Below are 43315 nucleotides of genomic sequence, written 5' to 3' on the forward strand. Positions count from 1 at the left end.
GTTCTCGATGTCAAGCCGGGCGCTTCGGTCACTCCGACCGCCCAGTGCGACGCAGCCGTCATCGACGGCCGGGTCCAGTTCCCGCTGAACACCGACATCACTTTCACCGAAACCGGTGCTCACACTGACGTCACCAACGTCAAGTGGGGTGAAGTGATCTGGGGCGTCAAGACCGGATCCGCAGACGTCGCGAAGATCGACGGCGAACCGACCGGAGCTTCCGTCAAGCTAACCGGCGAAGCAAACGAGTCGGTGGTTCTGGGACTCGAGAACAAAACCAGCAGCAATGGGCTGATCATCATTCCGATCCCGATCCCGCTGCCGCCGTGGGAACTCCCGACATGGCCGGGCTCTGAAGTACCCGGGGGACCAGACACTGACGTGTCGACTCCCGGCAACAACACTCCCGGCAATAACACTCCCGGCAACAACGGTGGTGGACACAACGGTGCTCCGGGCAAGCCTGCTCCGGACACCCAGGCTCAGGCCAAGCCGGATCAGTCGCCGTCTCTGCCGGTAACCGGTGCGAACGTCGTCTGGCTCGCCGGTCTGGCGCTGGCACTGATCGGCGGTGGCGCATGGCTCACCCTGCGTAACCGCAAGCGTGCACCCGGCCAGGAGTAACTCCTAACCGGATACCGAAACAGGGCGGGTGCGACCTACACCTGGTCGCACCCGCCCTGTTTCACCGTCACGACGTATCTGTCTCGCGGCCGCCCCCGCGGCCCACCCCTCGAAGGAGAAACACCATGTCATTCCTCCCGTTTCCGATCATCATCGAAGGCATCGAGACCACCGGTTCTGCCGCAATCGACGGCCTCGGTCGCCTGTCCGTACTCCTTTACGATCTTCTCGGCGGCACCGGAAGCGCCACGATCAACGCGGGCAGCTAGTTCGATACGGCGCCAGTTCGACACGTCAGCTAGTTCGATAGATCTGTGAAGAGGAGACCCCGGTCCGTGAGCGATACCAAGGTTCCAGGGAGTCGTCGGCCCGGCGCAGGCCAGGTAATCGGCGAACTGCTCCTCACGGCCGGGGTCGTCATCCTGCTGTTCGTCATCTATGAGGCGTACTGGACCAATATCGTCTCTGGGCGACTGCAGGACGAGGTCAACACCCAACTGGAGCAATCCTGGGGCAAAGACCCCGTGCCGACCGGTGACGATCCGGTTGCCCCGCTGGTCCCGGTGCTCGGCGAGTCGTTCGCGCGCGTGCACCTCCCCACCCTCGACTCCGCGTACGCCGTCGTCGAGGGCACACGCAACGAGGATCTGCGGACTGGCCCCGGCCACTACCCGGACACGCAGATGCCCGGCGAAGCGGGAAACTTCGCGCTCGCCGGGCATCGCATCGGTTCCGGTGCGGTGTTCCAGCACTTGGATCAACTCGAGTCGTGCGATGCCGTCGTCGTGGAGACCGAGTTCCAATGGATGACTTATCGGGTGGTCCCACTCGACTCCGCCTCGACCGAACGGCGCGCGGAGGCGGAAGCTTGCCTGAGCCCCGAGCAGGTCGATCGCGTCTCCAACGGCGACTACGCTCACGTCCTCGGGCGCCACATCACCATGCCCGGCGACATCGACGTCGTCAACCCGCTGCCAGGCATCCCTTGGGTCGAGCCTGGTCTAGGGCTGGAAAGTATGCTGACGCTCACCACGTGCCATCCGCTGTACTCGAATACCGAACGCATGATCGTGCATGCTGTTCTCGTCGAAACGATCTCGAAGTCCTCGGGCAATACTCCCGCGGCATTGCAGGAGCGATAAATGTACGGCTACCTCTGGGGCGCGCTCCCCGGCCCCCGACCGGTAAAGGCCCTGCTGGCGATCATTCTCGTTGTCGCGGTCGTGCTACTGCTCATGGAATTCGTATTTCCCTGGGTGTCTGAGCACATGCCCTACTCGGACGTCACCATATAGTCCGTTCAAATGGTGATTGAGGATCGGGCCCAATGTAGCCAGACCTTGCCGGCCGGTCATCTCCTCATGCCGGGTGGGAATTCGATACTCGAGTACTTCACCGGTGATGCGGTCCTTCCACCTCACAGCACCGGGCTGAGTGCCAAGACCTTGTTCGTCACCGGAATCTGTTGTTGCACTGAAGAAGAGAAGCTCAGCAATGTCCAGCAGTGGCGGTTGGTGCGCGAGAGCCCCATCGACGAGATCGCAGTACTGTCGATACAACGTCTCGAGATGAGCCGACGTCAGTGATGCGAAGAGTCCACCCTTGTGTCGCAACAACTCCGCCGCCTGTTCCGCGGTCACTCCTTCACCGGCTTCGAATTGATCCACGGCACCGAACTCTGCGACCAACCGTGCGATCGACGGCTTCTCGGCTATCGGCTCACTTCCGTCCGTCAAGCGACTGTCCATCATGGCGAGCGTGCCCACATCCTCACCCTCGCTCCGGAGTCGGACCGCCATCGCATGCGCAATCTGACCCCCCACCGAATAACCGAGCAGGTGATAGGGCCCGTGGGGCTGTACGGACCTGATTTCGCGGACGTAGCGTTCGGCCAGTTCGTCGAGCGAGTCGTAGTGCAGTTCGGGATCGGTCAGTGCCGGTGATTGGATTCCGTAGATCGGCCGGTCGTTGTCGACGTATTGCACCAATCCACTGAAACACCAGGCCAGCCCGATTGCGGGGTGAATACAGAAGAGCGGATTTCGGTTCCCGTTGGTACGCAACGGAAGCAATACTGCGAGTGCGGAATCGGCGCCGTCGGTCTCAGCCGGCCCAGCGCCGCTGGTTGCGATTCGGTGAGCCAAGGACTCGGGCGTCGAATGCGTCAGGACCCATTGGACCGGCACATCGGCAAAAATTGATTCACGCAGTCGCGCAGCCACACCCGCCGCCATCAACGAGTTCCCACCGAGGGCAAAGAAATTGTCGTCCGCACCGACTCGCGATGTACCGAGTTCGGCCGCGAACGCGGCTGCCACCGCTGATTCGGTAGCCTCGCCCGGTTCTCGGAACACTGCCCGGCCCGCGTCGAAGTCCGGTGAAGGCAGCGCACTGCGATCGAGTTTCCCGTTGACCGTGAGCGGCAAATCTTCAAGCACCATCACCGTCGCCGGGACCATCTGAGGAGCCAACCGATCCCCCACAAAGGAACGGACGGCCACCGAGTCGAGAACGACGCCTGGCCGAGGCGTCACGTAGCCGATCAATCGATCACTACCGCTAGCATCACTGCGAACCGCGGCGACCGCCCTGGTCACGCCCTCGCACGCCGAGAGTGCCGATTCGACCTCACCAAGCTCGATACGAGAACCACGAATCTTCACCTGTAGGTCGGAACGGCCGACATAGTCCAGCGCCAAACCATGACCAGGGCGCCGCAGCCATCGGACAACATCACCCGTCCGATACATTCGTCGACCCGAGCTACCAAATGGATCAGCGACAAACCGCGACGCCGTCAGCCCCACCCGATTGCGGTATCCACGTGCCAAACACGGACCCTCCACGTACAACTCCCCCGGCACACCGACGGGAACCGGCCGCAATCTGCCGTCGAGAACAACCTCGCCAACCCCACACGTCGGGTCACCAATCGTCACCTTCTCGCCCGCGGCCAACGGCTCGCCGGCATCAGTCTGGATTGTGGCCTCGGCCGGACCGTAGGTATTGAACATCCGGCGTCCCGGTGCCCACCGCGCCACCAACTCCGGTGGACAAGCCTCGCCGCCGACTACCACGGTCTTCAAGTCCTCGAGCCCCGCTGGATCTACCGTCCCCAGCAATGACGGTGTCAACGCAGCATGAGTCACTTTCTCCCGCAACAAGATCTCTGCCAACTCATTCCCGCCGTAGACCGTGGGCGGCACAACAACCAACCGTCCGCCCGACGCAAACGCCCACAATTGTTCCAGGACGGCAGCATCGAAGCTCGGTGACGCAACGTGCAACACCCGCGAATCCGGGCGCAACCCGAACCGAGAAGACTGCTCCGCCACCAGATTTGCCAACCCACGATGGGTGACCACCACACCCTTCGGCACCCCCGTCGAACCCGACGTGTAGATCACATACGCCGCATGATCGAGCTCCAGGTTTGCCGTCCGGTCCACATCGTCAACCGATAAAGCCGAGGCCAACCGCAACTCACTTTCCGTCACCGGATCGTCGACGACCAACCACTCAACCGACCCCGGCAACCGACCCCGCCACTCCGAGTTCGTCATACCCAGCGCCACAGCCGAATCGTTCAGCATGTACTCCACTCGGGCGGTCGGATACAGCGGATCCACCGGCACAAACGCCGCCCCAGCCTTCGCGACCGCTCTCGCCGCAACGACTTCACCGAACGATCGAGGCAATGCCACCGCAACAGACGACTCCGGACCGACACCGCGACTGATCAGCAACCGCGCCAACCGATTCGACAGATCGTCGAGCTCGCCGTAGGTCCACTGCCGATCCCCGAACACCACCGCGATCGCAGATCTGTTCTCGGTCCCGGTAGCCAACAACTCCGGCAACACCCGCCCCGGCACAGCCGGACCACCCGTTACCGATGTCAACTCGCGATATTCCTCCGGTGACAGCAGATCCAGTTGTGCCAGGGTCAGATCAGGGTCTGCGACGACGGCGTCGAGCACACGACGGACCCGCTGCAGGATCTCTTCCATCGCGGCGTGGTCGAAGATCTCGGGCAGGTATTTGATTCTCAGGTGCAATGTCGTATCAATGTCCGCGACGAGGCCGATCGGATAGTGCGAAGCATCAGCACCGCTCACACCGACCACATGCATGCCCGCGATATCGGTATCTTCGGTGAGGCCTCCGCGATCAATCGGGTAGGACTCGAACACCGTCATCGTGTCGAAGACTGCTCCCGGCCCGGCGACGCGCTGAATGTCAGCCAGACTCACATAGTGGTGATCGAGCAACTCGGCCTGCTCCGACTGAATCCGGTTGAGGAGCTGCCCCAGCGTCTCGGTGGTGTCGAGACGAATCCGTACCGGCAGTGTGTTGACGAACAGTCCGATCATCGATTCGATGCCCTCGATCTGAGGGGTCCGCCCGGAAACCGTGGCACCGAACGTCACATCGTCTCGAGAAGTCAACTCGCCCAGGATGATCGCCCAGACCGTCTGAATCACGGTATTGAGGGTGAACCCCCGGGCCCGCGCAAGACCTGCCAAGGCAGCGGTCTGCTCCTCGGTCAGTTCGCCGGCTACAACCTGTGATTCGGAATATCGACGGCCGGGATCAGCCGGCGCCACCAACGTCGGATCGGCGACCCCGTCGAAAGCTCGAACCCAAGCGTCGAGAGACGCCGTCGTATCTTGCTCGGCGAGCCAGGCCAGATAATCCCGATAGGGACGGACCGGAGGTAGCATCGCGCTGTCGCCCTCCGTGGCATAGAGCACCAGGAACTCTTTCAGGAGCAACGGCGTCGACCAGCCGTCGATCAGCAGGTGATGATTGGTCAGGACGAGCCGATAGTGATCCGGCCCGATGGTGACGAGGGTCCAGCGCAGTAGCGGGGAGTGAGCCGGATCGAACCGCGTCGCCCGATCGGCAGACAGCAGTTGATCCCATTCCCGACCTCGTGCTTCGTCTGCGAATCCGGACAGGTCGATCTCCGACCACGGGGCCTCGACGTCATCCTCGACCACCTGCACCGGGCCGGCATCGGTGTTTGCGACAAATGCAGTGCGCAAGTTCGGATGACGGTTGAGCAGTATGTGACCGGCTCGGCGCAATCGCGCCGAATCGACATGCCCACGCAACTCTACGACCAACTGCACCAGGTAAGCATCAACCGAAGCTTCGGATGCCGACGCTGCATCGGAAGCCAAGGCGTGGAACAGCAACCCCTTCTGCAATGGAGACAGCGGCCAGACGTCGCTCAGCGCCGGATACCGGTTCTCGAGGCGTTCGATCTCGGCCTGCCCGAGCGTGACCACGCTCAGGTCCGTCGGCGTATGCCCGCCCGCGCCAGGTTGCGCGGCATAGGTTGCCAGCAAGGAAAGGGCTTCGAGCCACAATCTGGCCAGCACGCCAACTTCCTCAGCGGTAAGCACCCCACGTGGGAAGGACCAGACCGCCCGCAGTGTCGGCCGAACGCCGTCGTCGATGGTGAGGGAGTTGATGTCGAGCACCGCCGGTACCGGCATGTCCGGATTCTGCGCACCCGAAAGGCTGCCCGAATCGTCGACGGGTACCCAGCCGCTGTCACTCCCGTTTGCTGAAATTCCTGCGGTGACCCTGCCGAGATAGTTGAACGCGATTTGCGGCACCGGCAGGTCCCGCAACACCAATCCGGTGGCTTTATTGAGATACCGCAGCAAGCCGTACCCGATCCCATGGTCGGGAACCGCAAGGAGCTGCTCCTTGACCGACTTAACCAGCGTCGCCAACGCACGGCCGCCGGCGTAGGCGTCGTCCAGATCGATACCGGAAAGATCCAGGTGTACCGGAAAAGTCGTGGAAAACCAGCCGACAGTGCGCGTCAAGTCCGAACCCGGGACGACACCTTCCTCGCGTCCGTGCCCTTCGAGACCGATCACCACGTCCCCCCGATCCGCCCCGCATTCACGCCGCCACTTCGTCACCGCCAACGCCAAGGTGGCCACCAGTCCGTCGCCCACGCCGCCGTGAAATACCTCCGGGACACTGGTCAACAAGGATTCGGTTACGTCTGCGGGCACATCGACCTCGACCGTCTCCGAAGTGGCCGCCACGTCGATCTCGAGATCCAGTGGCCGAGAGCCGATCATCGAATCGTCCGCCGCCATCGCTCGCCAGATATCGAGTTCGGCAATCCTCTCCGGTCGGTGGGCCGCCTCGACCAGTCCGTATGCCCACCGGCGCATCGAGGTTCCCACCGGAGCGAGTTCCGGCTGTACCCCGGCCTCGATCTGCGCCCACACGGTCGCCAGATCCGGCACCAGCACCCGCCAGGACACCCCGTCGACCACCGAATGGTGAATCACGATCAACACTCGGCCCCGCTCGGCCTCTTCAGCAGGATCGAACCACACCACCTGCATCACGATCCCGTCAGCGGGATTCAGCCGCTCCGCTGCGGCATCCAACTCTCGCGATGCTAATTCGTGGAACTGCGGGCTTCCCAGCGGCACGTCCAATGACACCCGAGTGATGATGCCCTCGGACCGAATCATTGCTTCCGGCAACGCTTCCCACGTCCATTCCCCGCGCGTCGCCTCATTCCGGCGCAACCGCGCTCTCAGCATGTCGTGGTGGTCGAGCAACACTTGAATTGTGCGCCGAAGACCGTCCGCATCGATATGTGCCGGCAGTCCCAGCATCACGGCCTGCGAGAAGCGGCCGAAGCCCGCTTCACCTCGTTCGAGCAGCCAGGACAAAATCGGTGTCAACGGAATTACCCCGACGCCGCCGCCTGCAAGCTCCTCCAACGTCGATGCCTCCACCTCATCGCCGACAACGGCAACCTGCGCCAATCCTGCAACCGACTTGCGGTCGAAGACATCCCGCGGCGAGAACACCACTCCGGTCCGCTTTGCTCGCGCCGCCAATTGGATCGACATGATGCTGTCGCCGCCGAGTGCGAAGAACGAATCGTCCACCCCCACTGATTCGAGTCCGAGCACCTCCTCGAACAATCCCGCCAACACCTTTTCCATGTCAGTTCTGGGCGCATGGAATTTGCTCCGCCCGGTACCGAAGTCCGGCGTCGGCAACACAGCGCGGTCGAGTTTGCCGTTCGGTGTCACGGGAAGAGAATCGAGGCGCATCACGGCAGCAGGCACCATGTGTGGGGCCAACTGTTCTCCGGCGACCGCGAGGACTGCCCGAACGTCGACATCTACCCCCGACTCCGCCACCACGTACCCGATCAACCGGTCACCGGATAGCCCGTCGCTGTGGACGGTGGCCACCGCCCGAGACACGCCCGGACAATTCATCAGAGCCGATTCGACCTCTCCCAATTCGATCCGGAAACCACGAACCTTCACCTGATGATCGGACCGACCGACGTAGTCGAGAGTGAGGGTCCCATCCGAGCGTCGTAGCCACCGCACCAGATCCCCGGTTCGGTACATCCGGCGACCGGAACCAGCAAACGGATCTGCCACAAACCTCGACGCCGTCAGCCCAACCCGGTGGCGGTATCCACGCGCCAGCGCCGGACCGGCCAGATACAGCTCACCGACCATTTCGACGGGCACCGGACGCAACCTGCAATCGAGCACGCACTCCTCGAAGCCGCGTATCGGGCCACCGACTGTCACCAGGCCATCTGCGACCAACGGCGGACTGGCATTCGACCAGATCGTCGCCTCCGTCGGCCCGTACAGGTTGAACATCACGCGATCCCGAGACCATCGCGCCACCAACTCCGGCGGGCACGCTTCTCCCGCCACCATCAGACATTGCAGCGACGCCAAGCGGCGCCCGGATTTCCCCGAAGCGGCATCCATCGCAGTGGTGTCGATCGAGGCCAACGCTGTCGGCGTGAGTACCGCATGAGTCACACCCTCGTCATCGAGCAACTGCGCCAACTCGCCGCCGCCGTACAGGAACGGCGGAGCGATCACCAATCTCGCCCCCGCACCGAACGCCATCATCTGCTCGAACACCGCAGCGTCGAAACTCGGCGACGCAACATGCAACACCCGCGCATCCGGACCCAAACCGAACCGAGAACATTGCTCCCCCAACAGGTTCGCCATACCGCGATGAGTAATCACCACACCCTTCGGCACACCCGTCGACCCCGATGTGTAAATCACATACGCCGGATGATCGAGTGCCAGTGCCGCGACTCTGTCCTCGTCGGTCACCGGATCTGCCGCCAACCCTGTCAACTCGACCCGGACCGTCCGGTCGTCGAGTTCGAGCCAGCGGACCGAATCGGGTAACCGATCGCGCCACTCCGACAGCGTAATTCCCACCACCACAGCAGAATCGGAAACAATATGCCCGATTCGGATGGCCGGATACAACGGATCGACCGGCACAAAAGACGCGCCCGACTTTGTCACCGCCCACGCCGCCACAACCGATTCGAACGAGCGCGCCATCGCCACCGCCACACTCGACTCCGGCCCGACACCGCAGCCGATCAGCAACCGTGCCAACCTGTTCGACTGTTCGTCGAGTTCCCCGTACGTCCACCGTCGATCCCTACACACCACCGCGATCGCAGACCGGTTCTCAGCGCCGGTAGCTAACAACTCCGGCAACACACGGCCGCGAGCGGCGGGACCACCTGACACCGATGACAACTCACCGAATTCGTCCGGAGACAGCAGATCCAACTTGGCGAGTGGCAATGTCGCGTCGGCGACGACGGATTCGATGACACGCAGGACCCGCTCGAGGATCTCCGTTATCGTGTCGTGGTCGAAGAGTTCGGGGAGGTACTTGATTCTGAGGTTCAGATTTGTATCTACGTGCGCAATCAAACTGATCGGGTAATGGGCGGCGTCAGTGCCGCTCACGTCGATTACCTGCATCCCGGCGATGTCGGTATCCGCAGTGAGTCCCGCGCGATCGACCGGATAGGACTCGAACACTGTCACCGTGTCGAAGACCGCTCCCGGCCCGGCTACCCGTTGGATATCAGCGAGACCGACGTAGTGATGATCGAGCAACGCGGCCTGCTCCGCCTGAATCCGGTCGAGTAGTCCGCCGAGAGTTTCGTTGGGGTCGAGCCGCACGCGCACCGGCAGTGTGTTGACAAGCAGACCGATCATCGATTCGATGCCCTCGATCTGTGGGGGTCGCCCGGAAACCGTCGCACCGAATGTCACATCGTCCCGGGACGTCAACGCGCCCAAGATAATCGCCCACGCCATCTCGACCACGGTGTTGAGGGTGATTCCTCGGGCCCGCACAAAGTCCGTCAGCGCACTCGTCTGTTCGTCGGTCAATTCATCTCGCACGTCACGTGATTCGGCAAATCGACGCCCCGGTTCGAGCGGAGCAACCAAGGTCGGTCCGTCGACGTCACCGAGCAACCGCATCCATTCCCCGAGAGACCGTTCTACGTCCTGCCGCTCGACCCACGCCAGATAATCCCGGTACGGGAACAGCCTCGGCAACGCCGCCGTACCTCCTTCCACGGCGTAGAGCAACAACAACTCGCGCAAGAGCAGCGGCGTCGACCAGCCGTCGAGCAGCAGGTGGTGGTTGGTCAGCATCAACCGATAGCGGGTCGGTCCGGTGGTGACCAGCATCCAGCGCAGTAGTGGGGCACGGGCAGTATCGAACCCCGCCGCCCAGTCATCTGCCATCAGCTGATCCCACTCACGATCCCGTGAGTCGTCGTCCAGGCCGGACAGGTCGATCTGCTTCCACGGTGCCGACGCGTCGTTCAGGACCACCTGCACGGGCCCACCCTCTGCATCCGGGACAAACGAGGTCCGCAGGTTTGCATGCCGATCGAGCAACATCTGCGCGGCGCGGCGCAAGCGCTCCGGATCGACGTGCCCGCGCAGTTCGACGACCAATTGCACAACATAGGCGTCGACCGACTCCGCGGACACCAGTGCATGAAATAGCAACCCGGCCTGCAGCGGCGAGAGCGGCCAGACGTCGCTCATTGTCGGGTACCGATCCTCGAGATCTTCGATCTCGGCCTGACCGAGGGCAACAAGGTCGAAGTCCGTCGGAGTGTGTCCCCCGGCCCCGTCGGTACCGGCGTACCTGGTCAATGCGGTCAACACCTCGCACCACGACGCGGCTAGTTCTTCCACCTCGGCCGCAGTCAACACCCCGCTGGGGAACGACCACGTGGCGCGCAATCGCGGCGCGCTCCCACTGCCGACGGTCATGGCGTTGATATCCAGCACCGCGGACACCGGCATGTCCGGATTCTGAGCACCACTGAGCTGGCCCGCATCGTCGACCGGCATCCATCCGGCCACCGGGACGCCTTCCGGAAGCTCGGTCGCCACACGGCCGAGATAGTTGAAAGCTATGTGCGGTGTCGAAAGATCCCGCAATTGCGATCCGGTGCTCTCGCCGAGATACCGCAGCAAGCCGTACCCGATCCCGTGGTCGGGAACCGCAAGAAGCTGTTCCTTGACGGACTTGACCAACGCTCCGGCCGCCGGGCCACCGACGCACGCTTCCTCGAGGTCGATTCCGGAAAGATCAAGTCGCATCGGGAAGCCCGTGGAGAACCAACCGACCGTACGAGTCAGATCAGAACCCGGGACGACGCTTTCCTCACGTCCGTGCCCTTCGAGACCGATCAGGACGTCGTCGAGGTTCACTCCGCGATCGCGCCGCCACGTCGTCACAGCCGCTGCCAGCGCGGCCAGCAGTCCGTCGCCCACACCGCCATGGAACGCCTCGGGAACGGTGGTCAACAACGCCTCCGTGACGTCGGTGGGCAACTCCACGCAAATACTTTCCACCGTCGAGTGCACGTCAACAACGGAGTTCAGTGGTCTGGACCCGATCACCGGGTCGTCCACCATGGCCATCTTCCGCCACACATCGATTTCCACGATCCGCTCCGGCTCCTGGGCCGCATCAACCAGGCCGTGCGCCCATCTACGCATCGACGTTCCGATCGGGGCAAGGTCGGGTTCCTGGCCCGCGTCGATCTGCGCCCACGCGGTCGCCAGATCCGGCACCAGCACCCGCCACGACACCCCGTCGACGGCCGAATGATGCACCACTATCAGCGCTCGCCCCGGATCGCGCCTCTCGACCGGGGCAAACCAGACCACCTGCACCACGATCCCGGAGTTCGGATCCAGCCGATCCGCTGCGGCATTCAACCCTGCCGCCGCCAACTCACGGAACTCGGAGCTCCTCTCAATCGGCACCGTGTGGATAACAGCGTCGGCTCGAATCATTCCGGCCGGCAACACCTCCCACGACCAGCTCGCATCGGGCTTCCGGGACAGCCGCGCCCGCAGCATGTCGTGCCGATCAAGTACCGCCTGGACGACGCCGGATAATGTCGGCCGGTCGATCCCCACCGGCAGACTCAGCATCACCGCCTGCGAGAAGCGGCCGAACCCTGACCCACCTCGTTCCAGCAGCCAGTGCACAATCGGCGTCACCGGAACCTCTCCGACACCTCCACCGGCAAACTCCTCCAACGCCGCAGTCCCCCCTCCCTCACCGACGGCAGCGACCTCCGCCAAACCTGCCACCGACTTGCGCTCGAAGACGTCCCGCGGTGAGAAATTCACTCCCGCCTGCTTTGCCCGCGAGACCAACTGGATCGACATGATGCTGTCCCCACCGAGAGCGAAGAACGAATCCTCCATGCCCACTTCGGCAACTCCGAGCACCTCCTCGAACAATCCCGCCAGAACGATCTCCACTTCGGCGACCGGCGGCCTGAATGTGTTTCTGCCGGAATCGAAGTCCGGTGCCGGCAGCCCGTCACGATCGAGCTTCCCGTTCGAGGTAAGGGGCAGAGACTCGAGCACCATCACAGTCGCGGGCACCATGTGCGGAGACAATGTCTCGCCCACACCACCGAGCACTGCGCGAACGTCCAGGTCGACACCGGGCTCAGGCACTACGTATCCGATCAATCGGTCACCCCTCCCCGCGTCGCGACGGACCGCAGCCGCCGCCCGGGCCACCCCCGGACAGGCCGACAGCGCCGATTCGATCTCACCCAACTCGATACGGAAACCACGAATTTTGACTTGCAGATCCGAACGACCGACATAGTCGACGGTCAGGCCCCCGCCTGGAAGCCGCAGCCACCGCACCACATCTCCGGTTCGATACATCCGCCGACCGGAACCCGTGAACGGATCGGCGACAAACCGCGACGCCGTCAAACCCCTCCGATTACGGTAGCCACGCGCCAACCCCGGGCCCGCCAGGTACAGCTCCCCCACAACTCCGACGGGCACCGGCCGCAACCGCGCATCGAGCACGCTCTCCGCGAAACCACAGATCGGCCCACCGACAGTCACGGCCTCACCAGCCACCATCGGCGTTCCGGCATTCGACTGAATCGTCGCCTCCGCCGGACCATAGGTGTTGAACATCCGCCTACCCGGCGCCCACCGCGTCACCAACTCCGGAGGGCACGCCTCGCCGCCCACCACAATCGTCCCGAGATCCTCGAGCCCGGCCGGATCAACCGTCGCCAACAACGCCGGCGTCAGCGCCGCATGAGTCACCTTCTCGCGCAACAAGATCTCCGCCAACTCACCGCCGCCGTAGACCGACGACGGCGCAATCACCAGCCGCCCACCCGACGCAAACGCCCACAACTGTTCCAACACGGCAGCATCAAAACTCGGGGATGCAACATGCAGCACTCGCGAATCCGGACCCAATTCGAACCGAGAACACTGCTCCGCCAACAGATTTGCCAACCCGCGATGTGTGACGGTCACGCCCTTCGGCACACCCGTCGACCCCGACGTGTAAATCACATACGCGGGGTGATCGATATCGAGTTCAGCTGTCCGCTCCGCGCCACTGATCGGTAGCACAGGCTCCCGCTGTAATGCACCCTCCACAACTGGGTCGTCAAGAATGAGCCACCGCACCGAACCCGGCAAACTATCCCGCCACTCCGAGAGCGTAATCCCGACCGTGACAGCCGAATCGGTTAGCATGTGCTGGATTCGGGCGGCCGGATAGAGAGGATCCACCGGTACAAACGATGCCCCCGACTTAGCTACCGCCCACACCGCCGATACCGACTCGACCGACCGCCCGAGCGCAACCGCGACCCCCGATTCCGGACCGACGCCCTGTCCGATCAACAACCGCGCCAAACGATTCGACTGTTCGTCGAGGTCCCGGTACGTACACCGCCGTTCCCCACACACCACCGCAATCGCCGACCGATTCACGGCGCCCGCAGCCAGCAACTCCAGCAACGACGCCCCGGGCACAGACGAATCACCCGATACAGCAGTCAGTTCCAGCAATTCCTCCGGGGAGAGCAATCCGACATCCGCAACCGGTGTCGACGGCGCAGTCACCACCTCCTCGAGGATACGAATGAATCTGTCCGCGAAACTGTGAGCCGTGTCCGGATCGAGGATGTCGACGGCAAAGACGAAGGCGGCTGATATTCCGGATGGGGCACCGTCGCCGGGATCGAACTTCTCGGCGAGGCTCACATGCAGGTCGTACCTCGCAACGTCAAGATCAACATCGACAACCTCCACCTCCAGCCCAGGCAAGATCAGATTGGGCGGCTCGGTGTTCCGCAACTCCATCATCACCTGAAAGAGTGGAGAAATAGCCGTCGACCGCACGTGATCGACGGCTTCCAACACTTGCTCAAATGGACTTTGAGCATGGGCGAAGGCGCCGAGATCGCACTCCCGCACGTGCCAGAGAAGATCCTCGAACGAATACCCTGGCTCGACGTGCGTCCGAAGCACCACGGTATTGACGAACATGCCCACCATCTCGTCGAGTGCAGCCTCACCGCGTCCGGCAATCGGGGTACCTACCGCAATGTCCGAAGTCCCACTCAGCCTGCTCAGCAAAACAGCCAGCGCCGCATGTAACGTCATGAACATCGTCGAATCATGGTCGCGCGCAAATATTCCCAGCCGACGATGCAAGCTCGCGCCGAGCTCGAACCGCACGCTGCTTCCTCTCCCCGACCGCCAGGTCGGGCGCGGTCGATCTGTCGGGAACGGCGTCGACTCGGCCATTCCTGCCAGCGTTTGCCGCCAATACATCAACTCCGCCGCGGCCAGGGAATCAGGATCGGACTCACTACCGAGAATGCTGCGCTGCCACAGCGTGTAGTCGGCATAACTTGCCGCGGTCGGCACCCAGCCAGGTGCTCGCCCATGCATGCGCGCGGTGTACGCGGCCACCACGTCCCGTGCCAGCGGCGCCATGGACGAGCCGTCGGCTGCGATGTGATGGACCACCATTACCAGCACGTTCTCGTGCTGGTCGATACGGAACAACGCCGTCCGCACCGGGACCTCATCGTTGACATCGAAACCTGCACCCGCAAGGTCAGCAATCTGCTCTTGCAGTGACGCCCCGTCCGGCACTGTTACCGGAAGGAGTTCGGCAACCACCTGATCGGTCGGCACAACGACCTGCAGTGGCCCCGCTGCTGATGCCGGGTACACCGTTCGAAGCGTCTCGTGGCGGTCGACAACATCGGTAAGCGCAGCTCGCAACGCCTCCGTATCCAATTCGCCCGTCAACCGCAGTGCGATGGGAATGTTGTAGGCGGAGGACGAGGTGTCCAACTGATTGACAAGCCACATGCGCTGTTGAGCCAGTGACACCGGAACCCTGTCGGGGCGCTCGCCCGCAGTCAGTGCGGGTCTGGCCGACGTGTGTCCCACGCACTCGATTCGGGCCGCAAGCGCCGCGACGGTGGGCGCGTCGAACAGATCCCGCACACCGATATTCACGCCGAACGCCGAGTTGATCCGCGCCACCACCTTGGTTGCGATCAAGGAATTACCGCCGAGGTCGAAAAAGTTTGCGTAGATGCCGAGCTGATCGGCGGCGAGCATCTCGGCAAAGATGCCGGCGACGGATTCCTCGGTATTGGTTCGCGGCAACCGGAATTCTGTGCTTGTCGCCTCGAAATCCGGTTGGGGCAGGGCACTGATGTCGAGCTTGCCTACCGGGGTCAGTGGAAGCTCGTTCAGCACTGAAATTACAGCGGGCACCATGTATTCCGGCAGTAGCGAACGGACGTAGGTTCGCAGCTCGGCGACGTCGACGCCCTCGCTGTCACTCGGGAGTACATAGGACACCAGGACAGGGTCTCCGGCAGGTCCGGCACGACTGCGAGTCACCGCAAAACCGACGTGCGGATGATCGGTCAGAACCGAATCGATCTCGCCGAGCTCGATCCTGAAACCTCGAACCTTGACCTGAAAGTCGGTTCGGCCAACATATTCGAGAGTCAGACTTCCCGCCCGTTCGTGCCGCCACCTCACCACATCTCCGGTGCGGTACATACGACATCCCGGTACCCCGAACGGATCAGCCACGAATCGGGCAGCCGAGCGACCCGATTGATTCCGGTAACCACGCGCCAGGCCCGGACCCGCCAGGTACAACTCCCCGGCCACTCCGATCGGCACCGGACGAAGGCGTGAATCGAGTACGACCTCCTCGACGCCTCGGATCGGGCCACCGATCGTGACCGGCTCCCCCGACACATCCAGGGCCCCGACATTCGCCATGATCGTTGACTCTGTCGGGCCGTAAGCGTCGAACATCGCTCGCCCCGGCGCCCAACGCAGGGCCAGGTCCGATGAACACGCCTCGCCCGCCACCACGAGACATCGCAACGATTCGCGCCCCGCCGGATCGACCGACGTCAATGCCGACGGTGTCAGTACCGCATGGGTGACGCGGCCACGATCAAGTAGTTCCGCAAGCTCGTTGCCACCGAATATCGTCGGAGGCGCGATCACCAATCGCGCACCCGACCCGAATGCCCACACCATTTCGAACACAGACGCGTCGAAACTCGGGGACGCAAAATGTAATACTCGTGCGCCGGGATCAGTCTCGAATTGTTCGCGCTGTTCGGCGACCAGGTCGGCCAACCCCCGGTGCGGCACCACCACCCCCTTGGGTGCACCCGTAGACCCCGACGTGTAAATCACATACGCCGGATGGTCGAGTTTCAGAGGCGCCGTCCGTTCACGGTCGGTCACCGGGGTGGCAATTGATCCCGACACCTCCGCTTCGACGGCATCGTCGTCCAGCACCATCCACGGCACCGTCCGAGGCAACTCGTCGAACGCATCCGAGACTGTAAGCCCGAGCACTGCGCCCGAGTCGGTCAGCATGTGTTCGAGCCGAGCCGACGGATACCCCGGATCGACCGGGACAAATGCAGCACCGGCCTTCGCGATCGCCCACACGGACAGAACCGACTCGGTCGACCGCCGCATCCCCAATGCGACGCATGACTCCGGACCGACACCGCGACGAATCAGTGAGTGGGCCAAACAATTCGACTGTCGGTCGAGTTCTCGGTAGGTCAATACTCGATCACCTGACACCACCGAAACCGCATCGGGATCCATCTCGACTGCCGCCGCCAACAATTTCGGCAACGTCAGCGGAGGCATCGGTGCCCCGCCGCTCACCGGCGTCAATCGCTCACGCTCCTGCGGCAGGAGCACAGTGATGTCGCTGATCTGCACCGACGGATCCGCTGTTCCTTGCGCAAGAATGTGCACGAGACGATCTGCGAATCCCTGCATGGTCGCTGAATCGAACAGGTCGGTGGCATACGTCAGATCCACGGACAGGTTCGGCACTCGACCGGACGCTGCAAACTCCTCCTTCACCGCAACTTGCAGGTCACAGCCTGCGGCCCGGCGCCAGCCGTCGGGGGCGGTCACTTGTACACCAGGCACTCCCGTGGGGACTGGTTCTTCGCATCCGAGAACGATCTGGACAAGGGGCGAATACACCGACGATCGATCGATTTCCAGCGCCTCCACGACCCGTTCGAAGGACACCTGTGTATGACTGAATGCACCTTGTCCGCAACGCTTTACCTGCTGCACCAGATCCGCGAACGAAAGCTCCCGATCGACAAGAGTCCTCATCACCACAGCGTCGGCAGCATTCTCCGCCTCGTCGGAGACTGGAATACCCACCGCAATATCCTCGGCCCCGCTCAGCCTGGCAAGCAGCACCGCTAACCCGGCATACATTGTCGTAAAAATGCTTGAATCATATTCAGCTGCAAAAGCTTTAACACCACCAAACAACTTCTCGCCGAGATGGACGCACACGCTACCCGAACCTCGCGACCGCCGATTCGGACGTCGCCGATCCAACGGCAACTCCAACAGGCCACGCAGTCCGGACAGAGTGCGCTGCCAGTAGTCCAACTGTCGGGCCTCCTCCAGTCGACGCTCACCTTCCCTTGCGCTGCTCGGATGAATGGCAGCTAACGGAGTACCCGGTCCGGCAGCCACGAGTTCCTCGATCAGAGAAACAAATCCTTTGTGATGCAGCGTCAGTTCGTCGTCGCGGTAGCGGCCCGAGTTTCCCCGAAACTCGACAAAAGTCTTTGCCGGTGTACCACTTTGATAGACGTTGACCAGCAGGTCCCCAACCGGTCCGGAAGTCAGGACGTGAAACTCGCCGGTCAGTGGACCGAAGTTGATTTCTTGAGGGAAGAGCATCACGTTGACCATCGGTGCCGCACTCCTGTGCGGGGCCCCACCGCCACCGACACTGCGGAGCACTTCGTGAAGATTGGCTCGCTGGTGCCGCAGTGCGCCCACGAGTTCGAGATGAACACGTTCGATCAACTCGCCGACCGTATCTCCGGTGCGAACTTCGATCCGCAATGGCGCGACGTTGACGAACATCCCTCCCGAGCGCCGCAGGACCGCGGTGGTACGCGCTGACACGGGGACGTCCACGCGAACGTCCCTCCGGCCAGTCATCCGCGAGAGGTAGCAGGCGAAACCCGCGATCATTGTGGCAGTGGACGTACCACTCCCCCGCTGATCCGAATCCATCAGCCGCGTAACCGTGTCCTCTGAGAATGGCGTGGCCACCAATGTGTCGGTAACCAACGGGAGTGCTTCTCGCTCAGCCAAACTCACACCTTCGGCCAGTCCCGCGAGCTTCTCGATCCAGTACGAACGGTCGGACTCGAATCGACTCGAATCGCGATACCGACTGTCGATTTCATACAAGGTGCGCAGATCGGCTGCGGCGTTGGGTTCGGGTTCGCGCCCCTCAATCGCCGCCGAGTACAACGCAGCAATGCGGTTGACCATCGTCATCGCGGCATATGCATCCAGTACGACATGGTGACCTCGGCCGTACCACAGGTAGTCCGCGTCGCCGACTTGCAGAATCGACGTCGCGATCAGGCGGTCGCGCATCAGGTTCATTTCGCTCGTATAGTCCTCGCGCATCCACGAATGCGCGGCCTCCATCGGATCGGACTTGCCACGAAAATCGATGAATCCTATTGAAGTGTCCAGAGATTGGTCGACAACCTGACGAGGTTCCCCATCCACCTCGATCAGTCGCAGGAACGCCCATTGCACTTCGCGCCCAGCAGTTACAGCAGCCGTCCGAAACAGATCGAGATCAAGATCGCCGTGAAACTCCACGTACTGCGCGATGCACTGCGGAACCTTCGGAGACAGTTGTTGAACGAACCATACTCCGTGTTGTGCCGATGAAAGCGGAAAATGCTCTGAGGGAAGGGAATTGGGAGTCACAGTCTATTTCACCGCCGTCACGTACATTGCTTGATTCATCATGGTCGCGAGTTCCGCCGGGAGCTCTTCCACCGGTCGTCCGAATACCACCGCCAACTCGAAGGGATTGACACGCGTCACCGACCAACCGTGCTCCGTCAAGCACTGCGCGGGCTCTGCCCGCTCGTCGTCGAAAAGCAATGCGGACACATCGATATCTCCGAACACACTCTGGCCGAAGTACTTCGACGTGATCGTTGCGAAGCGCTGAGTATCAGCTCCGGCGACAAAATTGTCCACGGCAAGGTGGCTACCCCGAACCGATAGCGCATCGATCCGTTCGAACAGCAAGTCGTGTGCTATGCCAGGGAGATACGGCAGCAGGCCCTCCGCCGACCACGCTGTCGGCTTTACCGGGTCGAAGCCTTCGGCTTCCAGAGCAGCCGGCCAGTCGTCACGTAAGTCGACTGACACCGATCGCCGCTCGGTTTTTGTGCTGGCTCCATGTTGATCCAATACCTCCTGCTTGAACTCCAGAACCTTGGGTTGGTCGACCTCGAAGACTGTTGTGCCCGACGGCCAATCGAGGCGATACGGCAGCGCGTCCAAACCGGCAGCAAGGAGTACCGCCCCGGACGCTCCGGCCGCCGCAGCCGACAAGAAGAACTCGTCGTAGAACTTGGTTCGAACCCCCATGAAGCCCGGGAAGAATGGAGTGTTGTTCAACGAAGAAGGGTCTGCAGCCGTCTCCAACGCCCGAAACATCGCCACCCACAACGCGGTCAGTCCAACGCTGCTGACGATATCCCAGCTATCTCCATCAGTTCGCACCATAGAAATCATTTCCGATCGTGCTGAGTTAACTTCATCTCGATACCAAATTTTCGGCAGCAGAATTCCGCTAAGAAGTGATCTTCGCGACGATATATGCACGCGCCGGCGACGGCATGGTCGGCGCGAATTTCTTCAAGTACGCAGACATCCATTCGGATCGAGTTGCCAAAAACGGATAGTCAGTGCTGACCATTTGCCTCACTGCCAGCATCGGCAAGGGAGAATCGAGCGGCCTGAAATCCTCACTCCACAGGCCTGGCTGGCGGCATCCCGGATAGAACTGACCCAACATCAGCCCATTTTTGACGAATTTCGACTTTCCATGAAGCTGAACTGTTTCGATGACATTGAAGTCGGAAATGTTCGGGAAAATCGCCACAATTGCCCGAAATATTGCATCCTTTCCCTCACTGGGAGGCAGTTCTTGGTATATGTCCGCCATATCTTCTGCTATCGCTGACAGAGAGTCGAAATCGATATTTATTTCATCTGCAACCCCGGCCCAAAAGAGTTTCCTATCCACCGACGGACCGGTAAAGGGACAGACGGGACCGGCACGTCCCAAATCCGGATGCGGTTCAGTCAAAAATTCGAGCGCCCATTTCTTGAACGCTCGAATAGTTCCGCTCTGCGATTCGAGCGACTCATCGTCGAATACGTTAATGAACTCTAAGTGAGATCGTGTACCGATTATTCGTTTGGTCGTCCAATTCGTCGTCATTATCGCCATCCTTGTCACTATCGAGGCTGTGCCCCGCACCGTCGCGGAAGTGCCGATCAACGCCGCGGAAGTGAGAGTGGGTCTTGATGGAGTGTGATGGGCAAACGGGTTTCAGGCGCCGGCCATGAAAGCCAGGCAGAAGAGTTGGAATGTGAGCATGTTGCCTCCTGGAATTGCATCTGCTATTCCAGGGTTGTCGACGGACGGACGGATGTCGTCACCGCTGACACCCATCTGACGTACCGGTCAGCCCCACCTTGCACATTGCAGCCGTCTTGAACGCCCGAACCGTGCCGACCGAACGGGTCCGATCCGCACTGCGATCGTCGCCCACTGCGTACCGGCAATATCTGTACCAGGTATGTACCACCGTGCGCTCGGTATGCTCGAAGTACGTGGACCCGGTGACGTTTGGGCGACCGCTCAGCCGTTGACCTGGGATCAGTCGTAAACCTGGTATCTCGGAGTCGCGCATGACCGAATTCGATTCGCAGTTGACAAGTCCACCATGACCTCCGAGATCAGCAGTGACAATCACCGCCTGCGCGCAGGACCGGCCCAGTCCGGTGATCGCGTCAGGTTGCCACTCCGTGTAGTCCTGGCCGAGGACGACGTCTTACTCCGTGAGGGAATGGCGAGCCTGTTCACGCAATCAGGTATCGACGTAGTTGGACAGGCGGGCGATGCGGTACAGCTCCTGAAGGTCGTCCGAGCCACGTCACCGGATCTGGTGGTGGTCGATATTCGGATGCCGCCGACCCAGACCACCGAGGGACTCGACGCGGCCAGAGTAATCCGTGATGAACTCCCTGAGACCGGCATCCTGGTCCTGTCTGCACACGCCGATGTCGAGCAAGCAATCGAACTGCTGGCCAGTGGCCATGGGGTTGGCTACCTGCTCAAGAGCCGCGTCGTCGACGTAGAGGATTTTGTCGAGACCCTCCAGCGGATAGCCAAGGGCGCGACGGTCGTGGACGCAGCGCTGGTCCAGGAATTGGTGTCTGCTCGCCGACGCAACGACCCGCTTGCTGGGCTCAGTGCGCGGGAACGGGAAGTACTGGCGTTGATGGCGGAGGGTCGTTCGAATTCCGGCATCGCTCATACTCTCTGCGTCGCGGAGGGCACGGTGGAGAAGCATGTCCGCAGCATTCTCACCAAGCTGGGGATCACCGAGACCAGCGAAAACCACCGACGGGTCCTGGCCGTGATCACCTTCCTCGAGGCACGCTGACCGGATCGGTGTGAGTACTTCACCATGATGTGGAAACGATCAGCGATTCAAGGTCCGTCGGCGTCCGAGCCAGGCGCCACAATTCGGACGCGACTGCTGTCTCGGTTGATGCGCCCGACCGCCCCACGACTGGCGCTCGGAATCGCGGTTGCGACTGCTTTCATCGTGGTGGAGTCGATTCTGGCTATCTTGCTCAGGCGGGTCGCTCCCGACGAAGCCTTCGGGGTGGTGTACCTGGTCGGAGTCTTGGTGATCTCCATCGGGTGGGGTTTCGGACTGGCGGTGGTGACGTCGGTGGTCAGTGCTCTGGCCTTCGACTACTTTCGCAATTGGCCCCCGGATCTAGTCCCTGCAGGTGCCCAGAACTGGATAGCCGTCACTGTCTTCCTGGCCGTCGCACTACTGGTCAACACCCTCGCCGCAGTCGCCCGATCACGTGCCGACGAGGCAGATCAACGCCGCCAGGAGGCCGACCTCGGAGCCGAGCTTGCTCACCTCATGCTGCGTTCCGGCAACACGAGAACCGCGATGGACCGGGCCGCGCTACACCTAGCTCAGGTCCTCGGGCTGCCGTTCGCGAATCTCGAGCTCGATACAATCGCGTCAGATCAGCACCGCTGCGCGATCCCGTTGGCCGACGGTGCCACGTTGCTTGTTCCCACCGAGACTACGACGCAGACGTTGCAACGACTGCGAGAGCGAGTTGTGCCCACCTTGGAGGCACTGATGCGGGCGACGCGCGACCGCGAGGAGATCAACCACGCTCTGGAGGAAAGCCGCAGGGATCTGGAACGGTTCTTCGATCTCTCGTCCGATCTCCTCTGCATCGCTGGACTCGACGGCTCCTACCGGCGTATCAATCCGGCGTTCGAAAAGGCACTGGGATATCCGATCCAGGAGCTGATGTCGCGACCGTTCTCGGACTTCGTCCATCCAGCGGATCGGAGTCGTAGTCACGAGGCTCTCGACCAACTGGCCCGTGGACAACCCGTCGCTCAATTCGAAATCCGATTCATCTGCAGCGACGGCTCCGAACGTTGGATCGAGTGGAATACGGTACCGGACCGGAGCGAGCTCTACGGCGCCGGGCGCGACGTGACCGAACGCCGCGTGGCTCAACGAATCATCAAGGCAAGCCATGACGAACTCCGTGTGCTTGCACAGCAGCAGGCCTCGTTACGACGCGTTGCGACGTTGGTCGCGCGAGGTGCCGACCAAGCCGAGGTGTTCGCAGCGGTGGCAGAAGAACTGTCCCGGATCCTCGGCGGGCACAGCACGGCATTGTGTCGGTTCGAGTCCGACGGCGGTGCAACTCTGATCGCGAACCGGGCCGAACCTCGTCTGAAGTGGACGCCGGTCGGCACACACTTGTCATTGGAGGGCGACAACGTCGCGACAAAAGTGTTTCGGTTCGGTCGCGCCGCCCGCCTGAACAGTTACGACAATGCCGCCGGTTCCACTGCGGCGCTCATCCGAGACCTGGGCATCCGCTCCGTAGTCGGGGTGCCGATTGTCGTCGAGGGCAATTTGTGGGGTGCTGCGTTTGTGGGGTCGACATACCCCGAACCGCTGCCACCCGATACCGAGTCTCGCATTGCGGACTTCACGGGCCTCGTGGCGACCGCGATCGCGAATGCCCAAACCCACGCGCAACTCACCGCGTCGCGTGCCCGGATCGTCGCAGCCACCGACGACGCTCGACGGCGACTCGAACGCGATCTGCACGACGGCGCGCAACAGCGCCTCGTTTCCCTAGGTCTCGCACTGCGCTCGGCCGAGGCGTCGGCGTCGTCCGAACCTGCTGCACTCAAGAAGCAGATTTCCGACATCGTGACGGGGCTGGTGGACGTTTCAGCGGACCTACAGGAGATTTCGAGGGGAATACATCCGATCCTGTCGAAAGGAGGTCTCGGCCCGGCCCTCAAGGCACTCGCACGGCGTTCGAGCGTCCCCGTCGATCTTGACCTGGACCTGAAACCGCGAGTGCCCGAATCTACCGAAGTAGCCGCGTATTACGTTGTGGCAGAAGCATTGACAAACACCGCCAAGTACGCGTGTGCATCTGAAGTGTCGGTACGGGCGAAGACCGATGGAGCGACGCTCGAGGTCTCCGTCCGTGATGACGGCGTCGGCGGGGCCGACGCCGCGAAAGGATCCGGACTCACCGGTTTGAGGGACCGCGTCGAAGCTCTCGGCGGCCGGATGGAGATCAAGAGCCATCCCGGAACCGGGACGACACTGATCGTCGAGATCCCGCTCTCACCGCCTTGATTTTGTCGAGAGGTTCACAACTATTCGCCGTAAAATCGAAGTTGAGTTGCAGTGAAGGAGGATCCGACATGTCGCACCATCACGAAGGTCCGCACCCCGAGCACACGTTCCATCTCGAAAGTCCGAGCACCGATCGCACTCAGAATCGCCATATCGTCCTGGGCATCGGCACGGGATCTTCCAGCGAAGATGCATTGGAATTTGCACTGTCACTCGCAGGCGAGGAAGACGCATCGCTCCATATCGTTCACTGCATCAGTCCCGAGGACATGCCCGTCGAAACGGATTCGCCTCGCTTCGAGAACCGCTTCCGCGCCGAGATGACGAGGCAACGTGAGCATACGAGTGCGGCACTGGAGTCTCATAAAGGCTCGTGGACGTACGACTGCCAACATGGCGACCCCGCCGAAGTCATACTCTCAATGGCGGACAAGTACGACGCATTCACCATCGTGGTCGGATCGCCGCGACGAGGCCCCATTTCTGCGATCAGCCAAATGATGCACAGTTCCGTCGCGTCACGTTTGACCCGGCAAAGCAAGTATCCGGTCGTAATGGTGCCGATCGGAGTGAAATCGGCACGGTGAATGCGCAGGTCTGCGTAGCGACCCGCACTCCGCAGACTGCACTTCACAGACCTGCTCTTTTACGAAATCGAATAGTCCTCGAGTGGAAAGCGTTTCGCCTCGACAAACGCGTTCCGGGTGGAGGTCGGCCGCAGAATCGCCGCCTCACCGTGCTGATTGAAGTAGTAACTTCGCGCGGTCTGGCAACTGCCACCGTAGAAGACCGAGTCGGCCAAATTCTCGGTCATCCGATCCAGGAACTCGGCGTTGGCCGCTTCGGTGACCTCGAATGTTTCGGCCCCACGTCTTTTCACTTCACCGAAGAGTCTCTCCATGTGCTGCATCTGCGATTCGATGGTCGTGAAGTACGACAAACCACTGTACGAGTACGGACTCGCGAGGGTGAGGAAGTTCGGGAAATGGGGTACCGAAACTCCCTCATATGCCTGGAACCGATTGTCGCGCCACCACTTTCCGAGGTTGCGTCCTTCGCGACCAATCACCTCGATTGCCGGGAAGTTGACATCCCACAGATTGAACCCGGTGGCCAGAACCAAGGTATCGATCTCCGTCTTGCGGCCGTCCGCAGTGACAATTCCGTCGGACGCAATGTGATCGATCGACGTGGTCTCGAGGCGCACGTTGTCTTTGGTGAACGTACGGAAGTAACTGTTGGAGAAGGTGGGTCGCTTGCAACCGAAGTCGTAGTCCGGGGTCAGTTGCTTGCGCAACGCCTTGTCGCGCACCTGAGATCGGAGGAATGCACGCGAAAGCGCTGCTGCAAACTTATTGACGAGTTTGAACTGCCTGTAGTGCAAGACCGCACTGACCATGATCACTTCCAGAATCCCGGAACTCACGGCGCGGGCAATCCGCTGCGTGAACGGAACTCGCGAAAAAAGCTTCTGCACCGCCGACGGAATGGGTACGTCGAGCTTGGGAACGACCCAGATCGGGGTGCGCTGATAGACGGTCAACTCTTGTGCCACCCGCGCGACTTCCGGAATGAGTTGCACTGCGGTAGCGCCGGTTCCGATGATGGCCGTCTTGGTTCCAGCCAGATCATAAGTGTCGTCCCACGCCGTGGTGTGGATTATCTTGCCGCCGAAATCGTCGATACCGGAGATGTCCGGACGATGCGGTTGGGACAGAAAGCCGGTTGCCGTCAGAAGGTACGTCGCAGTGACGTCAGGTTGGCCTTCGACTGCCACAACCCAGTGCGACTCGTCCTCGTCCCACCGCGCTCCGTTGACCACCGCCCCGAAGCTCATATGTCGACGTAGGTCGTATTTGTCGGCAACATGATCGGCGTACTTCTTGAGTTCAGCACCCGGCGCAAAGAGTCGGGACCAGTTGGGATTGGGCTCGAACGAGTACGAGTAGGTGACCGACGCGATGTCGACGGCCAGTCCGGGATAGCGGTTGACGTGCCAAGTTCCACCCAGGTCGTCCTCACGCTCGAGGATCACCAGCTTGTCCAAGCCCAGCCTCTTGAGTTGAATGGCCGCACCCATTCCGCCGAAGCCTGCCCCGACCACTACTGCGTCGTACTGCACTGCCATCAGAGAATTTCCCTCTCGTGAACCGCACATCAGAAAATGACGCATCATTCCGTTACGGAAAACGGTATCATTCCAGGCGTGACGAAGGCCATAACCCGCGCAGAACGAAAAAAGGCAGAGTTGCGCCGCGAAATCATCGACGCGTCATTCGAGTGCTTCGCCCAGCGCGGCTACCACGCCACCGGAATTGCCGACATAGCAACAACTCTCGGCATCGGGCACGGCACGTTCTACCGATACTTCGAGAACAAACGCGACATTATCGATCACGTCATCGACGATCTGATCGCCAAGATCATCGGCGCACTTGCCACCGAGAATGCACCGGACGCAGCCAACACGTTGGACGACTACCGTGCCCAGGTAGCTCGCATCGCCGAAGCACTCCCCCGCATTTTCTTCGACGACCCCCGTATTCCGCGCGTGCTGCTGTTCGAGACAACGGGCGTCGACGCCGATCTCACCCGCCGGATGCTCGATCTGCTGGACCAATCCGCGGCCCTGACCGCGGGTTATCTCCATCACGGAGTCAATTGCGGGTACCTACGCGCCGATCTCGACGTCACGAACACCGCGCAAGCGATCAACGGGATGATGCTGGCCAGCGCAATTCAAGGTCTACGGGCAGAAACGCCCGTAAACTGTTCCGCACTCAACCAGGCAATCACTCGGTTGATGTTCGACGGCGTCCGCGCCGAATAAACCGAAAAACTAGCGGACCACGATCCCCTCGGCGCGCATCGCATTCTTGACCTGCGGGATGGTCAGATCACCGAAGTGGAAAACGCTGGCAGCCAGTACTGCGTCGGCGCCCGCTTCGACGGCCGGGGCGAAGTGCTCGACCTTGCCGGCGCCACCGCTGGCGATCACCGGTACGTGCACAGCGGCGCGGACGGCGCGGATCATGAGCAGATCGAACCCGGCTTTGGTGCCGTCTGCGTCCATCGAGTTGAGGAGGATCTCGCCCACTCCCAACTCTGCGCCGCGCTCGGCCCATTCGATAGCGTCGATGCCGGTGCCGCGCTTGCCGCCGTGGGTGGTGACTTCCCACCCGGACGGGGTGTCGGGCTGACCCTGCGGCACGGTCCGCGCGTCGACCGAGAGGACGATGCACTGTGAACCGAAACGCTCACTCAATTCTTTGAGCAGTTCCGGGCGAGCAAGGGCAGCAGTGTTGACGCTGACCTTGTCTGCTCCGGCGCGCAGCAGGCGATCGACGTCGGCGACGGTGCGAACTCCGCCGCCCACCGTCAGAGGGATGAAAACCTGCTCGGCAGTGCGGCTTACGACGTCGAGCATCGTGCCACGATCCGAGGTGGACGCAGTGACGTCAAGAAAGGTCAGCTCGTCGGCACCCTGTGCGTCGTAGGCCGCCGCAAGTTCCACAGGATCGCCGGCGTCGCGGAGATTCTCGAAGTTGACACCCTTGACCACTCGCCCCGCGTCGACGTCGAGGCACGGGATCACACGAACTGCGAGGGTCATGACGTTGGTCCTCCTGAGGACGAATCGCGCGGATCACCGAGCGAATTAAGGATATCGAGAATCTCACCGTGCACACCGGGTGCGCCGGCAAGCACCGAACCCGATTCTACGGTCCATGGTTTACCGGCAAGGTCGGTGACCACACCACCGGCAGCGCGAACAAGAGCGACCCCGGCCGCGTTGTCCCACGCATTATGTCCATAGACGATTGCTCCGCCCAAGATGCCGGCGGCGGTGAACGCCAGATCCACACCCGTACTGCCGTGGATGCGGATCCGCGAGGACACTTTGCTGATTTCTGCCAGTACGTCGAGTCGATAGCTGCCGGGGATACGTCCACGACTGTTCACGTTGAGCGCGCCCAACCCGACTATCGACGACGCCAGATTGGTCGATTCCAGCGGCGCGACCGGGGTTCCGTTGACCATCAACGGGCCGCCGGACCGTGCCGCATACGTATGACCGATCAGGGGCAACCATGTCAAACCCAGGACCGGAACTCCGTCGTCGAGTAGCGCCAACAATGTTCCGGCAGAAGGGAGTCCGGCCGAGTAGTTGAACGTGCCGTCGATGGGATCGAGGACCCAGACGAGTCCGGTATTCACATCGGGACCGCCGAATTCTTCGCCGTGAACCTCGATACCGGTGCGCTCGAACAGCTCCGACGTCAATCGCTTTTCGAGGGCGAGATCAACTTCGGTGGCAAAATCGCTCCAGCCCTTACGGACCGCGCTGGGCGAACCCACCCCGGCGACAAACTGTTCGTGAATGCCGTCGAGCAGTCCACCGGCAATCGCGAGCAGTTCGTCGAGGTCACGCGGTGGAGTCATCTGGCGAATCTAACCGGAAACTGCGGCAAGCGCTTCGGGAAGAGTGAAGCGACCCGCATAGAGAGCCTTACCGACGATCGCACCTTCGACGCCCTGGTCAACCAGACTGGAAATCGCGAGCAAGTCATCGATGGTCGAGACTCCACCGGATGCGACTACGTGTGCATCCGTGACGGCGCAGACCTGGCTCAGGAGTTCGAGATTGGGACCGGCGAGTGTGCCGTCCTTGGAGACGTCGGTGACGACGTAGCGGGTGCAGCCGTCCCGGTCCAAACGAGCGAGAGTTTCCCAGAGGTCGCCGCCGTCGGTAACCCAGCCGCGACCGCGGGTGCGGTACTGGCCGTCGATCAGTCGGACGTCGAGGCCGACAGCGATCTTGTCGCCGTACTTGGCGAGGGCGCGGGCGCACCACTCTGGATCTTCGATTGCGGCGGTACCGAGGTTGACTCGTGCACAGCCGGTGGCGAGCGCCGCTTCGAGGGAGGCGTCGTCGCGGATTCCACCGGACAGCTCGACCTTGACCGTCAGGTCGCCGATGACACCAGCCAGCAGTTCACTGTTGGATCCGCGGCCGAAGGCAGCGTCGAGATCGACCAGGTGCACCCATTCGGCACCGTCGTTCTGCCACGCAAGGGCCGCGTCGCGGGGCGACCCGTATCCGGTCTCACTTCCCGCCTCTCCTTGCACGAGGCGAACAGCTTCACCGTTGACAACATCCACAGCAGGCAAAAGGACCAGGCTCACGTGCGGTAACCCTAGTCGGTCAGGAGTTCGAACCGTCCTTCGGGTCACCGAACGCTCTTCGGGTCATCCGCTTGGATACGACGCCCATCGCCGCGATAGCAGCGACAACCCCGAGGAGGCCGATCGCGAGCCCCACGCCGGGCGACGGTTTCACCAGGACGATGACCACTGTCGTAACCGCCAGCGCGGCCACGGCAGCGCCGAGAGAGAACAGCGCGAGACGAGCGATCGAGAAATCGCCTCCGCTGTCCTTGCCGGGGGCGCCGGTCACAAACTCTGTACCCAGTTGCTCAGCAATTCGGCACCCGCGTCGCCGGACTTCTCGGGGTGAAACTGCGTCGCGGACAGCGGCCCGTTCTCGACAGCGGCCAAGAACTTTCCGCCGTGATCTGCCCACGTGAGCTTCGGGGCGGCGATGTGCTCGGACGGCGGAAGTTCCCACTTCTGCACGGCATACGAGTGCACGAAGTAGAAACGAGTGTCAGCGTCGATGCCCTTGAACAACGTGCTGGACTCGGGCGCCTCGACGGTATTCCAGCCCATGTGCGGCAGCACCTCGGCTTGAAGGCGCTCAACGGTTCCCGGCCATTCGCCGCAGCCTTCGGCTTCGACGCCGAATTCGACGCCGCGTTCGAAGAGGATCTGCATACCGACGCAGATTCCCAGTACGGGCCGTCCGCCGGCGAGCCGCTGACCGATGATTCGTTCGCCTTGGACCGCGAGCAGTCCTTCCATACATGCCGCGAACGCACCGACACCGGGAACGACCAAGCCGTCAGCGGCCAATGCCACCTTGGGATCGCTGGTCACCTCGACCTGTGCGCCGGTGCGCGCCAACGCGCGAGTGGCCGAATGCAGGTTGCCGGAGCCGTAATCGAGAACAGCAATCGTGGAAGCGCTCATGCCGCAACTCTATCGGGCAGGCTTGACGCTGCTGTGACCAGTGCTCGAGCCTTCGCTGTGATCAGTGCTCGGACCTCTCGACACCAAGCTTGTCGTACGCCTCCATGCACAGAGCAACAACCTGGACTCGGATGCTCGGCCGGTCCAGTGCAGGCTCGGGCCACGGAATTTTCACGGCCTTTTCCACCCCGTCGACGTCTGCAACCCAGTCGCCCGCAACCGAATCGAGGCCCACCATCCACGCTGCGGTCGCGGTCGGCTCTGCAAAAGCCTGAACGATCGACAAATTGTCGGTCCCGTGATCACCGTTCATATGGCCGATCACACCGGCAACGACTGCATCGTCAAAAGTTGTCATGACTCGAGATCCTAGAACAGCGATTCAGCGCTACCAACGCGGCGACAACACAAACTTCACGGCCCAGAAAGGACACTTATGGTCACCAGGCGCACCAAATAGAAATGTCCTATTGTGGCCAAGGCGAAATGGCGCACTGTGGGGAAATGTCGGATATCTTCCAATGTGGTGGTTACCTTCCCGTGGCCGCTACGCGCCCCCTCGCAGGCGCGGACTACCCGGAAGGCACAAACTCCTTTGACCGTTCTCGATCGGCCACACTCGCAAAAGCGTTGGTCCCGTGCTGCCGCCGCATTCGGTATCGGCACACTCGCCGTCGCCATGACCCTTGGTGTCGGTACCGCATCTGCCGACACCGTCGACCCCACGCCGATCCCGGTCGGCTCTGAGCCGGCCGGAGTGGCGATCACCCCCGACGGCACCCGCGCCTACGTCACCAACTGGGGTGCCGGGACGGTGTCGGTGATCAACACCAGCGACAACACCGTCACCGCCACCATTGCGGTCGGCGCCTGGCCACAGGAGGTGGCGATCACCCCCAACGGCCTCCGCGCCTATGTCACCAACCGAGGCAGCAACACGGTATCGGTGATCAACACCGCCGACAACACCGTCGACCCCACACCCATCATGGTTGGCAGCTTTCCGATCGGGGTGGCGATCACCCCCGATGGCCTCCGCGCCTACGTCGCAAACTTGGGCGGCACGGTGTCGGTGATCAACACCGCCGACAGCACCGTCGACCCCACACCCATCGCGGTCGGCGGGTCTCCCTGGGCAATGGCGATCAGCCCCGACGGCGCCCACGCCTACGTCACCCACCGGAACGGCGACACCGTGTCAGTGATCAACACCACCGACAACACGGTCAACCCCACACCCATCACGGTCGGTCAAGGTCCGTCATCGGTGGCGTTCACGCCCGACGGCTTACGCGCCTACGTCACCAACCAGGAGAGCAACTCGGTGTCGGTGCTCAACACCGCCGACAACACCGTCATCGGCGCGCCCATCACGGTCGGCCAACTCCCGTACCAGGTAGCGATCGCCCCTGACGGTCTACGCGCCTACGTCGCCAACCAGACCGACGGCACGGTATCGGTCATCAACACCACCGACAACACCGTCACCGCCATCAACCTTCCTGTCGGTGGAAGGCCGTTCGGGGTGGCGATCACTCCCGACGGCCTCCGCGCCTACGTCACCAACAACGGCAACGCCACGGTGTCGGTGATCACAATCGAAATAGCTCCCACACTCACCGGGGCACCGACCGCGGGCGTCGTCGGTCAGCCCTACAGTTACGCCTTCTCTGTCACCGGACAACCGGCCCCCACCGTGACCGCAGTCGGTGCATTGCCCGCCGGTCTGACACTCACTGAAGCCGGCGTCCTGTCCGGAACCCCCACCGAGGCAGGGACATTCGCAGTCACCTTCACTGCGTCCAACGGCATCGGCACCCCCGCCACCCTCGACGCCACCCTCACCGTCACCGCAGCTCCGGAACCACCCTCAACAGGTTCGCTCGGATCGCTCGTGAGTTTCGGCTCCTAACCTGCTGAACGTGAATCATCCCCGGGTTGCCATGCAACCCGGGGATGATTCACGTTCCACGATCAGATGCGCAGCGCGCCTGCGACCGCCGCCAAAATCGCCAAGGCCACAAGAATTCCCGACGCCAATTTGTTGACCTTGAACATCGAGTACGCACCGCCCACGGCGATTCCGGCGCCGATGAACAACAGGTAGGTATAGAGAACGCTCACAAGCTTCCCTTCGTCGACGGAATACCGCTCACTCGGGGATCGGGTTCGACTGCCTCGCGCAGTGCGCGCGCAACTGCCTTGTACTCAGCCTCGGTGATGTGGTGCTGATCGCGGCCGTAGAGAACCCGAACATGCAGGGCGATACGAGCATTGAGAGCAATCGACTCGAAGACGTGACGGTTGATCACCGCGTGATACGGGACACCGGGGTATCCGCCGATAACCGAATGCACCATGTAATCGGGCTCGCCGGTATGTACGCAGTACGGACGTCCCGAGACGTCGACGGAAGCATGCGCAAGGGTTTCGTCCATGGGGATGAAGCAATCACCGAAACGGCGAATACCCTTCTTGTCCCCCAATGCCTGACCGAGCGCCTGACCCAGAACGATCGCGGTGTCTTCGACGGTGTGGTGCGCGTCGATCTCGACGTCACCCTTCGCCTGCACGTTCAGATCGAAACTCGCGTGAGTGCCCAGAGCAGTAAGCATGTGATCGAAGAACGGAACACCGGTGGAGACGTCGACAATGCCGGTGCCGTCCAGGTTCAGTTCGACAACGATGCTGGACTCTCGGGTGGTTCTTTCGATCCGGGCGATGCGATCGCTCATGCCGTTTCTCCTTGAGTGATGAGTTGACTGGCCGCGATCTCGTCGCTCGCCTTGATGAAGGCGTCGTTCTCGGCTTCGAGTCCGACTGTGGCACGCAGGTATCCGGGGATTCCGATGTCACGGATGAGGACTCCGCGATCGAGGTACGCCTGCCAGGCCTTCGCACTGTCGGTGAATTCTCCGAACAGAATGAAATTGGCATCACTCGGGATGACTCGGAAGCCACTGTCCGCCAAAGCCTTCGACACACGATCGCGCTCAGCCGAGAGCGCATGAACGCTGCCCAAGGTTTCGCCGGCATGGCGCAGTGCCGCACGCGCAGCCGCCTGCGTCACAACCGAGAGGTGATACGGCAAGCGCACCAACAACAATGCGTCGATGAACGCGGGCGCGGCAGCGAGGTAGCCGAGTCGGCCACCGGCAAACGCAAACGCCTTGCTCATGGTCCGTGTGACAACGAGCTTGGCCGGAAACTCGTCGATCAAGGTCATCGCACTGGGCGCGGCCGAGAACTCCGCGTACGCCTCGTCGACGATGACGATGCCCGGCGAGACCTCGAGGATTCGTCGAAGTTCCGCGATTCCGATGCTGTGCCCGGTGGGGTTATTGGGGCTGGTGACAAATACGACGTCCGGTCGACGATCCGCAATGACGTCGACGGCCGCGTCCACGTCGAGCGCGAAGTCGGCCCGGCGGAACACCTCCACCCACTCGGTGTCAGTGCCGTCGGCGATGATCGGGTGCATCGAGTACGACGGGACAAAACCCATCGCGCTACGACCCGGACCCGCAAATGCCTGCAACAACTGCTGCAGGATTTCGTTGGATCCGTTTGCCGCCCAGAGGTTGTCGACGGTGACCGGCACGCCGGTCTGCTTCGACAGGTACGCAGCCAGGTCCGTTCGCAATGCCACGGCATCGCGGTCGGGATATCGGTGCAGTTCCTTGGCCGCTTCGCGTACCGATTCGGCCACATCGTCGATGAGCGCCTGCGTCGGCGGATGCGGGTTCTCGTTGGTGTTGAGCTGAACCGGCACCGTCAATTGCGGAGCGCCGTACGCCGACTTGCCACGCAGGTTCTCACGAATCGGGAGTGCGTCGACCGAAATCGATCCTCCGGGAACACTACTCATCGCAGAGCCTCGAACCGCAGACGCACAGCCTCGCCGTGCGCCGGCAGGTCTTCGGCATTCGCGAGCGTAATAACGTGTCCGGCAACATCTTTGAGAGCCGATTCGGAGTAGTCGATGACGTGGATTCCGCGCAGGAAGGTCTGCACGCTCAGCCCGGACGAATGGCGTGCGCAGCCGGCGGTGGGTAGAACGTGATTGGATCCGGCGCAGTAGTCACCGAGACTGACCGGGGCCCAGGGACCCACGAACACAGCACCGGCGCTGGTGACCTGAGCCGCAACACCCGTCGCGTCTTCGGTCTGGATTTCGAGGTGCTCGGCAGCGTAGGCGTTGACCACGCGCAGACCGGCCGCGACATCGGACACGAGCACTGTTCCGGACTGACTACCGGTCAAGGCGGTATTCACGCGCTCGCGGTGCTTGGTGATCTCGAGCTGAGCGACAAGCGCCTTGTCGACGGCGTCGGCCAATTCCACGCTGGTGGTGACCAGGATACTGGCCGCCATGACATCGTGCTCGGCCTGGCTGATGAGGTCGGCGGCAACGTGGACCGGGTCGGCAGTGTGGTCGGCGAGGATCGCGATCTCGGTGGGGCCGGCTTCGGCGTCGATACCGACGAGTCCACGGCACAGTCGCTTGGCGGCGGTGACATAGATGTTGCCCGGCCCGGTAATGAGGTCAACGGGTACCAATTCGGTGCCATCGGTATCAGTTCCGCCATACGTCATGAGCGCGATACCCTGGCCACCGCCGACGGCCCATACTTCGTCGACACCGAGCATGGCAGCGGCGGCGAGAATCGTGGGGTGCGGCAGCCCCCCGAAATCAGCTTGCGGCGGCGAAGCCACGACGAGCGATCCGACGCCGGCAGTCTGGGCCGGTACGACGTTCATGACAACACTCGACGGGTACACGGCATTTCCGCCGGGCACGTACAGGCCGACGCGCTCGACCGGAACCCAACGCTCCGTGACGGTACCGCCGGGCACTACCTCGGTGACGGTGTCCTTGCGGCGCTGATCGGCGTGCACCTTGCGGGTCCGCTCGATTGCAACCTCGAGGGCTTCCTTCACGGCAGGGTCGAGTTCGCGGAGTGCACGCTCCAACTCGTCGGCCGGAACGCGAACCGAGGCGGGACGCACGCCGTCGAACTTTTCGCCGAACTCGAGAGCAGCTTCGGCGCCGCGATCACGAACGGCTTCGACCATGGGACGAACCTGATGCAGCACCGCATCCACATCCACTCCACCTCGGGGAAGCGCGGCGCGAAGTTCGGCCGTGGATGGGGTACGACCGCGTAGGTCGGTGCGGGCAAGCATGAGAGTTCCTCTCGTACGCAAACGGGGGGCCTGAGTAGTCGATGATCGAAAACACAGAACTAACGTCAATTATCCAGGATAGGCGCACCCTGTTTTTCACCGGTCCACGTGCGGCGCTCAGCGCAGGTCCGGGGTCCGCCTTCGAGCGAGCTCGATCAGGTCGTCGCGGCGGTCCGTCGCCACCGTGATTTCACGTCCGTCTCGGATCCTGAACGACACTCCGATACCGGGCGCAGCAAGAATCGTCCGTCGGCCGGCGCCGGTCATCCGGTAACCAATGCCCGATCCGACACTAACCTGAACCGGAGTCGCGGACTCGAGTTGGGACCACGCGAACGACTGGTGCAGTCCGGGTCTCAACGCGACGACCACTCCGTCGTAATCAGTGTCGATGGTCACGCGAACTCGCCACAGGTACACAGCAGTCGCGAAGCAGATGGCGACGGACAGTGTCCCGATCACATATCCCGTCGGATCTCCGTCGACAATCGCCACGAACCCGCAGACCGCGAGCAGGAATACTCCGAGAGCTGCGCAGAGCGCAGTCGTCAATTTCCGCAGAAGCGGTCCCAGTGGAACGGACTCATGAAACTCGTACACGTCACTCTTTCTCCGGTCGAAGTTCTCGCAGCACGACATATCGCTTACACACGCGTTTATAACAAACGCGTCACGCACCGCTAGGGTCCAAAGTCGTGACAGACAGCGACGTGGCCAAGACCGCACCTCCCGCCGTGCCGAACCCACAGCGAACCACCGGACATTCTCGAGCTCGGATCGCGGCAATTGTCGCGTCCATTCTCGGCAGCATCCTGTGTGTATCCGTACCGTTCCTGCCGATCGAACAGGACACGGCGACAGTCAATTGGCCACAGTCGGGGTCCACCACAAGTGTCGAAGCTCCCCTCGTCTCGTATACGCCCATACGGTTCGAGGCGTCGATTCCCTGTGCGTCGATCAACGAGTTGGCGGATACCGGCGGAACCGTTGTGTCGACGGCTCCGACCTCTGCCGGTGACGCGCGCCGCTTCGGTTTTGTCACCACCGTCTCCCCTGAATCTGCTGACGCGCCCGCTCGCGTCACCGCAACCCTGCGTGATCAGGTGTTGTTCTCGATGCCCGCGGCGGATCTTGCCGGCGGTTGCGCACTCACACTTATTTCCGAACCGACCCGAACCGTGTTCGACGCCACCGGATCCGAATCGCGAATTCTCGACGGTGACTACCGTCCGCAAGTAGTCGGGGTCTTCAGCGACCTCGACTCCGCAGCGGCGGGTTTGAACGTGTCGATCGAGACGGACTCCCGCTTCACCTCGAGTCCGTCGACGATCAAGATGCTCGCGATGGTCATCGGCGCTCTCACCATGATCATTTCGCTTTTTGCACTGCACCGCCTCGACAACCTCGATGGCCGGGGCAGCCGAAAGTTTCTCCCCGCGCGCTGGTGGAAATTCACGGGCGTCGACGGCATTGTCATCGGAACACTGGTGTTGTGGCACTTCATCGGAGCTACCACTACCGATGACGGTTACCAGTTCACGATGGCCCGCGCTTCCGAGCACGCCGGCTACATGTCGAACTATTTCCGGTGGTTCGCTGTCCCGGAAACACCGTTCGGAACTCCGTACTACAACATCCTCGGGCTCCTTGCCGACATCAGTACAGCCAGCCCCTGGGTTCGTCTGCCGGCACTGTTGGCCGGCATCGCCACGTGGCTCGTCATCAGTCGTGAAGTTGCACCGCGCCTCGGCGCAGCAATCCGCGGAAACCGTCTCGCCCTGTGGACCGGCGCGCTCGTGTTCCTGGCTTTCTGGCTCCCCTTCAACAACGGACTACGCCCGGAACCGATCGTTGCACTCGGCGTCCTCCTGACCTGGTGCTCAGTCGAACGAGCCATCGCGACCAGGCGTCTCCTGCCGGTCGCCGTCGCGATCCTGATCGCTGGATTCACTCTGACGGCGGGACCCTCAGGCCTGATCTGCTTCGCCGCCTTGATCGCCGGTATCCGTCCGATCATGCGCATCATCATCGAACGAGCTCGAACCACCGGCTATATCGCGGCCGTGGGGCCGCTGCTGGCCGCTGGACTGTCGATCCTCATCCCCGCTTTCGGCGATCAGAGTCTAGCCACTGTCATCGAAATGCAGCGAGTCCACTCGATCTCCCCGAACCAGCCCTGGTTCGACGAGTACCTCCGTTATCAGTACTTGTTCAACATCTCGGTCGACGGTTCCCTGACCCGCCGATTCGGTGTGTTCGTCATGATCCTGTGCCTGGGCGTCTGCACCGCGATGATGCTGCGCAAGGGTGGCCGCATCCCGGGTCTGGCCGCCGGCCCGTCGCGTCGCGTCGTCGGTCTCACGATCGGCGCGTTGCCGCTGCTGATGTTCTCCCCCACCAAATGGACCCACCACTTCGGAATCTTTGCCGGACTCACCGCAGTGCTGGCGATGATGACAGCGGTTGCTGTAGGGACCAAGCTTCTGCGTTCCCCCCGCAATCGCGCATTGTTCGCTTCGGCGGTTCTGTTCCTACTGGCGATCGCGTTCACCGGCAGCAACGGCTATTACTACGTCTCCAGCTACAGCGTTCCGTGGTGGGACAAGCCGGTCTCGATCGGCGGACTCGGCGCGAGCACCGTCCTACTCGGTCTGACCGTGCTGATGCTCGGACTCGCTGCATGGTACTTCTTCCGTGAGCCTTACACCGTCGGGAAGGAACCGTCCGCGAAGCATGCTCGCTTGCTTGCCATTTCACCGCTGACAATCGCCGCCGGGGCCATAGTTCTCTTCGAAGTGCTTTCCATGTCCAAAGGCGTGATCACGCAGTATCCCGCCTATTCCGTTGGTCGTGCGAACGTCGACGCAGTACTCGGCCAAACCTGTGGTCTCGCCAATGACGTACTGCTCGAAACCGATCCGAATGCGTCGATGTTGACACCGGTCTCCGGTGACATCGCGACAGCACTTTCGGCCGGCGGCTCCACTGGATTCGCCCCCAACGGGGTTGCCGGTGACCTCAGCGCCGACAAGGAAGCGTCGGCAACCGGTGGCGCGAACACCGTCGATACCGACGAGACCACAACCGGCAACTCCGCTGGAACCGGTGGTGGCGCCGGGCAAACCGGAGTCAACGGCAGCAGCGTGGCGCTCCCATTCGGCCTGGATCCGGCAACTACACCGGTTATGGGCAGTTACGGCCAGCCCGCGCCGGGCACCCTGACAAGCGGTTGGTACCGACTTCCCGGTCTGGGCGAGAACGGCACCCGCGGAGACATCATCTCCATTGCCGCTGCCGGTCGCGTTCGATCCGTCGACAAAGACGAGATCGTCACGTACGGCCAGAACGTCGAGGTCGAATACGGCACCGCACGAGAATCCGACGACATGGAGATCCTCGGACGCATCGCTCCGATCGATATCGGGCCGTCACCGTCATGGCGAAACCTTCGGATACCGCTGGACCAGATTCCCATCGAGGCCAACAGCATTCGCCTCGTCGTCAGCGATAACGACACCAAGACGGATCAGTGGGTGGCCGTCACGCCGCCACGGGTTCCGCAGACACAGAAGTTGCAGGACGTCGTCGGATCGCAGGCGCCGGTGATGCTGGACTGGGCTGTGGGCCTGGCATTCCCGTGCCAACGCCCCTTCGATCATCGTGTCGGGATCGCCGAAGTTCCCGAGTACCGCATCCTGCCCGACCATGCCGGCGCGTTGGTCACCACTGCGTGGCAGGACCACTTCGGCGGCGGCCCGCTCGGGTGGATCGACCTGCTCCTGAGCGCCCAGACCATACCGTCCTATCTTGACAACGACTGGGATCAGGATTGGGGATCGATCGAGAAGTACACACCACTCGATCCGAACGCAGTGCCGGCTCAACTCGACGAGGTACGAGTGGGGCGCTCCGGAATGTGGAACCCCGGACCGATGACCATGGCCTTCTGATCTCTCGAAAGTCATGCGACTGGACACCTGTATGATCTAACCTCCCAGTCATGGGAGCCACGTCAAGGTCGATTGCCTCTGCCCTGCTCGCATTTGCCTGTGCGTTCGGGGTGGTGGCGGCACCGGCGCAGGCCTCGGCGGCTTTGCCCGATGACTTTCTCTGGGGTGTAGCCACTTCCGGATTCCAATCGGAAGGTTCGTCACCGGACAGCAACTGGTCGCGTTATTCGGCCTCGGGCCGGACACACGACACGATCGGTGACTCGGTCGACTTCCGTCACCGCTTTGCCGAGGACATCGACCGTGCAGCTGATCTCGGAGCAAAAGTGTTCCGTTTCGGTGTCGAATGGGCCCGGGTACAACCGACACCCGAGACGTGGAACGACACCGAATTCGAGTACTACGACGACGTCGTCGCACAGATCCGGGCACGCGGAATGAAGCCGATGATCACGCTGGATCACTGGGTTTATCCGGGCTGGGTTGTCGATCAGGGCGGGTGGATGAACCCGAAAACCGAAGCGGACTGGTTGGCGAATGCCGAGAAGGTGGTCCAGCGATACTCCGGCATAGACGCCCTGTGGATCACGATCAACGAACCGACCGTCTACGTACAACGTGAATTGACCTACGGCGGAATCGCTCTCCTCCAGGCCCCCGCAATGTTCGACGCCCTGGTTCGTGTCCACCGCGCGATCTACGACCGCATCCATGTCATCGATCCAGGCACCCGCGTCAGCAGCAACTTCCCTTTCATTCCTGCTGTGTCCGAAGCCGTCGACTCGGTTTTCACCGATCGAGTCCGCGACAAACTCGACTTCCTTGGTATCGACTACTACTACGGCGTGGCACTGAGCAATCTCACCGCCGCCTACTCCGCGATCGACGAGTTCTATAACGTCACACCACAACCCGAAGGCCTGTACGACGCCCTGATGCGCTACTCGCGTAAATATCCCGAACTCGCCCTGTACATCGTGGAGAACGGAATGTCCACCGACAACGGGAATCCACGGCCCGACGGGTACACCCGCTCGAATCACTTGAGCGACCACATCTACTGGATGGAACTCGCCCGCGAAGACGGCGCCGACGTCATGGGGTACAACTACTGGTCCATCACGGACAACTACGAATGGGGTTCGTATCGACCACGTTTCGGGCTCTACACCGTCAATGCTCTGACCGACTCCACACTGACCCGGGTACCCACCGACGGCGTCGAGACGTACCGTCGGATCATCGAGAACAATGGCGTCATGGAAGACTACGTACCGGTCAAGGCACCGGCATTCTGCTCATTGGTGGATCCGCCACTGAGTTGCATCAACACTCATCGACAGGGGTCGTCATGACACATTTCAGGAAACTTGCTCTCACGGCAACCGTCTCGGCAGCAATGATTTTCGCGGGCGGTGCGCTCGCAACCGCCGCGCCGACTCCGACCGACTCACCGCGTGAAGCACAGGCCCGCGCTTACATCGACGCACTCGTTTCGCACGACGTCACCGACGTGCACTTCGCCCCCGACGCCACCCGCGTCGAAGCAGGTCTGCAGACCGGTTTTTCCGGCCCACAATTGAGCGCTGACCTCGACAACGGTGTGCAATACAGCGTAATTCAAGGCGTCCGCGACCTGCGAATGACCGAGGAAGGGGACCTCGTGACCACCGTGTATCTCCTCGATGCCGGAATTCTCGGCACCAGGCTCGCCACGGTCGAGATCCGGGAAACTTTCGTGATCCGCGACGGCTTGATTCATACCATCGTGGCCGACATCATTCCTGTGTCACTTTCCTAGTTCGGACACAAAAAGATAGCTCGGTCGCGCCGCGATTGTGGTCGAGCGGATCTAGCCGACCTTCGAAGAACCCAAGCGCGGCGTCCGAGGTGGCACCGAGTGGGATACCCAGCCAGCCAGTCCGTCCTACGAACCTAGCGTGATCCCGACCAAAGTGCCCAGCCCACATCGCCTACCTACGAACGACAACCAGGAGACCGTAGGAAGAACCGGGCCACTCGCCCGGCCGCGATCGGAGGAAAAGCGTCGGGCGAGTGTGGCAGGTTCTCCGTCGCGTTCGGTCAATACAACCGTTACGACCGAATCGGTGGGACGTGTTGACCGGACTACGGAAGTTGACCCTGATAGAGATAAATGGAAACTTGGCGGAGAGCGCGTTGTGGACAAATTTGTGTCATTGGGTCCGCTTTGGCGTGGATCTCTCGGGACTGGTCCGAACGGTGATGACCGGTGGATCCTCGACCTAGCGTCCGATGACGCGCGGACTGTGGTTCCATTCTGTGCGGGTTGCCCTCAAGGGCTCCCGGCTTCGGATTTCCTGGCCAAGTTATGGGCGGGCGGCAAGACGGGGAATGTTGCCGGGCCCTATGCGCCAACAGTGACGTACACGAACATCATGACCCGATACGACCAGTTGATGCTTCCGCACACCAGTGGATATTCCGAAGCGCCTAACGCCACGAATATCGTTGCGTAGGAAGAATGTTCGCAGGATTACTCGGACCATCTAGCCCTTGCAACATCCAGGGTGACAACAGGCCATATGCTCAACGCTTTGATCCGGAGAACGCCCGCGCAGTGCCCTGTGTGTTTGTGACGCCGTTTCGCGGGGGCCGATCCGCTCGCAGATTGTGCAGCCGCGCAGGAAACTTCCGCGCGGCTGCCATCGCACTGTGGGGTACTTCTTGGCTGCGGGCATCGGTTGAGCCATGCCACGCTTCATCAGTACGGTACGAAGCCGGTTCGGGTAATCGGTGATGATTCCGAGATGTCGCTGCGACGGTATACCTGCGCCTGGACTGAAGGCCAAGCGCCATAGTCCAGATAAGGACGAATCCGAGCAATGTCGGGATTGCCACCAAAACGTCGGTAGCGGTGGCCACACGGATATTCTACCTAGGCCTACTCAAAGTCGCCAATCCGCTTGTGCCAACAGGTTCTTCGGCGAGCATGGGAACGATCGCCGTTCGCTGACTGTATCGGTCTGTGACGGTGTCGATTTCGGCGATCTCCCCAGCTGCCCGCTGCTCCAGGAGCGGCGAGGTCGGTTCGGCAGCGGCGAGGGAATTGTTGACCACCCACGCCCAGGGATGAATTCCCGCGCGTTGCAGATCCGCTTGCAGGCCAGCGGCTTCGAGGACTGGTGTGGTTTCGGCGAGGGTCACGAGCAGGACCTTCGTTGCGTTTCCGTCTTGTAGTCGCATCAGCGGGGTGGTGAAGTTCGTGTTCTCCCCCATCTGGCGGGCGATCTCGCGGTGATACGAGCCGGTGGCATCGAGCAGCAACAGCGTGTGACCGGTCGGGGCCGTGTCGACGACGACGAATTTGCGGCCCGATTCGTCGATGGCCCGCGAAAACGCCTGGAAGACAGCCACTTCCTCCGTGCATGGTGATCGGAGGTCTTCGGGGAGGGTGACAGCGATCGCAGCGGCGATGGTGCTCTTTCCGACGCCGCCTTTGCCCATACACATAATCAGGCCGTGATCGGTGGTATCGAGTTCGTCGATCAGGGATGAGAGCGGATCACCGAGCGACTGCGGGGCCGCGGCCGCAGCGGCGGGTACGGGGCTGGTGTTGGTGGTGAAGAGACTCCGCAGTGCATCGATACCGACGATGTTGGCCTCTTTGAGTGGGACCTGATCGGTGGGCAGTTTCGCCAATTCCGTTGGTAGGGCGTCGATCGCAGCTTGCTCACGGCGGTAGATCGCGATCTCGAGAGCACAGTGCGGGTTCGAATACTTCGACGGTGCTCACGGCGATGTCCTCTTTCTTGCTTTCAAGATTTCGATTGTGCGGGTTCTGCTGATCGGGGTGTCAGTGCGTGGTCAGGCGGGCGGCCAAGGTGTCGACACGGGCAGCGATGTCGTCGCGGACCAGGCG

At 61.9% G+C, this 43315-nt stretch carries 27 protein-coding genes and 1 pseudogene; 11 read left to right on the forward strand and 17 right to left on the reverse strand.

All coding sequences use genetic code 11. The features are described from left to right. The 3 genes from QM600_RS19585 to QM600_RS19595 form a co-directional block, all read left to right on the forward strand. The coding region (locus QM600_RS19585; protein ID WP_283263202.1) for an LPXTG cell wall anchor domain-containing protein at nucleotides 1-624 on the forward strand (624 nt) is incomplete at its 5' end. A 125-nt stretch (nucleotides 625-749) separates the two neighbouring features. Next, a complete protein-coding gene (locus QM600_RS19590) occupies nucleotides 750-893 on the forward strand; it encodes a hypothetical protein (protein ID WP_283263203.1) in 144 nt (47 codons plus the stop codon). 66 nt (nucleotides 894-959) lie between these two features. Beyond that, on the forward strand, nucleotides 960-1766 hold the full coding sequence (locus QM600_RS19595) for a class E sortase (protein WP_283263204.1): 807 nt from the start codon (nucleotides 960-962) through the stop codon (nucleotides 1764-1766). An 84-nt stretch (nucleotides 1767-1850) separates the two neighbouring features. Here QM600_RS19595 and QM600_RS19600 read toward each other — a convergent pair whose 3' ends face one another. The 4 genes from QM600_RS19600 to QM600_RS19615 form a co-directional block, all read right to left on the reverse strand. Then, nucleotides 1851-19151, reverse strand: coding sequence for a non-ribosomal peptide synthetase (locus QM600_RS19600; RefSeq protein WP_283263206.1), 17301 nt, complete (start codon nucleotides 19149-19151; stop codon nucleotides 1851-1853). A gap of 3 nt (nucleotides 19152-19154) precedes the next feature. Next, a complete protein-coding gene (locus QM600_RS19605; protein WP_283263208.1) occupies nucleotides 19155-19964 on the reverse strand; it encodes an SAM-dependent methyltransferase in 810 nt (269 codons plus the stop codon). A gap of 67 nt (nucleotides 19965-20031) precedes the next feature. Then, nucleotides 20032-20685 carry a DUF6875 domain-containing protein gene (locus QM600_RS19610; protein ID WP_283263209.1) on the reverse strand — a complete coding sequence of 218 codons (654 nt, stop codon included), beginning with the start codon at nucleotides 20683-20685 and terminating at the stop codon, nucleotides 20032-20034. Between the two features lie 111 nt (nucleotides 20686-20796). Beyond that, nucleotides 20797-20919 carry a hypothetical protein gene (locus tag QM600_RS19615; protein ID WP_283263210.1) on the reverse strand — a complete coding sequence of 41 codons (123 nt, stop codon included), beginning with the start codon at nucleotides 20917-20919 and terminating at the stop codon, nucleotides 20797-20799. 274 nt (nucleotides 20920-21193) lie between these two features. Between QM600_RS19615 and QM600_RS19620 the strand changes: the two genes are divergently transcribed. The 3 genes from QM600_RS19620 to QM600_RS19630 all read left to right on the forward strand — a co-directional run bounded on the left by QM600_RS19620 (nucleotide 21194) and on the right by QM600_RS19630 (nucleotide 24774). Further along, nucleotides 21194-21916 carry a response regulator gene (locus tag QM600_RS19620; RefSeq protein WP_283263212.1) on the forward strand — a complete coding sequence of 241 codons (723 nt, stop codon included), beginning with the start codon at nucleotides 21194-21196 and terminating at the stop codon, nucleotides 21914-21916. Nucleotides 21917-22024: 108 nt separating this feature from the next. Continuing rightward, nucleotides 22025-24187, forward strand: coding sequence for a PAS domain-containing protein (locus tag QM600_RS19625; protein WP_283263213.1), 2163 nt, complete (start codon nucleotides 22025-22027; stop codon nucleotides 24185-24187). A 68-nt stretch (nucleotides 24188-24255) separates the two neighbouring features. Continuing rightward, nucleotides 24256-24774 carry a universal stress protein gene (locus QM600_RS19630; RefSeq protein ID WP_283263214.1) on the forward strand — a complete coding sequence of 173 codons (519 nt, stop codon included), beginning with the start codon at nucleotides 24256-24258 and terminating at the stop codon, nucleotides 24772-24774. Between the two features lie 59 nt (nucleotides 24775-24833). On the opposite strand, the gene QM600_RS19635 is transcribed toward QM600_RS19630, so the two are convergent. After that, nucleotides 24834-26315 (reverse strand): flavin-containing monooxygenase, encoded by a 1482-nt coding sequence (locus tag QM600_RS19635; RefSeq protein ID WP_283263215.1) that lies wholly within the window; start codon nucleotides 26313-26315, stop codon nucleotides 24834-24836. Between the two features lie 78 nt (nucleotides 26316-26393). Between QM600_RS19635 and QM600_RS19640 the strand changes: the two genes are divergently transcribed. Then, entirely contained in the window at nucleotides 26394-27017 is a 624-nt protein-coding gene (locus QM600_RS19640) for a TetR/AcrR family transcriptional regulator (protein WP_283263216.1), read from the forward strand. A gap of 9 nt (nucleotides 27018-27026) precedes the next feature. Here QM600_RS19640 and hisF read toward each other — a convergent pair whose 3' ends face one another. From hisF to QM600_RS19670, 6 genes are all read right to left on the reverse strand, one after another. Continuing rightward, nucleotides 27027-27800, reverse strand: a complete 774-nt coding sequence (hisF, locus tag QM600_RS19645; protein ID WP_094273543.1) for an imidazole glycerol phosphate synthase subunit HisF — start codon at nucleotides 27798-27800, stop codon at nucleotides 27027-27029. Then, on the reverse strand, nucleotides 27797-28630 hold the full coding sequence (locus tag QM600_RS19650) for an inositol monophosphatase family protein (protein ID WP_283263217.1): 834 nt from the start codon (nucleotides 28628-28630) through the stop codon (nucleotides 27797-27799). The genes hisF and QM600_RS19650 overlap by 4 nt, the downstream gene beginning before the upstream one ends. A 9-nt stretch (nucleotides 28631-28639) precedes the next feature. Then, nucleotides 28640-29374, reverse strand: coding sequence for a bifunctional 1-(5-phosphoribosyl)-5-((5-phosphoribosylamino)methylideneamino)imidazole-4-carboxamide isomerase/phosphoribosylanthranilate isomerase PriA (gene priA, locus QM600_RS19655; protein WP_283263219.1), 735 nt, complete (start codon nucleotides 29372-29374; stop codon nucleotides 28640-28642). 19 nt (nucleotides 29375-29393) lie between these two features. Then, complete coding sequence (locus QM600_RS19660; RefSeq protein WP_283263220.1) at nucleotides 29394-29645, reverse strand: hypothetical protein; 252 nt, start codon at nucleotides 29643-29645, stop codon at nucleotides 29394-29396. Continuing rightward, nucleotides 29642-30277 (reverse strand): imidazole glycerol phosphate synthase subunit HisH, encoded by a 636-nt coding sequence (hisH, locus tag QM600_RS19665; protein WP_283263222.1) that lies wholly within the window; start codon nucleotides 30275-30277, stop codon nucleotides 29642-29644. Before hisH ends, QM600_RS19660 begins: the two co-directional genes overlap by 4 nt. 61 nt (nucleotides 30278-30338) lie before the next feature. Next, a complete protein-coding gene (locus tag QM600_RS19670) occupies nucleotides 30339-30635 on the reverse strand; it encodes a DUF2470 domain-containing protein (protein WP_283263224.1) in 297 nt (98 codons plus the stop codon). A 237-nt stretch (nucleotides 30636-30872) separates the two neighbouring features. On the opposite strand from QM600_RS19670, the gene QM600_RS19675 reads away from it, so the two are divergent. Continuing rightward, entirely contained in the window at nucleotides 30873-32189 is a 1317-nt protein-coding gene (locus tag QM600_RS19675; RefSeq protein WP_283263225.1) for a beta-propeller fold lactonase family protein, read from the forward strand. Nucleotides 32190-32251: 62 nt separating this feature from the next. Here the strand turns inward: QM600_RS19675 and QM600_RS19680 are convergent, their stop codons facing one another. From QM600_RS19680 to QM600_RS19700, 5 genes are all read right to left on the reverse strand, one after another. Next, a complete protein-coding gene (locus QM600_RS19680; protein ID WP_283263227.1) occupies nucleotides 32252-32401 on the reverse strand; it encodes a CG2302 family histidine operon protein in 150 nt (49 codons plus the stop codon). Beyond that, a complete protein-coding gene (gene hisB / locus QM600_RS19685; RefSeq protein WP_283263228.1) occupies nucleotides 32398-33012 on the reverse strand; it encodes an imidazoleglycerol-phosphate dehydratase HisB in 615 nt (204 codons plus the stop codon). Before hisB ends, QM600_RS19680 begins: the two co-directional genes overlap by 4 nt. Then, nucleotides 33009-34145 carry a histidinol-phosphate transaminase gene (locus tag QM600_RS19690; protein WP_283263230.1) on the reverse strand — a complete coding sequence of 379 codons (1137 nt, stop codon included), beginning with the start codon at nucleotides 34143-34145 and terminating at the stop codon, nucleotides 33009-33011. Before QM600_RS19690 ends, hisB begins: the two co-directional genes overlap by 4 nt. Further along, on the reverse strand, nucleotides 34142-35464 hold the full coding sequence (gene hisD / locus QM600_RS19695) for a histidinol dehydrogenase (RefSeq protein WP_283263232.1): 1323 nt from the start codon (nucleotides 35462-35464) through the stop codon (nucleotides 34142-34144). Before hisD ends, QM600_RS19690 begins: the two co-directional genes overlap by 4 nt. 117 nt (nucleotides 35465-35581) lie before the next feature. Then, nucleotides 35582-36064 carry a hypothetical protein gene (locus QM600_RS19700; RefSeq protein WP_283263234.1) on the reverse strand — a complete coding sequence of 161 codons (483 nt, stop codon included), beginning with the start codon at nucleotides 36062-36064 and terminating at the stop codon, nucleotides 35582-35584. 95 nt (nucleotides 36065-36159) lie between these two features. On the opposite strand from QM600_RS19700, the gene QM600_RS19705 reads away from it, so the two are divergent. The 3 genes from QM600_RS19705 to QM600_RS19715 are packed head-to-tail and all read left to right on the forward strand — an operon-like array spanning nucleotide 36160 to nucleotide 41215. Continuing rightward, entirely contained in the window at nucleotides 36160-39414 is a 3255-nt protein-coding gene (locus QM600_RS19705; protein WP_502943034.1) for an arabinosyltransferase domain-containing protein, read from the forward strand. A 50-nt stretch (nucleotides 39415-39464) separates the two neighbouring features. Then, on the forward strand, nucleotides 39465-40769 hold the full coding sequence (locus QM600_RS19710) for a glycoside hydrolase family 1 protein (protein ID WP_283263236.1): 1305 nt from the start codon (nucleotides 39465-39467) through the stop codon (nucleotides 40767-40769). Beyond that, nucleotides 40766-41215: a DUF8021 domain-containing protein gene (locus QM600_RS19715; protein WP_283263238.1), complete on the forward strand. Its 450-nt coding sequence runs from the start codon at nucleotides 40766-40768 to the stop codon at nucleotides 41213-41215. Before QM600_RS19710 ends, QM600_RS19715 begins: the two co-directional genes overlap by 4 nt. 1112 nt (nucleotides 41216-42327) lie before the next feature. On the opposite strand, the pseudogene QM600_RS19720 reads toward QM600_RS19715, so the two are convergent. Next, a pseudogene (locus QM600_RS19720) lies at nucleotides 42328-43152 on the reverse strand (ArsA-related P-loop ATPase); the annotation flags it as partial. Between the last annotated feature and the right edge of the window lie 163 nt (nucleotides 43153-43315).

This window comes from Rhodococcus sp. IEGM 1379 (assembly GCF_030056815.1).
Taxonomy (GTDB): Bacteria; Actinomycetota; Actinomycetes; order Mycobacteriales; family Mycobacteriaceae; genus Rhodococcus_F.

Coding starts and splice junctions, on each gene's coding strand:
- QM600_RS19630 (WP_283263214.1), top strand. CDS start 24,256: ATGTCGCACCATCACGAAGGTCCGCACCCCGAGCACACGTTCCATCTC.
- QM600_RS19710 (WP_283263236.1), top strand. CDS start 39,465: ATGGGAGCCACGTCAAGGTCGATTGCCTCTGCCCTGCTCGCATTTGCC.
- QM600_RS19690 (WP_283263230.1), bottom strand. CDS start 34,145: ATGAGTAGTGTTCCCGGAGGATCGATTTCGGTCGACGCACTCCCGATT.
- QM600_RS19590 (WP_283263203.1), top strand. CDS start 750: ATGTCATTCCTCCCGTTTCCGATCATCATCGAAGGCATCGAGACCACC.
- QM600_RS19650 (WP_283263217.1), bottom strand. CDS start 28,630: ATGACTCCACCGCGTGACCTCGACGAACTGCTCGCGATTGCCGGTGGA.
- QM600_RS19670 (WP_283263224.1), bottom strand. CDS start 30,635: ATGACAACTTTTGACGATGCAGTCGTTGCCGGTGTGATCGGCCATATG.
- hisD (WP_283263232.1), bottom strand. CDS start 35,464: ATGCTTGCCCGCACCGACCTACGCGGTCGTACCCCATCCACGGCCGAA.
- QM600_RS19635 (WP_283263215.1), bottom strand. CDS start 26,315: ATGGCAGTGCAGTACGACGCAGTAGTGGTCGGGGCAGGCTTCGGCGGA.
- QM600_RS19615 (WP_283263210.1), bottom strand. CDS start 20,919: ATGGGTGTCAGCGGTGACGACATCCGTCCGTCCGTCGACAACCCTGGA.
- hisH (WP_283263222.1), bottom strand. CDS start 30,277: ATGAGCGCTTCCACGATTGCTGTTCTCGATTACGGCTCCGGCAACCTG.
- hisF (WP_094273543.1), bottom strand. CDS start 27,800: ATGACCCTCGCAGTTCGTGTGATCCCGTGCCTCGACGTCGACGCGGGG.
- QM600_RS19625 (WP_283263213.1), top strand. CDS start 22,025: ATGCGCCCGACCGCCCCACGACTGGCGCTCGGAATCGCGGTTGCGACT.
- QM600_RS19620 (WP_283263212.1), top strand. CDS start 21,194: ATGACCTCCGAGATCAGCAGTGACAATCACCGCCTGCGCGCAGGACCG.
- QM600_RS19605 (WP_283263208.1), bottom strand. CDS start 19,964: ATGGTGCGAACTGATGGAGATAGCTGGGATATCGTCAGCAGCGTTGGA.
- QM600_RS19610 (WP_283263209.1), bottom strand. CDS start 20,685: ATGACGACGAATTGGACGACCAAACGAATAATCGGTACACGATCTCAC.
- QM600_RS19715 (WP_283263238.1), top strand. CDS start 40,766: ATGACACATTTCAGGAAACTTGCTCTCACGGCAACCGTCTCGGCAGCA.
- hisB (WP_283263228.1), bottom strand. CDS start 33,012: ATGAGCGATCGCATCGCCCGGATCGAAAGAACCACCCGAGAGTCCAGC.